Origin of the sequence: Streptomyces sp. NPDC042638 (assembly GCF_040647235.1) — a bacterium.
GTDB lineage: Bacteria > Actinomycetota > Actinomycetes > Streptomycetales > Streptomycetaceae > Streptomyces > Streptomyces rameus.
Window position 1 is genome coordinate 1 of record NZ_JBEZBT010000020.1, and the last position, 54,538, is coordinate 54,538.

The following is a 54,538-nucleotide window of genomic DNA, read 5'->3' on the forward strand; positions in this document are numbered from 1 at the left end:
GGCGCGCCGAGAGCACGCACCTGACGCCGCGAGGCCGCCCTCCGGGCGACGACGGCAATTGTCAGACAGGCCCCTAGGGGTACTCGGTCATGCCGGGCTCGCGGCCATGGCACGGCGCTGAGCGGCGGCGACGGTGCGCCTAGACGCCGGGCCGGTAGCGCAGCGGATGGTCCGGCGGGATCTCCACCAGGACGATCGGGGTGCCGTCGGGGTCGGCGATCCACATCTCGACCAGGCCCCACGGCTCGCGCACCGCAGGCCGTACGATCTCGACGCCCCGGGCCCGCAACTCCTCGCCGGCGGCCGTCACGTCCTCGACCTGCAACCACAGCCGCACCCCCGGCGGGGGCGAGCCGTCGGACCGGCCGGAGAGCTCCAGGAAACCGCCGCCGAGGAAGTAGACCGTGCCGCGCTCGGGGCCGGTACCGAACTCGCGGTAGACCGACAGGCCGAGCTGTTCGCCGTAGAACGCGCGGGAGCGCTCGGGGTCGGTGGGCCGGAGCAGGGTCCGGCTGCTGAGTACATGCACCATGCGGGCGGAGCCTAGTGGCAGCGTTACCCTCGTCGGTGCCGCAGCCACGCCGGAGATCGGAGACCACTGTCATGGACCACGCCGCCGCCGGACTCACCTTCCGCGACGCGACCGACACCGACGTCGACGCCCTCGTCGCGCTGATCGAGTCGGCGTACCGGGGGGACAGCAGCCGCGCCGGGTGGACCACCGAGGCGGACATCCTGGACGGGCAGCGGACCGACCCCGACGGGGTGCTCGCAGTGATCAAGTCGCCGGACAGCCGGCTGCTCACCGTCGAGCAGGACGGCCGGCTCGTCGCCTGCTGCCAGCTGGAACACCGCGGTGACCACGTCTACTTCGGCATGTTCGCGGTGAGCCCCACCCTGCAGGGGGCGGGCCTCGGCAAGGTCGTCATGGCGGAGGCGGAACGGCAGTCCCGCGAGACCTGGGGCGTCACGGAGATGCACATGACGGTGATCTCCGTGCGCGAGGACCTGATCGCCTGGTACGAGCGCCGCGGCTACCGCCGTACGGGAAAGATGTCCCCGTTCCCGTACGGCGACGAGCGCTTCGGCATCCCGCAGCGCGACGACCTCCAGTTCGAGCTGCTGGTGAAGAAGCTCGCGTGACCCCTTCACCCTGACCGCCTCACCGTGAACGTCCGCGCCGTGACGTCCATGAGGGGATGCCCGCCCGTGACCCCCGCCCCTGCCGCGGGGCGTCACGCCGTGCGGCGCCCCGTCACGCGGTGAAGCGCCCCGTGCGCTTGATCTCCGGGTAGTCGGTCGTCGCCCCGTCCAGCCCCAGAGCGCGCACGAGTCGCAGATGGTCCTGCGTGTTGACCACCCAGCCGATGACCCGCAGTCCCGACGCGCGCGCGTGCTCGACGACCTCCAGGGTCAGCCGGCGGATGTCGAGGCACACGGTCGCGGCGCCCACGGCGACGGCGCGGTCCACCACCTCGGTGCCGTAGCGCCCGGCGATGAGCGCGGTGCGCACACCCGGCACCAGGCGCGCGATCTCGGCGACCGCCTCGTCGTGGAACGAGGAGACCTCCACCCGCGTGGTCAGGTCCCGCGCGCGCATCACCTCGGCCAGCGCCCGCGCCGCCGCCACATCCTTGATCTCGGCCTGCAGCGGCGTGCGCACCGCCTCCAGAACCTCCTCGAACACCGGCACCCGCTCGCCGCGGCCCGCGTCCAGGGCGCGCAGCTCCGCGAGGGTCTTCTCCGCGATCGGTCCGGACCCGTCGGTCGTACGGTCCACCTCCGCGTCATGCATGACGACCAGGGCGCCGTCCTTGCTCAGGTGCAGATCGAGTTCGATCAGGTCGAGGCCGGCCCGCTGCGCGGCGGCGAAGGAACGGAGGGTGTTCTCGGGCTCGACGCCCATGACCCCGCGGTGACCGATGGTAAGGAAGTTCAAGGTTCAACTCGCTTCCGTCGACGGCGGCTCGGCGACGCGCGGACCGACGGAGGCGTCCCGGACGTCGTCGTCCACGCGGCAAGGTCGCAGCCTAGTGGCCGGGACTGACGTTGAACCCGCAGCTGCGCGCGGCATTCGGGCCCCGGTGCAGGCGCCCGTTGGCCGGTATGCGCCCCGGTGGTCACCCGCTGGTGGGCGCGTCCTCCGTGTCCTTGACCGGCTCGGCGACCGTGGAGGCCCACTCGCGCACCGTGGAGGCACCTCTCGCCCGCTACAGCGGAAGTGAGCGTCGTCACGGTATACGACAGGAAAAACATCGGCGACCAAGGGGGTGCGCAGAATAATTTCCCGCTCAAGGTCTTGCTGACTGAAACGGGGTATGCATACGGTGTGCAGACGCGAGGTTCTCCCGTGGAGGATGGGACATGACGGAAATTCTTGTGCAGTCGGGTACGGAGGAACAGGTTCCTTCGCTGACCAGGGTGGTTGAGCACCCGGCTTGGCCCGTGCTCAAGAATGCCGTGGAGCAGATCCGGCCATGGCAGTCGCAGGACGGATCGATCGACTTCGAGGCGGAGGGCGCCCCGCGGCGGCCCGACGCCGTGGCCGCCGTCGAGCGTGTCGCCGGTGCCGTCGAGCAGCTCGCCCCGCTGCTCCCGCACGATGCCGCCTACCACCAGGCCCTGGTGCGGGACCTGCGCCGCTGGGCAGAGGGCGGCTTCGAGGTCCCGGACTTCCTGGACTCCCTGCTGGCCTTCCAGCCCGCCGCGGACCGCGCGGACGGCCTGCAGCACCTGGTCGTCTTCCCGATGTACACGCAGAACGGCAACCCGGACCGCAACCTGGAGGCGGTCGTGCTGCGGATGGTCTGGCCGGACTGGCTGGCCGAGCTGGAGCGCACCCGCTACGACAACCCGCTGTTCTGCGGCATCACCTTCGAGGACTTCACCTCGGGCTACGACACCAACTCCGCCGTGCTCTTCCCGGAGACGATCGCCGTCCGCGAGGCGCCGGAACGTTTCTCCTGGGGTGGCATCTTCTGCGACCGCGAGGCCGCCCGCTTCCGCCGCGTCACCGACGCCGCCGTCGGCCTCCTCGGCCTGGAGCTGCCCGAGGACATCGCCGCGATGGTCCACGACCAGAAGCGCTGCGAAGAGGCGTTCGTGCTCTGGGACATGGTCCACGACCGCACCCACAGCCACGGCGACCTGCCGTTCGATCCGTTCATGATCAAGCAGCGCCAGCCGTTCTGGATGTACGGCCTGGAGGAGCTGCGCTGTGACCTCACCGCCTTCAAGGAGGCCGTGAAGCTCCAGGCGGACGGCGTCCCGCAGGCCCGTGACGTGCAGTACGCGGTGCTCTTCGACCGTATGTTCCGCTTCCCGGTCACCGGTGACCGCAACCGCAACTACGACGGCCTCGGCGGCCAGCTGCTCTTCGCCTACCTGCACAAGCACGATGTCGTCCGCTGGACCGACAACAAGCTCTCCATCGACTGGGAGCGCGCCCCGCAGGTCACCAACCAGCTGTGCGCCGACATCGAGAAGCTCTACCGGGACGGCATCGACCGCCCGAAGCTGGTGCACTGGTTCGCCGGCTACGAGCTGGTCTCCACCTACCTCCCCCCGCACCCCGGCTCGAAGTGGGCGAAGGGCCCCGACGCCCTGGACCTGACCCTGCCGCCGCGCAAACTCGTGGACGACGTGCTTCCGGACGAGTTTCCGCTGAGCATGTTCTATGAGGCGCTGTCCAAGAAGCTGAAGAATGTGATCGCCTCCACCAAGGGCATCACGGCGGACGGCGCCGAGCGGGTCGCCGCGTGAGCGACCGCCTCGGAAACACTGCTCAAGAGGGGAAGAACATGGTGGGGAACGGGTCTCTCAGTGGTGCGGTGATCGCGGTGGCCGGCGCGGGCGGACCCGCCGGGCACGCGACGCTGGTCCGGCTCGCCGAGGCGGGTGCGGTCGTCGTCGGCGCCGACAACAGTCCGGAGCGGCTGGCGGAGTCCGTCGACGCGGCCCGGTACGCCCGCGGCGGCGCCACGGTCACCGGTGAGATCGTCGACCTGCTCGACCTGCAGTCCACCCGCGACTGGGCCGCGCGCATCGAGAAGGACCACGGCCGCGTCGACGGTCTGGTCCACCTCGTCGGCGGCTGGCGCGGCAGCGCGAACTTCGCCGAGACCGACCTGGCCGACTGGGACCTGCTGGAGAAGCTGCTCGTCCGCACCGTCCAGCACACCTCCCTCGCCTTCTTCGACGCCCTGCAGCGCAGCGAGCGCGGCCGGTACGTCCTCACCAGCGCCGCCGGCACCGCGAAGCCGACGGCGGGGAACGCTGCGTACGCCGCGGCCAAGGCCGCCGCCGAGGCCTGGACGCTCGCGATGGCCGACGGCTTCCGCAAGGCGGGGGTGGCCGAGGGGGCCGAGGGCCCGAACTCCGCGGCTGTCATCCTGGTGGTGAAGGCGCTGGTGCACGACGCGATGCGCGCCGAACGCCCCAACGCGAAGTTCGCGGGCTTCACGGACGTCAAGGACCTGGCCGAGGCCATCGAGGGCGTCTGGAGCAGGTCCGCCGCCGAAGTGAACGGAAACCGTCTGTGGCTGACCGAGAAGCCGTGAACCCTCCCAAGACCGACGCGCGTCGCCATCACGACCCGCAGGTCCGCGGTTTCGCCAGTGACAACTACGCCGGAGCCCACCCCGAGGTGCTGGCCGCCCTGGCCCTGGCCAACGGCGGCCACCAGGTGGCGTACGGCGAGGACGACTACACCGAGAACCTCCAGCGGATCATCCGGGGCCACTTCGGGGCCACCGCGGAGGCCTTCCCGGTCTTCAACGGCACCGGCGCGAACGTGGTCGCGCTCCAGGCGGTCACCGACCGCTGGGGTGCGGTGATCTGCGCCGAGAGCGCGCACATCAACGTGGACGAGGGCGGTGCGCCCGAGCGGATGGGCGGGCTGAAGCTGCTCACCGTGCCCACGCCCGACGGCAAGCTCACGCCCGAGCTGATCGATCGCCAGGCCTGGGGGTGGGAGGACGAGCACCGGGCGATGCCGCAGGTCGTGTCGATCACCCAGAGCACCGAGCTGGGCACCCTCTACACGCCGGAGGAGATCCGCGCGATCTGCGAGCACGCCCACGCGCACGGCATGAGGGTGCACCTGGACGGCTCCCGGATAGCCAACGCCGCCGCCTCGCTGAACGTGCCCATGCGGACGTTCACCAACGCGGTCGGCGTCGACATCCTCTCGCTGGGCGGGACGAAGAACGGTGCCGTGTTCGGCGAGGCGGTCGTCGTCATCAACCAGGACGCCGTGCGGCAGATGAAGCACCTGCGGAAGATGTCGATGCAGCTGGCCTCCAAGATGCGTTTCGTCTCCGTGCAGCTGGAGGCCCTGCTCGCCAAGGACCTGTGGCTGCGCAACGCCCGCCACGCCAACGAGATGGCGCAGCGGCTCGCCGAGGGCGTCCGCGCGGTGCACGGCGTGGAGCTCCTTTACCCGGTGCAGGCCAACGGTGTCTTCGCCAAGCTCCCGAACGACGTGAGCGAGCGGCTGCAGAAGCGGTTCCGCTTCTACTTCTGGGACGAGGCCGCCGGGGTGGTGCGCTGGATGTGCTCCTTCGACACCACGGAGGACGACGTCGACACGTTCGTGGCGGCTCTCAAGGAGGAGATGGCTCGCTGACGACGTATGCATAGGTATGCGGTCACTCGAAAAGTCATTGACTGTCGAGTGATCGCTTTCCTATGCTCTTCGGGCATGGAGCCGATCCAGAACACCGCCGACCTGTCCGCGTATTTGGCGGCCGACGAGGTCATCGACCATCATCACCCGGTGGTCCGGGCGACCGCGGCCCGCCTGGTCGCGGAAGCCACTGATCCGTATGAGTATGCGCGGGCCGCCTATGAATTCGTCCGGGACGCCATCCCGCACTCCGCGGACTCGGGAGACCTCCGGGTCACCTGGCGCGCCTCCGACGTGCTGGCTCTGGGCACCGGCATCTGCCACGCCAAGTCCCATGCCCTGGCCGCCCTGCTCCGCGCCGAGGACATCCCGACCGCCCTGTGCTACCAGCGCCTGACCGACGAGAAAGGCGGCCACGCGGTCCACGGCCTGGTCGCCGTCCGCTTCAACGGTGCCTGGCACCGGCAGGACGCCCGTGGCAACAGGCCGGGCGTCGACGCCCGGTTCTCCCTGGACGGTGAACGGCTGGCCTGGGTCCCGGATCCCGCGTCCGGCGAGACGGACTATCCGGTGCTGTACGCCGAACCGCACCCGGCCGTCCTCGCCGCCCTGCGGGCCGCCCCCGACCGGCCGTACCTGGGCAGGACGCTGCCCGCCGCCCTCTGAGCCGACAGGCGCACGGGTGTCGTTCCCCGGCGTCGCGCCGCGGTCCTCAGTGCGCCTCGGCCGCGCGCAGCTGCTCGACCGTCGGTGCCGTTCCGCCCAGGTGCGCCGGGAGCCACCAGGGGTCCTCCGCGTCCCTGGGGCGGCCCGGATAGGCCCGCTGGGCGGCCTCCAGCAGCTCCTGGACGCGTTCGCGCAGCCGGCGCGTGATGGCGCCGGCGTACTGCTCGCGGGGTGCCTCCAGCGCCTCGCCGACACGGATGGTGACGGGCAGGTGGTCGCGCTTGAAGTTGCGCGGCTGCCCCTTCGTCCACAGCCGCTGCGTGCCCCACACCGCCATGGGGATCAGCGGCACCCCCGCCTCCTGGGCCAGGCGGGCCGCGCCCGACTTGAAGCTCTTCAGCGTGAACGACTGGGAGATCGTCGCCTCCGGGAAGACCCCGATGATCTCGCCGGAGCGCAGCGAGTCCAGCGCGTGGGCGTACGCCGCCTCGCCCTGGTTGCGGTCCACCGGAATGTGCTTCATCCCGCGCATCAGCGGCCCGGAGATCCGGTGGCGGAAGACGGACTCCTTCGCCATGAAGCGCACCAGGCGCTTCTGCGGCAGCGCGGCCAGGCCGTTGAAGACGAAGTCCAGGTAGCTGATGTGGTTGCTCACCAGCACGGCGCCGCCCGTGCGCGGGATGTTCTCCGACCCCTGGCAGTCGATCTTCAGGTCCCAGACCTTGAACAGCGTCCTGGCGAAACCGATGACGGGACGGTAGACCAGCTCTGGCATGGGCGGGGTGGACCCTTTCTGCTCTGCTCGGGAAAGGGGGATCCCGGCGGAAAAGTTACGCAGCCGTAGGTTTTACGGCGTCTCGCAGATCGTGCCCGAAGAACGGACGGGTAGCCAGCCCTGGTGCCCCGCGGCGGAGAGATCCTCGTCACGTCGGCCTACATCCCACCTTGGATCTTTAATCTCCCTTTACGGCTGCGCGGCAGGACCCGGGAATCTTTGCGGCCCCGGGCACGCTTGTGCTGAGAATGACGGACCGGTGGCGCGCCTCCACGGACGCCCGCCGTGACGAGCCGTTTCGATGCGGCGGAAGGGAGGGCGCGGGTGCGCGGGCGTGACGACGGCAGGCGGCTCGCAGTGGCCGGACTCGGCGGCGAACTGGGGGAGCGCGCCACACTCCTGCAGTTCTCCAGCGCCTTCTGCGCGCCCTGCCGGGCCACCCGGCGCGTCCTCGGCGAGGTCGCCGGAATGGTCCCGGGCGTCACCCACGTCGAGATCGACGCCGAGGCCCATCTGGACCTCGTACGCGAGCTGCGGATCCTCAGGACGCCCACCGTCCTCGTCCTGGACGCCGGGGGACGGGTGGTGCGGCGCGCCGTCGGACAGCCCCGCAAGGCGGACGTCATCGCGGCCCTCGGGGACGCCGTCCGGACGGGCTCCGGGGAACAGTGAGCCATCTTCCAGATCGGGGGACCTCCTTGACTGCGCGCCACACCTGTCGTCAACCTGACCGTGTGCCGATCGAACTCCTTCTCTACGGGCGGGCCCACATAGACCTGGCCCGCACCGCGAGCGCGCGTTGTCCCGGCTGTTGAGCAGCCACGGACCCGCTCGTCTTCCCTCGCAGAAGGACAACTCCATGACGGCAACGCCCAGCCTCGGCACCCCCCAGCTCGCCTCCCCCGACCTGCTGCGCTCCACCTTCCGCCGGCACGCCGCCGGTGTCGCGGTGATCACGGCGCGCGGCGCCTCCGGCCCGGTCGGCTTCACCGCCACCTCCCTGACCTCCGTCTCCGCGGAGCCCCCGATGGTCTCGTTCGGCATCGGCACGGGCGCCTCCAGCTGGCCCGCGATAGCCGAGGCGGACCACGTCGGCGTCCACGTGCTCGGTGAGCACCAGGGCGACCTGGCCGCCACCTTCGCGCGCAGCGGTGCCGACCGCTTCGGCGCGCCCACGGCCTGGCGGGAGGGTCCCGAGGGCGTACCGGTGCTGGACGACGTGCTCGCGTGGCTGGTCTGCCGGGTCGTGGGGCGGGTCCCCGCCGGTGATCACCGGATCGTGCTCGCCGAGGCGGTCGTCGGCGACCCCTCGGGCGCCGGCCGTCCGCTCCTGTACCACCAGGGCCGCTTCAACGGCCTGCGTGACTGATCACGTCCCCGGCCCGGGCGCGCCCGTCGAGTTCCGGTTACGCTGCGTTGCGAAGGTCACAGTTCAAAGCGCTTGCTTAGCGGGCAGGAACTGGGTGTACTGGCGAGTAACGTTTCGGTCGGAGCGCGCCGACGCCCCGACCGGGATCGGCCGCTTGAGGCGCCTATGCTGCCTTCAAGAGGCAGCCCGGAAATGACGATGCAGTAGGAGAGCCGGCGTGAGCTTGAGGATCGTTGTCACTGTGAAGTACGTGCCCGACGCCACTGGCGACCGGCACTTCGCCGATGACCTGACCGTCGACCGCGATGACGTGGACGGTCTGCTCTCCGAGCTGGACGAGTACGCGGTCGAGCAGGCGCTGCAGATCGCCGAGGACGCGGACGACGCCGAGGTCACCGTTCTGACGGTCGGCCCCGAGGACGCCAAGGACGCGCTGCGCAAGGCCCTCTCGATGGGTGCCGACAAGGCCATCCACGTCGAGGACGACGACCTGCACGGCACCGATGCCATCGGCACCTCCCTGGTGCTGGCCAAGGCCATCGAGAAGGCCGGTTACGACCTGGTCATCTCCGGCATGGCCTCCACCGACGGCACCATGGGCGTCGTCCCCGCACTGGTCGCCGAGCGGCTGGGCGTCCCGCAGGTCACCCTGCTGTCCGAGGTCTCCGTCGAGGACGGCACGGTCAAGGGCCGCCGCGACGGCGACGCCGCCTCCGAGCAGCTCGAGGCCCGGCTCCCGGCGATCGTCTCCGTGACCGACCAGTCCGGCGAGGCCCGTTACCCGTCCTTCAAGGGCATCATGGCGGCCAAGAAGAAGCCGGTGGAGTCCTGGGACCTGTCCGACCTGGACATCGAGGCCGAGGAAGTCGGCCTGGACGGCGCGTTCACCAAGGTCGAGACCGCGACCGAGCGTCCGGCCCGTACGGCCGGCACCATCGTCAAGGACGAGGGCGAGGGCGGCAAGCAGCTCGCTGAGTTCCTCGCGGGCCAGAAGTTCATCTAAGGGCCCGCCCCCGCTGACCGCCCCTCAACTTCGTTACGCAGGAGAGCAATCCCATGGCTGAAGTCCTCGTCTACGTCGACCACGTGGACGGCGCCGTCCGCAAGCCCACGCTGGAGCTGCTGACCCTGGCCCGCCGCATCGGCGAGCCGGTCGCCGTCGCGCTCGGCAACGGCGCCGCCGACACCGCCGCCACGCTCGCCGAGCACGGCGCGGTGAAGGTCCTCACCCACGACGCGTCCGAGTACGCCGAGTACCTGGTCGTGCCCAAGGTGGACGCCCTGCAGGCCGCCCACGAGGCCGTCTCCCCGGCCGCCGTGCTGGTCCCGTCCTCCGCCGAGGGCAAGGAGATCGCCGCGCGTCTGGCGCTGCGCATCGGCTCCGGCATCATCACCGACGCCGTCGACATCGAGGCCGGCGAGGAGGGCCCGGTGGCCACCCAGTCGGTGTTCGCCGCGTCCTTCACCACCAAGTCCCGCGTCATCAAGGGCACCCCGGTCATCACGGTCAAGCCGAACAGCGCGGCCGTCGAGGCGGCCCCGGCCGCCGGCGCGGTCGAGGCCCTTTCGGTGTCCTTCTCCGACCAGGCCACCGGCACGAAGGTCACCGGCCGTACGCCGCGCGAGTCGACGGGCCGCCCGGAGCTGACCGAGGCCGCGATCGTGGTCTCCGGTGGCCGCGGTGTGAACGGCGCGGAGAACTTCTCGATCATCGAGGCGCTCGCGGACCAGCTCGGCGCGGCCGTCGGTGCCTCGCGTGCGGCCGTCGACGCCGGCTGGTACCCGCACACCAACCAGGTCGGCCAGACCGGTAAGTCCGTCTCGCCGCAGCTGTACATCGCCAACGGCATCTCCGGTGCCATCCAGCACCGGGCCGGCATGCAGACCTCGAAGACGATCGTGGCCGTCAACAAGGACGCCGAGGCCCCGATCTTCGAGCTGGTCGACTTCGGTGTGGTCGGCGACCTCTTCGACGTCGTCCCGCAGCTGACCGACGAGATCAAGACCCGCAAGGGCTGAGCTCCCCCCAGTTGCACGAGGCCCCCGTGACCGGCAGGACGGTCACGGGGGCCTCGCCTCATCCCAGCGTCAGGGAAGCCTGCACCGGCAGGTGGTCGCTGGGGAACCGGCCGTGCAGCGAGAAGGTGTTGACCGAGGCCCGGTGGACCGTGACGCCGGGGGTGGCGAGGATCCAGTCGATGCGGTCACCGTCCGGCGTGAGCGGCTCGTAGCCGTGGAAGGTGCCGTACAGCGTGCCGCGCTCCGCCGCGGTGTCCCAGGTGTCGGCCAGGCCGGCGCCCAGCATCGTGTCGTAGACCGGGTTCTTGTGGGCGGCCACGTTGAAGTCGCCGGTGACGACGAGCGGCAGCGAGCGGTCGAGACCGGCGATGCGCTGGGCGATCAGGGCGGCGGCACGCGCGCGGGCGTTCTGGCTGTGGTTGTCGAGGTGGGTGTTCAGGACGTAGAACTCCCGGTCGCCGTCGAGCAGGTCCCGGAAGCGGACCCAGGTCACCATGCGGACGGAGCCGCCGCCCCAGGTGTTCGACCCGACCACGTCCGGTGTGTCGGACAGCCAGAAGTGGTCGTACTCCCGCGGGGCGAGCCGGCGGGTGTCGTAGAAGACGGCCGTGAACTCGCCGCGCCTGCCGCCCGCGCGTCCGGTGCCGATCCAGTCGTAGGGAGCCCCGAGGCCGGCCTCGATGTCGCGCAGCTGCCGGTAGAGGCCCTCCTGCGTGCCGATGACATGGAGCCGCTCGCGGCGCAGCAGGGCGCGCGTCACGGGTCTGCGGGTGACCCAGCTGTGGCGCACGGCGGTGCCGGCGTGGCGGAGGTTGAACGACATGACGCGCAAGGGGCCGCCGCGCGGCCCGCGCGCGGCGGCCGGGCCGACGGACAGTGCTGTACTGGACAGGGGTACGGCGGTCGTGGCCGCCGACGCGGTCCTCAGGCCCCTGTCGCGCGTGACTCGGCTGTGGCTCGGCACGGGTGCTCCTTCTGCGGCGGCTTCCGGGTGATGCGTCGCGGACGCGCTGTGCGGTGGGAGTGTGCTGCCGCCAGGCTGCCAGGCGGATATGAACATGCCGACAGCACGGTGTGGAGCGCGCGCCATGCGGTGTTGACCAGCTGGAAGGTTGGCGGATAACTTCACCATACGGATTGTTGATTCCGTAAAGTGGAAAGCTTGGAGGGTGTGGGATGGGTCAGCAGGAGAAGGTGGCGACGAGCCTCGCGGGCGCCGTCAGCGAGGAGATCAGCGCCTCCCTCGCACCGGTCGACGCGGAGCTGGAGCGCCGCTACCCGGGGGATCCCGGTACCCGGCAGCCGGTCCACACCGTCTACGTCCCCGGTGACGCCTTCGCCGCCGACACCCTGCGCACCTGGGGCGACCAGGCCCTCGCGCTCCTCGACGAACACGCCCCCGACGCCGCCTCCTTCGCGGCCGTCCTCGGCCTCGCCGACGACCTCGCCGAGCCGGTGTACTCCCGCGTCCGCGCCAAGCTGGAGCGCGAGCCCATCGAGGACCTGCGGGTCGACTTCGAGGACGGCTACGGCCCCCGCCCCGACGCCGAGGAGGACGCGACGGCCGCCCGGGCCGCCCGCCTGATCGCCGAGGCGTACCGGCAGGGCACGGCGGCGCCGTACATGGGCATCCGCATGAAGTGCATGGAGGCCGCGGTACGCGACCGGGGCATCCGCACCCTCGACGTCTTCCTCACCGGCCTGATGGAGGCCGGCGGCCTGCCCGACGGTCTCGTCCTCACGCTGCCGAAGGTGACCTACCCGGCACAGGTCAGCGCCTTCGTCCGGCTCCTCGAGGCCTTCGAGAAGGTACACGGCCTGGACGCGGGCCGGCTGAGCTTCGAGATCCAGATCGAGACCAGCCAGTCCATCCTCGCCACCGACGGCACCGCCGCGGTCGCCCGCATGATCCAGGCCGCCGAGGGACGCGCCACCGGACTGCACTACGGCACCTTCGACTACAGCGCCTGCCTCGGCGTCTCCGCCGCCCACCAGGCCAGCGACCACCCCGCCGCCGACCACGCCAAGGCGGTCATGCAGGTCGCGGCGGCCGGCACCGGCGTCCGCGTCTCCGACGGCTCCACCAACGTCCTGCCCGTCGGCCCCACCGCCAAGGTCCACGACGCCTGGCGGCTCCACTACGGCCTCACCCGCCGCGCCCTGGGCCGTGCCTACTACCAGGGCTGGGACATGCACCCCGGCCACATCCCCACCCGCTACGCGGCCGTCTTCGCCTTCTACCGCGAGGGCTTCGAACAGGCCGCGGGCCGCCTCGCCCTGTACGCCAACCGGACCGGCGGCGACGTCATGGACGAGCCCGCCACCGCCAAGGCCCTCAGCGGCTACCTGCTGCGCGGCCTGGACTGCGGCGCCCTGGACATCGCCGAGGTCGCCCGCCTCAGCGGCCTGACCCGCGCCGACCTGGAGGGCTTCGCGACACCCCGCCGCGGCGACCTGACGGCATCCGCGCAGTAGCGAAGCCGTCGTCGGGGCGGCGGCTTCGGGAAGGCGCGGTAGCGCTCACCTGGCCGGTTGCGGCCTGGCGTGCCGCATCGCGGGTCGCTACGGGCTTGCACGGGCGGGGGTGGGGTGCTTTCGGGGAGACGTGGCCGCGTGCGATGGCTGGTCTGCGCCAGGATGCGCCCTCGGACGCGGGTCGTCTCGGGCTCTGACCGGCGGGGAGAGCGGTGTCCTCGGGGAGACGTGGCCGCCGGCGTGCGGCTGAGCTGGCCGGACGCGCCCTCGGGACGCGGGTCGTCTCGGGCTCGCGCCGCCGCGCCGCGGGGGGCTTCGAGACAGTGCGGTCACGGGCGCGTGGCTGGTCTCCGCCGGGCGTGCCCCGCGACGCGGTTGTCGTGGGCTCGCACCGGCGGGGGGTGGGGATGCGCCTGGACGGGGGTCGTCCCAGGCTCGTGTCGCCACTCGGGAGTGGGGCCCGGCCCCCTAAGTGTCTCCTCGGCCTCCTCGGCCGGCCGGGGCGGTGGGCCGTCGTCAGTCCGTCGGCCGCAGCTCGCCCGAGCCGCGGGTGATCAGCCGGGTGGGCAGCTCGATCCGTTCCGGTGCGAGGAACGTGCCGTCCAGCCGGCGGAAGAGGCGCTCGGCCGCGGTGCGGCCCAGGGTGGCCGCATCCTGGGCGACCACCGTGACGCCCGGCTGGAGCAGATCGGCCAGCTCGATGTCGTCGAAGCCGACGAGCGCGACCGGGCGGGACAGCTCGGCGAGGACCCGGACGACGGTGACCGTCACCCGGTTGTTCCCGGTGAAGATCGCGGTGACCGCGTCGGGGCCGGACAGCATCTCCTCGGCCGCCCGGCGCACCCGCTCCGGGTTCGTCGCCCCGAGGGACATCCACCGCTCCTCGACGGTTATGCCGGCGTCCTCCATGGCCGCCCGGTAGCCGCGCAGCCGCTCGGCCGCGGTGTGGATGCGGGGCATGTCGCCGATGAACCCGATCCGGCGGTGCCCGTGCGCGATGAGGTGGGCGACGCCGCCGCGGGCACCGCCGTAGTTGTCGGACAGGACCACGTCGGCGTCGATCCGCCCGGCCGGGCGGTCCACGAACACGGTGGCCACACCCGCCCTGATCTCCGGCTCCAGATAACGGTGGTCGTCCCCCGCCGGGATCACCACCAGGCCGTCCACCCGGCGCGCGCACAGGGCCAGCGCCAGCTCCTGCTCGCGCTCGGGGTCCTCGGCGCTGGAGCCGTTGATCAGCAGGGCGCCATGGGCCCGGGCCACCTCCTCGACGGCTCGGCTGAGCGGTCCGTAGAACGGGTCCGCGAGGTCCTCCAGGACCAGACCGATGCTCGCCGTACGGCCCTTGCGCAGCACCCGGGCGCTGTCGTTGCGGCGGAAACCGAGGGCGTCGATCGCCTCCTGCACCCGGCGCTCGGTGTCCGGGGTGACCCCCGGTTCGCCGTTGACCACCCGGGAGACCGTCTTCAGCCCGACCCCGGCCCGCGCCGCCACGTCCTTCATCGTCGGGCGGTTGCCGTACCGGGTCCCGGCAAGGCGGTCTGCGCGGCGGGTGGTCTCGGGCACGATGCGCTGTCCTGTCTCTCGTCCGTCTCTCACACCTGGGTAGTGCGCGATCCGTGGGCTTGTATGAGGATGTGGCGTCGAGCATAGAGCCTGGACAACGTTGTCAGATGCGAGAGAGACTGTCCAGCGCTGTCTGTCGGCCCGCGCCCCCACCGCTTGACCGGCCTGCCTCTTTTTCTCACGCTTCAACGGGGAGATCTGACTCTGATGCACACCGACCTCGTGGCGGCCCTGGACATCGGCGGCACCAAGATCGCCGGCGCGCTGGTGGACGACGACGGACGGATCCTGGCCCGGGCCCAGCGCGCCACGCCCGCCCAGCAGGACGGCGAAACGGTCATGCGGGCCGTGACCGAGGTACTCGGCGACCTCGCCGGGTCGCCATTGTGGGGACGCGCCGGCTCGATCGGCATCGGCAGCGCCGGCCCGGTGGACGCCTCGGCGGGCACCGTGAGCCCGGTGAACGTGCCGGGCTGGCGTGACTTCCCGCTGGTCGACCGGGTGCGCAGGGCCACCGGTGGCCTGCCGGTGGAGCTGATCGGCGACGGTGTCGCGATCACCGCCGCCGAACACTGGCAGGGCGCCGCCCGCGGCCACGACAACGCGCTGTGCATGGTGGTCTCGACGGGCGTCGGCGGCGGCCTGGTGCTCGGCGGGCTGCTGCACCCCGGCCCGACCGGCAACGCGGGGCACATCGGCCACATCAGTGTCGATCTCGACGGCGATCCCTGCCCGTGCGGCTCGCGCGGTTGCGTGGAGCGCATCGCCAGCGGCCCCAACATCGCCCGCCGGGCGCTGGAGCGGGGCTGGCGCCCCGGCCCCGACGGCGACACCTCGGCCGCCGCGGTGGCAGCCGCCGCCAGGGCCGGCGACCCGGTCGCCGTGGCCTCCTTCGAGCGGGCGGGACAGGCGCTGGCCGCGGGTATCGCGGCCACCGCGACCCTGGTCGAGATCGACATCGCGGTGATCGGCGGGGGCGTCGGCAAGGCGGGCCAGGTCCTGTTCACGCCCCTGCGCAAGGCCCTCACCGACTACGCGACCCTGTCCTTCGTGCAGCGCCTGACCGTCGTACCGGCGCAGATGGGCACCGACGCGGGCCTGGTCGGCGCCGCCGCGGCAGCGCTGACCCGCAGGCCGGACGCCACCGCGGCGAGCGTGTAGGCGTCAGCAGCTCAGTCGCGCGTCCGCCCAGTCGGCGTGGTCCGAGTCGACGCCGTCCCCGCCGTCGGTGACGACGAGCCGGACCACCTGGGCGCCGGTGATGTCGGCCGTGACCGGCTGGGCGGGCATCGCGTTGCCGAGGACGCCGGTGGCGGCGGCCTTCGTGCCGTCCGCCCAGATCTCGAAGGCGACGGTGCCCTTCGTGCCCTTCTCGTCGTCCACGCCGACGGACGCGGTGACCTTCTCGCAGGACCTGCCCGTGTAGAAGGAGACGTCACTGAGCGCGTGCACGCCGAGCCCCTTGGCGTACACCGTCCCGCCGATGGTGAGCGGACGGCCGTCGCCGGCGTCGCTCTCGCCGTTGCTGGTGTTCCGCTCCACCGGCCCCCAGCCGCTGGTGGCGGACAGCCACGGCAGGTCGCCGAGGTACGACGACCCGGACGGCGGCGGCACCACGACCGACGCGGTCAGCGGGAGCGAGGTGGTGACCGGCGTCCCCGACGCCGAGCGGTAGGTCGTCCGCAGCGTCAGGCCGTAGGAACCGGGGGGAGTGCCGGCGGGCGCGGTCACCCGCCAGCCGGTACGCAGGGTCCGGCCGGTGGGAAGGGTGGCGGCCGAGGTCGCCGAGGTGGCCCGTACGGTCCAGTCGGCGGGGCCGGTCAGTGTGACGGACACCTGGCGGGCGGGGGTGCGCCCGAGGTCGGTGACGGTGCTGGTGAGCGTGGCCGGAGTGGCCGCCTCCAGCAAGGGGCTGCCGTCCAGGCCGAGTTCGACGGCGGGCGGGTTGTCGGCCCAGTGCGGGTCGGCCGCGACGCGCAGCAGGACCGTGCCGTGGGCCGGGACGGTGGCCGCGATGGTGCCGGCGGTGTTGTAGCCGCGGTGCTGCCACAGGTCGCGCAGGGTGTAGGCGTCGGCGTCGGGCAGGCCGACGGCGCTCGCGCTGGTGGCGATCCGCTGGGCGGTGCCGGATTCGTTGAAGAGAGCCACCGCGCGGCTGCCGTCCTTCATCTCCTTGGCCACGACCCAGCGCCCGCCGGCGGAGGAGACGACCACACCCTGCTTGCCGAGGGGGTCCTGGTCGACGGCGATGACCTCCTTGTCGTCCAGGATGTCGAAGGTCGCCTGGGACGCCTTGCGCAGGTCGGTGCCGATGAGCAGCGGCGCGGCCATGACCGACCAGAGCGAGAAGTGCGTGCGGTACTCGGTGTCCGTCATGCCCCCGTTGCCGACCTCCAGCATGTCGGGGTCGTTCCAGTGGCCGGGGCCGGCGTACGGCGCGAGCGGGAGGTTCTGCTTGAGGATCGACAGCATCGAACTCCAGCTGTCGCTGATGTCACCGGTGGTCCGCCACAGGTGGCCGACGCCGGAGGCCCATTCCCAGGGCTTGTTCTCGCCCCATTCGCAGATGCTGTACACGATGGGCCGTCCGGTCGCCTTCAGGGCGTCCCGCATGGTCCGGTAGCGCTGCCCGGCGTCCACGCCCTGGTTGTTGCAGTTGTCGTACTTGAGGTAGTCGACGCCCCAGTCGGCGAACTGCCGCGCGTCGCTGTACTCGTGGCCGAGTGCGCCCGGGAAGCCCGCGCTGTTGCAGGTCTTGGTGCCGGCGCTGGTGTAGATGCCGAGTTTGAGCCCCTTGGAGTGCACGTAGTCGGCGACCGCCTTGATCCCGCCGGGGAAGCGCGCGGGGTCGGGCACCAGTTTGCCGTTCGCGTCGCGCTCCGGCAGGGCCCAGCAGTCGTCCAGGTTGACGTACTGGTAGCCCGCGTCCTTCAGACCCTTCGCCACGAAGAGGTCCGCGATGCCCTTGACCATGTCCTCGTCGAACTCGGCCCGGCAGTGCGTGGAGTTCCAGTTGTTGAAGCCCATCGGCGGGGTGAGGGCGAGGCCGTCGGCCAGGGCGGGTGCCAGGGCGGGTGCGGACGCGGGGACCGCGGCGGGCGGCGCCGCCAGGGCCGGTGTGGCGAGGCCCGCCGCGCCCAGCAGTCCTGCGGTGAGCGCTCCGGCGACTCTCTTGCGGGTTGTGCGGCTGTGAGGCTGACGCATCGTCGACGTTCCTCCGACTCGCGAACGACGGGATGACGGCATGTACGCGTCATCAGTGCGCGTTTACGGTAGAACCTGTCGGAGTCTGTTGGAAGAGGGACGGCAGGGTGGGAAAGAGGCGCCCGGGCGCCGTGGATCGCCGTTCGGATGTGTTCGGTTCAGGAGGGGCGGTCCTGGGCCGGTCGGAACTCGTGCACCACCCCGATGAGTCCGACGACACCCGCCAGGACCGTACCGACCCGTTGGTCATCGGAGTCACGGGATTATCGTCGCGGTTCGAGCAGCCGCGGCCGTCCGGCGCCCCGTCGCCGGACGGGAACAAAACCGCGGTGATCCGCGTGACTCGGGGGCGCCCGGGCAGTTGATCAGCACATGAAGAAGCGCAGCATGCTCGCCATCGCCACCCTCGCCGCCGGATTCGTCGTGGCCGCCGTCACCCCCTCCCACGCCGCGGACGACGCACCCCTCGACGACCCCAACGTCTCGACCGCCCTCGACACCGTCGGCCAACTCGTCACCGACGGAAGCCTGTCCGTCGACCAGAACCCCCTCGGCCAGGAGTAGGCCCCTCGTCGTACGGCGTGTCGCGGCCGGTGTCCCCGTCGCAGGGGGCGCCGGCGCGCCTGTGTGCGTGGACAGGCGCCCTCAACGGGACGGGGTTTCCGTGGCAGGGTGGAGCGGGCAAGCCTCAGGGGGCCAACAGAAGAGGGGGAGTCCGTGACCGTCGTCTGGATCAACGGCGCGTTCGGTGCGGGGAAGACCACCACCGCACGCGAACTGATCGAACTGATCCCGAACAGCGCGCTCTTCGACCCCGAGGTCATCGGCGGGGCGCTCACGCACCTGCTGCCGCCCAAGCGTCTCGCCGAGACCGGCGACTTCCAGGACCTGCCGATCTGGCGGCGGCTGGTGGTCGACACCGCCGCCGCGATGCTCGCCGAGCTGGGCGGCACCCTGGTGGTGCCCATGACCCTGCTCCGCCAGGAGTACCGCGACGAGATCTTCGGCGGCCTCGCAGCCCGCCGGATTCCCGTGCACCATCTGCTCCTCGCCCCGGCTGAAACGATCCTGCGCGAGCGGATAGCCGGGCGGGAGGTCCCGCCCGAGGTCCCCGACGGCGAGATACGGACGCGGCAGTGGGCCTACGACCACATCGAGCCCTACCGCTGCGCCCTCGCCGCCTGGCTCACCGCCGACGCCCACCCGCTCGACACCAGCACCCTCACCCCGTACGAGACCGCCGTCCGCATCGCCGAAGCCGTCGGCAGCGGTGCCGTACCCGCCTGCGACATCGTGCAGACCCCCGAGCCGACCGCCGAGACGCTCGCCGCCGGGGTGCTGCTCTTCGACGAGCACGACCGGGTGCTGCTCGTCGACCCCACCTACAAACCGGGCTGGGAGTTCCCCGGTGGCGTGGTGGAGCGAGGCGAGGCACCGGCCCGCGCCGGGATGCGCGAGGTCGCCGAGGAGACCGGGATACGGCTGCGGGAGGTGCCCCGGCTGCTCGTCGTGGACTGGGAACGGCCCGTCCCGCCCGGCTTCGGCGGGCTGCGGCTGCTGTTCGACGGCGGCCGGCTGGAGTCCGGCGAGGCGTCCCGGGTGCTGCTGCCCGGCCCGGAGCTGCGCGCCTGGCGGTTCGCCACGGAGCAGGAAGCCGCCGCGATGCTGCCCCCGGTCCGCTACGAGCGGCTGCGCTGGGCGCTGCGAGCGCGCGAGCGGGGCAGGGCGCTGTACCTGGAGGCGGGCGTACCGGTGGGCTGACCGGCGTCCGGGGCCGTCTTTGGGATGCGCGCCGGGATGGGGCCGCCTTCTGGCTGCGTGCCGGGACCGGGCGGCTGCGTCACCGGCCTGGGGCGCGGGCGGGGCGCTGCGCTGAACCGGGGGGCGGGGTGTGCCAGTGGGCTGACGTGCAGATGGTGCGCCGGCATCGGCCCCTGGGGCGCGTGCCGGACGGCCTCCGCGTGCAGCGGTCGCTCCCGCTCCTAGGACCGCGGTGGCGAGCCATGCCGTTCACCTCGTACGGAGGCGAGGGGCGTTCAGCAGGCGGCGACTCGGTGACGTCCATGCGCCGACAGCGGAGGGCCCGCGCCCGGGGGCGAGGGCCCTCCGCTGTCGGCAGGAGAGGTCAGCCCGCCGCGTAGTTGCGCAGGAACAGCGCCTCGGCGACCGAGAGCCGCTCCAGCTCCTCGGGGGCCACGCTCTCGTTGACGGCGTGGATCCGGGCTTCCGGCTCGCTCAGGCCGATGAGCAGGATCTCCGCCCGCGGGTAGAGGCCGGCCAGGGTGTTGCACAGCGGGATGGAGCCGCCCTCACCGGCGTACTGCATCGTCTCGCCCGGGTAGGCGACCGCCATCGCGTCGGCCATTGCCTGATAGGCGGGGCTGGAGGCGTCGGCGCGGAAGGCCTGGCCCTGCCCGATCTGCTCGGTGGTGACCCGGGCGCCCCACGGGGTGTGCGCCTCCAGGTGCGCCTGGAGCAGCTTGGTCGCCTCCGCCGCGTCCACGCCCGGCGGCACCCGCAGGCTGATCAGCGCGCGGGCGTTCGCGTGCACGGACGGGGTGGCGCCGACGACCGGCGGGCAGTCGATGCCGAGGACGGTGACGGCCGGGCGGGCCCAGAGGCGGTCGGCGACCGAGCCGCCGCCGATCAGCCCGACCCCGTCCAGCACCTTGGCGTCCGCGCGGAACTGCTCCTCGGTGTACTCCAGTCCCTCCCACGCTCCCGTGGCGTCCAGCCCGTCGACCGTGGTCGAACCGTCCTCGGCGCGCAGCGAGTCCATGACGCGGATCAGCGCGGCGAGCGCGTCCGGGGCGGCACCGCCGAACTGGCCCGAGTGCAGGTTGCCGCCGAGCGTGTCGATCCGTACCCGGACCAGGGTCATGCCGCGCAGCGTGGTGGTGACCGTCGGCAGGCCCACGCGGAAGTTGCCCGCGTCGCCGATCACGATGGTGTCCGCCTCCAGCAGCTCCGGGTGCTGCTCGGCGTACCGCTCCAGGCCGCCCGTGCCCTGCTCCTCCGAGCCCTCGACGATCACCTTGACGTTCACGGGGACGCCGCCGTTCGCCTTGAGGGCGCGCAGCGCGAGCAGGTGCATGATGACGCCGCCCTTGCAGTCGGCGGCCCCGCGGCCGTACCAGCGGCCGTCGCGCTCGGTCAGCTCGAACGGCGGAGTGGTCCAGCCGGCCTCGTCGAGCGGGGGCTGCACGTCGTAGTGCGCATAGAGAAGAACCGTTTTTGCACCCTCCGGGCCCGGCAGGTAGCCGTACACCGACTGCGTGCCGTCCGGGGTGTCGAGCAGGGACACGTCCGTGAATCCCTCGGCACGCAGCGCGTCGGCGATCCAGTTCGCGGCGGCCTCGCTCTCGCTCCTCGGGAACTGCGTGAAGTCCGCCACCGACTTGAAGGCGACCAGTTCCGCCAGTTCCGCCTGGGCGCGGGGCAGCAGCGAGGCGACGGTCTCGGCGACCGGATTCGACGACATGGGCACGCTCCTCGTAGGTGCGACGTTGTACGGGGTGAGTACAGGGATCCTCCCACAGTGGCCTGCGCGGACGGCCGCCGTAGGATGCGACAGGACACTTGGCAGCGGCTTGATCGGAGCGGTAGACCATCGTGAGCGGCGAGAACTCTTCGGCGGACGACGTGCAGCGGGTGTGGGACGTCGTCGTGGTGGGCGCGGGCCCCGCGGGCGCCTCGGCCGCCTACGCGGCAGCGGTCGCGGGACGGCGCGTGCTGTTGCTGGAGAAAGCCGAGTTGCCCCGCTACAAGACATGCGGCGGCGGCATCATCGGCCCCTCGCGCGACGCGCTGCCGCCCGGTTTCGAGCTGCCCCTGCGGGACCGGGTGCACGCGGTCACCTTCTCCAGCAACGGACGGTTCACCCGCACCCGCCGGTCCAAGCAGACGCTGTTCGGGCTGATCAACCGGCCCGAGTTCGACCAGCAGCTGGTCGAACACGCCCAGAAGGCGGGCGCCGAGCTGCGTACGGGCGTCACGGTGCAGCGCGTCGAGCAGCACGGCTCGTCGGTGCCCGACCGGCGGACGGTCGCCGTCGTCCTGCAGGGCGGGGAGACCGTGCTGGCCCGCGCGGTGGTCGGCGCCGACGGCAGCGCCAGCCGGATAGGCGCCCACGTCGGCGTGAAGCTCGACCAGGTCGATCTCGGCCTGGAGGCGGAGATCCCGGTGCCGGAGACGGTCGCCGAGGACTGGAAGGGGCGGGTCCTCATCGACTGGGGACCGATTCCGGGCAGCTACGGCTGGGTGTTCCCGAAGGGGGACACGCTGACGGTGGGCGTGATCTCCGCGCGCGGTGAAGGCGCCGCCACCAAGCGTTACCTGGAGGACTTCATCGCCCGGCTGGGACTCGCCGGCTTCGAGCCGTCGGTCTCCTCCGGGCATCTGACCCGCTGCCGCGCGGACGACTCGCCGCTGTCCCGTGGCCGGGTGCTGGTCTGCGGGGACGCGGCCGGACTGCTGGAGCCGTGGACGCGCGAGGGCATCTCCTTCGCGCTGCGTTCGGGCCGGCTGGCGGGGGAGTGGGCGGTCCGGATCGCCGAGGCGCACGACGCCGTGGACGCCCGGCGCCAGGCGCTGAACTACGCGTTCGCGGTCAAGGCGGGGCTGGGCGTGGAGATGAGCGTCGGCAAGCGCCTGCTGGCCATGTTCGAGAAGCGTCCCGGCCTCTTCCACGCGGCACTCACCGGCTTCCGGCCGGCGTGGCGGGCGTTCAGGGACATCACCCAGGGCTCCACCACGCTGGGCGAGCTGGTCCGCTCCCACCCGCTCGCCCAGCGAGCGCTGGGCGCGCTGGACCGCGGGCCGGCCGCGGCGGCGGAGGAGCCCGTCAGTTCGTGACGGTGATCCGGAAGACGGGGTGGTCCCCGGCGCAGGCGATGACCTCCGCGTCGGAGGACCTGGCGGTCACTCCGTCGAAGTACTGGTTGACCTCCCAGCCCCACTTCTCCAGATAGGTCCGCAGGACGGGGAGCTTCTCGGCGTCGGGAAGCTCCACCGCGGTGAAGGTGCGCACCGTGCGCCCGACCCGCAGTTCGCCGCCGCCGGCGGCGCGCATGTTCCGCACCCACTGCGAGTGTCCGCGCGCGGACACCAGGTATCGCACGCCGTCGTAGGTGTGGGGGTTGACCGGAATGCGCTGCATCCGCCCGCTCTTGCGGCCGGGTACGGACATCTCGGCGGTGCCCGCGAGGCTGAGCCCGTGCCGGGCGAGCCACCCGATCACGCTGTTCAGGCGCACGTTGAGCCGGCTGCCCTTGAGGTAGTACGGCGAAGACGACGACATGGTGGCCCCCGGGGTCGGGAGAGCGGTGCTCTCGCTTGTCTCCAGTGTGGGGTGGACAGGCGCTCAGAAGCAAGAGCAGTGCTCTCTTTTCTGCTCGCCGCTCTCCTTTCGGTTCCCCGCTCTCTTCTGTGTGCGGCGCTCTCCTGGATGGCACACTGCTGGCATGAGCACCGCACAGGGCGCCCGCGCACGGGCCAGGGAGGAAGTCACCGCGGCCATCAAGGAGGCGGCGCGGGGCCAACTGGCGCAGGAGGGCGCGGCAAAGCTCTCCCTGCGGGCCGTCGCCCGCGAGCTGGGTATGGCCTCGTCGGCCCTGTACCGCTACTTTCCCAGCCGGGACGACCTGCTCACCGCCCTGATCATCGACGCCTACGACTCCCTCGGCGAGACGGCGGAGCAGGCCCGGGACGCCGCCTCCGAGGCCCCGCCACCGGTCCGCTGGCTCACCGTGTGCGAGGCGGCGCGCGGCTGGGCGCTCGCCCATCCGCACGAGTTCGCGCTGATCTACGGCTCGCCCGTGCCCGGTTACGCCGCCCCCGACACCACCGTCCCGGCCGCGGCCCGGATCGGGCTGGTCCTCATCGGCGTCGTCCGGGACGCCCACCTGGGCCCGGGCCTGGCCCGCCTGCCCCTGCCCGCCGAGCTGCGCCCGGAGGCCGAGCGGATGACCGCCGACTTCGCCCCCGGCCTGCCGCCCGAGACCGCGGCGCCGCTGGTGGCCGCCTGGGCCCAGCTGATGGGACTGATCGGGTTCGAAGTCTTCGGCCAGTTCCACCGGGTGGTGGAGGACCGCGAGGGATTCTTCCGGCACGCGGCCGGACGGCTCGGCGAGAGTGTGGGTCTGACCCCGTCCTGAGCGGCGTACTCCCCGGGGAGTACGTGTCATCACCTCGCCGGGCCGACGCCCCACGGCCCGGTGCCGTCTAGCGTGGCGTGCATGGAAGAGCAGCCCCGAGGCGGCCCCTCGCACTGGTGGCGGTACGGGCCCCCGTGGTGGAACCGCCCGGACGATCCCGAGGCGCACCGCGCCCGGCTGCCCTGGCGCTCCACCGTGCTGATCACCGCGGTCGTGCTGACCGGCAGCGCCTTCGCCGCGCCCGGCCAGCCGGACCGCGTGCCACTCGACGGCTCCGCGCGCGTGCTGCTGCTCCTCGCCTCCGTCCTGCTGCTGTGGCGCAACCGCCACCCGGTGCCCGTCGCGTTCGGCACGGCCGCCGCGGCCCTGGTCTACCTGGCGCTCGGCTTCCCCTACGGCCCGGTCTTCCTGACCGTCGCGGTGGGCTGCTTCAGCGCGGTCGTCGCCGGGCACCGGCGGGCCGCCTGGGCGGCCGTCGGGCTGCTGTGGGGCGGACATGTCCTGGTCTCGCTCTGGCTCCACCGATGGCTTCCGCCCGCCGGGGACCGCGGCGGGGGCCTCGGCCAGGAGATCGTCATCGCCACCTGGGTGCTGGTCGTCCTCGCCCTGTCCGAGCTGGCCCGGGTGCGGCACGAGCAGTGGACGCGGGAGCGCGCGGACCGGGCCGACGCGGCGCGGCGGCGCGCGGACGAGGAGCGGCTGCGCATGGCCCGCGAGCTGCACGACGTCCTCGCGCACAGCATCTCCGTCATCAACGTCCAGGCGAACATGGGGCTGGCGCTGTTCGACAGCGACCCGGAGCAGGCACGGGCCGCGCTCACCACCATCAGGTCCGCCGGCAAGGAGGCGCTCGGCGAGGTACGCCAGGTGCTCGGCGCCCTGCGCGCACCGGGCGCCGCGCCCCGCGCGCCCGCACCCGGCCTCGACCGGCTGCCGGAGCTGGTGGCACAGGCCGCGGCGGCGGGCCTGACCGTCGCGACCGAAGGCGCACCGCCACGGCTGCCGCCCGGCGCCGACCTGGCGGCCTTCCGCATCCTGCAGGAGGCCCTCACCAACGTCGTACGGCACTCCGGTTCGCGGCACGCGCGCGTCCGCTTCGACTACGGCGACGGGGCCCTGCGGCTGCGGGTCGACGACGACGGACCGGCGACCGGCGCGGACGCCGGGGGCAGTGGCAACGGGCTGGCCGGGATGCGGGAGCGGGCCGCCGCCCTGGGCGGCACCGTCGAGGCGGGCCCGCGCCCCGACGGCGGCTTCCGGGTGCTCGCCGTCCTGCCGTCGGACCTCCGGGAGGACCGGTGATCCGGGTACTGCTCGCCGACGACCAGGCGCTGGTCCGGGCCGGTTTCCGGGCGCTGCTCGACGCGCAGCCGGACATCGAGGTGGCCGGCGAGGCGGCCGACGGCGAGGAGGCGCTGCGCCGGGTGCGCGAACTGCGGCCGGACGTCGTCCTGATGGACATCCGCATGCCGGTGCTGGACGGTCTGGCCGCGACCCGGCGCATCACCTCCGACGCGGAGCCGGCGGACGTGAAGGTGGTCATGCTCACCACCTTCGAACTGGACGAGTACGTCTTCGAGGCGATCCGGGCGGGCGCCTCCGGCTTCCTGGTGAAGGACGCCGAGCCCGACGAACTCCTGCGGGCCGTACGGACGGTGGTCGACGGGGACGCGCTGCTGTCGCCGGGCGTCACCCGTCGGCTGATCGCCGAGTTCGCCGCCCGTTCCAAGGAGCCCGCGGCGGCCGGGGCCCTCGCCCGGCTCACCGAGCGGGAGCGTGAGGTGATGGCGCTGGTCGGCATCGGCCTCTCCAACGAGGAGATCGCCCGCCGGCTGGTGGTCAGCCCGCTCACCGCCAAGACGCACGTGAGCCGGACGATGGTGAAGCTGGGCGCCCGTGACCGGGCCCAACTCGTCGTGCTGGCCTACGAGTCGGGATTGGTACGGCCCGGCTGGCTGGGCTGAGAGGCGTGCCGGAAGCGCACCAGCACGGCGACCACCCGGGCCACGAACACGACCGCCGCGACCGTCACACCGAGCGGCGGCAGGACCTTGGACAGGGGACCCGGCAGGGAGAAGAGGAGCGCGGGGCCGGCCACGGCCCCGAACAGCACCGCCGCCGCGAACGCCGCGCTGACCAGCGCGTAGCCGATCTCGACCGTCGCCGCGTCCCGCTCCGCCTCGGAGCGGCGGCCCCCGTATGCGTACATTCCGTCAGTTTCACAGATGTGCGCCCGACGGGGCAAGGAACTCCCGCCGGGCGCACGCGCGGAAGCGTCCCCCGGGTCTTCCCCTCGGTTCGGACCCCGCGAGCCCGGCATAATCGTAGAGACTGCATGCGTGTGCATAATATGCAAGCGCATTTAATTACGGCGCAACGAATTCGTTTCTCTGCTACGGTGCGCTCATGGCGGCGACGGAAGCCGAGCAGGGGCTTGTTGAGCAGTGGCGGGGCATGCTGGCCCTGCACGCCCGCACCCAGTGCGAACTGGACCGGGCACTGCACGGGCACGGCCTGTGCGCGAGCGACTTCGAGGTGCTCGACCTGCTCGCCGAGGGCGTGGCGGCGGACGGCGACTGCGGCTACCGGGTGCAGGAGATCTCCGACCGGGTCCATCTCAGCCAGAGCGCGCTGTCCCGGCTGATCGGCCGCCTGGAGAAGGACGGCCTGGTCGACCGGGCGATGTGTCCGGAGGACCGGCGCGGGGTGCGGGTGGTGCTCACGGCGAAGGGGCGCGCGCTGCACGGCCAGGTACGGCCGGTGCAGCGCGCGGTGCTGGCCCGCATGCTGGCCGACGCCGGCTGACCGCCCCTCAGATCCCGGAACGCTCCCGCCACAGGTCCGCGAGCGCGGGGTCGCCGGTCACCTTCGGCACGGCCGTACGGTTCCACAGCGCCAGGTACAACTCATCGGCCGGTCCCGACAGTTCGGCCTCCGCAGTCCCGTCCGCCGTGCGCACGGCCACCGGCGGCTCGGCCGTCAGGCGTACGGTCCACACGGCGTCCGTCTCCGCCCCCGGACGCACGGCGCGCACCCGCAGGACGCGCGGTTCCTCGCTGCGCAGGCGGCTCCGCGAGCGGGCGTGGAAGCCGCGCAGCAGTTCGTCGATGCCGTCCACGGCGAAGTCCGGCGCGACCGGGGACGGCGTACCGCCGCGTGCCGCCTCGGCGTCGTAGCGGTGCACGGTCGTCTCGTGCGCCTGGCGCCGGGTCCAGAACGCCAGCGGCGACGGGCTGGGCGCGGGATGGAAGGTCCAGCACTCCAGATCGGCGGGCGCGGCGGCCAGGGTGTCCACCAGCAGGCGGTGGCTGTCCCGGTACCAGGCCACCAGCTCGGCGTCCTCCAGCTCCGGCGGGTCGCCGACACGGCGGGGCGCGGCGTGCCCGTCGGTGAGGTGGGCGGCGGCCCACCGGTGCACCGTGCCGGTGTGCCGCAAGAGGTCGCGTATCTGCCACCCGGGGCACGTCGGCACCTTGGCGTCGGGTCCCGCGGCGGCGGCAGCCCCCGCCAGCGCCCGGCCCTCGCGGTCCAGGGTCTCGAGGAAGTCGGCAGTCTCCATGGAGTTGAGTGTGCCGGACGGGAACGGTCCGGCGATCCCGGCCCGGTGCCTTCCCGCGGCTCCGCCGGACGCTCCGGTACGGCACCCCGATGAGCCGCTGTCCGAAGGGCACGAGCGAGCGCGCGCGGAACCGTGCCGGTACGGCGTCAGCGGTCCAGTACCCGGCGGGTGGACGCCCCGATGGCGGCGGCGACCGCGGCCAGGGCGGCCACGCTGGTGAGTGCGGTGGGCAGGGAGAACCAGTCGGCCATGAACCCGATCGCCGGCGGCCCGAGGAGCATGCCGCCGTAGCCCAGGGTGGAGGCGACGGCGACGCCGGACGGACCGGCCAGCGCACCCGCCCGCTCCACGGCGATCGGGAACAGGTTGGCCAGACCGAGGCCGGTGACCGCGAAACCGGTCAGCGCGGCCCACGGGGAGGGTGCGAGCGAACCGAGGAGCATGCCGGCCGCGGCCACGGTGCCGCCGGCGATCACGGTCCGGGCCCGGCCGAGCCGGGCCAGCAGCGCCGACCCCGTCAACCGGCCGACGGTCATGGCGAGCGCGAAGCACGCGTACCCGGCGGCCGCGGTGCCGGCGGAGGCCGCGAGGTCCTGCTGGAGGTGGAGCGCGCCCCAGTCGGCCATCGCTCCCTCGCCGTAGGCCGTGCACAGCGCGACGAGCCCGAAGACCACCACGAGCCCGCGTCCGGCCCGCCTGCCCGCGGCACCGCCGTCCGTCCCGGCTGCCCGGGACGGTGTCCGCTCCGGTGGCGCGGGCGAGTCGTACCGCACCAGGGTGCGTCCGGCGACGGCGGTGACGAGCAGCCCGGTGACGGTGAGGCCGAGGAGATGGCGGGTGGGGGAGAGGGCGCCGGCGACCAGCCCCCCGAGGCCCGCCCCCACCATCCCGCCCAGGCTGAAGGCGGCGTGGAAGCTGGGCATGATCGGCCTGCGCAAGGCGGCGACCAGGTCGACGGCCGCGCTGTTGAAGGCCACGTTGACACCGCCGTAGGCCGCCCCGAACAGCAGCAGGACGGCTCCCAGCGCCGGCGCCGAGTGGGTGAGCGGCGGCAGCGCGACGCTGAGCGCGAGCACCGCCATGCAGACCACGGTCACCGGATGACTGCCGTAGCGGCGGCACAGCCGGCCGGTCAGCGTCATGGTGAGCACGGCCCCCGCGGACACCCCGAGCAGGGCGAGCCCGAGGGCACCGGCGGAGGCGTGCGTCTGGTGCTTGATGTCGGGGATGCGGACGACCCACCCCGCGAAGATGAACCCGTCCAGTGCGAAGAAGGCGGTGATCGCCACGCGCAGTGCCGTGAGGCTCCGGCCCGGCACGACGCTGTGCGATCGGGTTTTGTTTAGTATCGGCACAAAAGGCAGCCTAGGGGGGCGGCGGAAGACGGGCAAGAGATCGGGCGGCCGGTCGCCCGGCCGCGCCGCGTGCCGCGGGGCGCACTCGTGGGCCGTCCTGGATGTGCCGCGGGGCTGCCTGGCTCGTCCCTGGATGTGCCACGGGGCGGCCTGGCCCGTCCGTGGATGTGCCGCGAGGTGCGCTGGCCCGTCCCTGGGTGGCGAATTCCATGGGTCGTTGCAACACCGTGGTGAGTTGATCAAGCCGCGAGCAGTTCAGAGACCGCGCAAAGAGGCTCGTGGCTCCGGCCCCTGCTACCGGGTTCGGGTCTGTCGTGGGGCGTTTCACTGGTGCCGTCGTGAAGTGCCGGGCGCAGCGTCATGGGCGTTCGATTCGGTCGGCTGGTAATCAACTCGGGCCGGATGGACCGAAGCGAAAGCTGTGGTGAGCTGGTCCAGCAGAGGTACTGCGCAGGGATGGGGGTCGCGGCGTGGCGTGATCGCGTAGATCCCACGCGTGGGGGGCCCGACGAGGGGCGTGGTGGTGACGTCGGCCCGCAGCGCGCACGTCATCACCCCGGGTATCAGCGCGATGGCATGACCGGTAGCGACCAGGGCCAGCTTGCCGGGCAGATCGGCCGCGGTGAGGTCGATGCGGGCGCTGACTCCCGCACGGGCGGCGTGCTGGCGCAGGAGCGCCGCAGAGCCGTCGTTGTCCTCGACCCAGGTCTCGTCGGCCAGCGCCTGGATGCGCACCGGTCCGCACCCGGCCAGCGAATGGCCGGCGGGCAGTACGACGACCATCTCGTCCAGCCCGAGGAACCGCCGGTCGACCCGCGGGTCGGCGGCCAGCCCCGGCGGAGCGTCTGTGACGACGGCGATGTCGAGATCGCCCGCGATCACGCGGCCGTGCAACTGTGCGCTCAGGCCGGGGAGCAGGCTCCACCGAACCGGTCCGGCCTGCCTCAGCAGGCCCCGGAGAGCCTCAGGAACGATCCCCGCGGCGAGAGACGGAGTTGCTCCGATGGCCAGGGGCCGATCACACACCCCGTTGCAAACATCTCGTACCGCGCGAACGGTGCGGTCGGCCTCGTTGAGCGTGGCGAGGGCATGGCGCCGGAATACCTCACCGGCCGGCGTCGGACGCACACCACGCGCATGGCGCTCCACCAGAGGCACGCCGAGCTGCCGCTCCAGCCCGGCGATCTGCCGGGAGACGGCCGATTGCGTGTGATTCAGCTCGGCTGCCGCCGCTGACAGCGAGCCGACCCGGCACACGGTCACGAAAGCCCGCCACACAGTCAAGTCCACGACGGCAGTGTGGCAGTCGGTATGCGGACTCCGCAGGGCGGGCTTGCGAAATCTGCGCTTGTCGCATCTGTCGAGGTGCACCAATGTGGCGCGCATGACCACACCACACACGACTGCCGTCCTCGGTCTGGGGCGCATGGGTGGCGCGATCGCGACACGACTGGCTGCCCAGGGCTGGGACGTCGTCGGCTGGACACGCTCAGGGCGCGCGTCAGGCACTGTGAAGATGACCGGCGACCCGAACGAGGCTGTGGCCCAGGCGGACCTTGTCCTCCTGGCACTGTTCGACGGCCCGGCCTGCCAGAAGGTCCTCGACGATGTCCGTGACTCGCTGCGAACGGACACGATCGTGCTCAACACCAGCACCATCGCCCCCGCCGAAGCAACGAGGCTGGCCCGGCAACTTGGCCCGTCCTACGTCCACGCGCCTCTTCTCGGCCCGCTCCCGACTGGCATCACCGTGCACCTGGATGCCGGATACGACTCGGACATCACCCGCGCTCTGCTCGACGCACGTGGCCTGCAAGGACAGATCGCCCACAAGGGCGAGAAAGCTCCCGTCCAGGCCACCGGACGCCGGCAGGTCGAGCGAACCCACGCCTGGCAAAACGCCTTCCGTCGCCTGGCCCGCTGCTACGAACGGTGAACCACAGTGATCGACGCGTTCTTCGACCTCACCGACACCATAATCACCATTCGTAGCCTCATCCGCCGAGCATGGACGACGCATCGCTGGGACGACCGCCCCACCCGATGCCCATGAACACTCACCAATGTGCGCGGCCTGTTAGACAGACGCTCGGCTGGGGTTTCCCAGCCGAGCGTCCTGCGTGGGCGGCCGTTGAGTTCGGTGGCGACCGCGTCCAGGTCCATGCGGATGTGCCGGGTCAGGTCGGTGCGCTGCTGCCGCGGCCGGGGGCCCGGCCGCCTGCCGCTTCCTCAGCGGCGCCCCAGTACCTCGGCGATGCGGATGAACCCGTCCGTGCCGTGGCCCAGACCGATGACGCGGCGGGCCATGCCCTCTGCCGCGCGCATGACGCCCGCGTCGATGCCATGCCCTTCAGAGGTCTGCACGATGTGGGCCATGGACGAGGCTGCCGAGGTGATCGGGTTGCCCTCGCCGGAGAAGTCGCCGCTGTCCACACCCTCCGCGGCCTGCTCGAAGAGTGGCGGGATGATCGCGCCTATGCCCTTGGCCAACGGGGCCAGCTCCTGCGCGGTGACACCCTCAGCCTTGGCCACCGCCAGGGCGTGTGCATAGCCCGCCATGGCAGTCCAGAAGATATCCAGCAGCGCGATGTCGTAGGCGGCCGCCCGGCCGATCTCCTCGCCAAGATGGGTGTGTGTGCCGCCCAGCGCCTCAAGGACAGGTAGATGCTTGCGGTAGAGCTCCTCGGGACCGCTGTGGATGAAGACCGCGGCAGGCGTTCCGATGGTCGTGGTCGGTGTCATGATGGCGCCGTCCAGGTATTGGATGCCGTGCCCGGCCGCCCAGGCCGCCGTGTCGCGGGCCCGGGCCGGGGTGTCGGCGCTCAGGTTCACCACCGTGCGGCCCTTGAGCGCGTCGGTAACCGCCTCGCGCCGCAGAATGGCGTCCACAGCGTCGTAGTTCACCACGCAGGCCACGGTCAGCCCGCTCGCGGCGACCGCCTCTTCTGCGGATCGGGCTCCGACTGCGCCTCGCTCGACCAGATCGCGGTTCCTGCCCGGTGTCCGGTTCCAGACCGTCGTCCGCAGGCCAGCATCCAGGAACGCTCCGGCCAAAGCTCGGCCCATCGGCCCGAGACCCAGCACGGTGACGGCAGACTGTTGGGGGTGTGAAGACATGTTTGTTCAGCCTCTGTAGAAGTATTGGAAGAAAGTGATGAAAGGGGCTCACGTGACGCGAAGCCGCGCCAGGGACACAAACGTCTGCGGAGTGACGGCCGCGATTGCCGTGATCGACGGCAAGTGGAAGACCGTTCTGCTGTGGCTGCTGGAATCCGGTCCGTGGCGCCCCGGGGAGCTGCGGCGTCGGCTGCCGGGCCTCAGCGAGAAGGTACTGACTCAGGCGCTCCGCGAGATGGAGGCTGACGGACTGGTGCACCGGGTGGTGCATGACGAGCTACCGCTGAAAACGGTGTACTCCCTCACCCCGTTCGGCCGCGAGCTCTCGGAGGCCCTGGGGCCTGTCTCGGATTGGGGCCACCGCCGCCTGGAGAAGCTCGCCCAGGCAGAGTCGGCCTCCTGACGCATGGTCACTCCCGCCTCACTCAGATTCGGCGCCCCTCACGACGCCGTGTGACCAGGTTCCGCTCTGCCTCCCTGCACCGACAAGTACCCACAAATAAGTGGGTACTGAGGGTGGTGGTCTCCGTCGCAGATGCGGCGGAAGCCGGCTGATGGTGGTGGTGAGTGCCTGGTGGAAGTGCTCGGCCCGGTGCCCGTTGGGCACGTGTACCAGCATGGTGAAGCGGGTCGTGCGCTCGACGAGTGTGCCGATGGCGGAACGGTGACCGGCGCCGCCGATGCAGTCGCCTTCCCAGTGGCCGGGGACGGCACGGTCAGCCGCTTCGGCGGGCCGGTCGCTGATCATCACCATGGAGGCGGTGAACCGGGGCTGCGGCCGGTAGGTCCACTCGGCGCCGCGCCAGAGCGCACCGTTTCGGCGTATCTCGCGGCTGATGGTCGAGGGACTGCGGCCCAGCTCGGCGGCGATCGTGCGGAGGGATGCCTTCTCCCGCAGCCGGTCGGCGATGTGGACGCGCTCGTGTTCACCGAGGTACCGGCCGGAGGAAACGGGGACGGCCGCTCGTTGCGAACGAACGGGCGGCTCGAGCCTGCCGCTGTTGAGCAGGCGGCCGTTGTGCCACCCGCGAGCGGTCCGCACGTGCACACCACACGCTTGGCCGCCGCTGCACTGCTGTAGCCCTGTAACCCTGTTGCACGAGCAGAACGGAAGGTTGTGCGGTGGGGCGTTACTTGCCGCCCGTCCGTGAGCGCTCGAGACTCCGCGCGGCGGCGCGGCGGCCGTCGCGCCATCGCAGCAGAACCGGTGGCAAAGGAGGCGTATCGGACGTGCGTGCCGGTGAAGAGCGGAACACCTGCCCGAGCTGGCCGCGCGGGCGGCGTCGGGACGGCCGGCGCAGGGGTCTGCCCGTACCTGCCCACCTGCGGTTCCACCCGCTGCGCGCCACGCGGTGGGGCAACCGGGGCCGGGAGTAGGCGCGTTCGACGGGTGGATGTGTGTGCGGGTTCCGGAACGCGGGGTGGATACGGGACGGTTAATGCTCGCTCACGAGCTGGTTGCGGGCGGGTGAGCGCGCCATGATGGGCCCATGACGTTGGCCTCGCGTGCGCTCGCGCAACTGGCGACCTGGCCGGATCTCCGACAGACCGCCCCGAGCTGCGGTCTGGGCCGGGCGCTGAGTTCGGTCCAGGGGGAGATCGTCCACTTCCACTCCGAGCGTGATGTCGATCTGCACCTCACCGACCGGGCCGTCAGGCGGTTCGCCAAGGACCTCAAAGGCTCGGGTGCGATCAGGATCGTGCCCGGCTCGCAGTGGGTGACCCTGCGCCTGGACGCCGCCAGCGACGTCGACCTGCTGCTGACGCTGGTGAGCGTGGCACTCCAGGCCCCGCAGACGTGGCCCGACCCGGCCGACCGGCCGGTGGTGGGCTGCAACGACCAGCGGGGCGCCGGGTTCGTGAAGGCCGACCTCAGCGGTTACTGAACCGGGGGCGACCGGCCGAGCCTTCACCCAGGTCGGCCAGGTCGGCCGCAGGAGCGGGCACAGACTTTCGCGCGGCACCGACTCAGGGCGTTGCGCGCCATGTCGGCCGAGCGCTACGCCGCGGTCGTGCGGGGAGACGGCGACTGATCCAGGCTTCACCGGAGGCACGGCCCGGCCGCCCGCTCCGGGTCACACCGCCAGCACCCGGACGCCCGCCTCCTCCAGCCGTCGTACCGTCTCCGGCTCCGCCGTCGAGTCCGTCACCAGGGTGTCCACCAGTTCCGTCCCGCAGATCCGGGCGAACGCCCGGCGGCCCAGTTTGCTGGAGTCGGCGGCGACCACCACGCGCTCGGCCCGCTCGCACAGCAGTCGGTTGATGGCGGCCTCCGCCTCGTCGTGCGCCGCCGCCCCGTGCGCGACGTCGAAGCCGACGACACCGAGTACGGCCATGTCGAGCGTGATCTGGCTCAGCACCCCGTCCGCGAGCGGGCCGATGAGTTCGTACGACTGCGCGCGCGCCACCCCGCCGGTCACCACGATCTTGAACTGGGGGCGTACGGCAAGCTCGTTGGCGATGTTGAGCGCGTTGGTCACGACGGTCAGCGCCGGGGAGCCGGTGGACAGGTCGCCCCGCACGGCCAGCGCGCGGGCCACCTCCGTGGTGGTCGTGCCACCGGTCAGACCCACCGCCTCGCCCGGAGCGACGAGCTCGGCCACCGCCTTGGCGATGCGCTGCTTCTCCGAGGCGCGCCGGGCCGTCTTGTAGCGCAGCGGGAGTTCGTACGACACCCCGTGCACCACGGCTCCGCCCCGGGTGCGGACCAGCATCTGCTGTTCGGCGAGCTGGTCGAAGTCGCGGCGGATGGTCGCCGCCGACACCGCCAGCTCGGCGGCCGCCTCCTCGACGTCCAGCCGACCGCGCTCGACGAGCAGTTCCAGCAGCGCCTTCCAGCGGGCGTCCCGGGACATCCGCAGCCTCCGTTCCGCTTCTTCCGGCCGTTCTCCGACCGCATCAGGTCTCCCGGCGACCCTAGCGCACCCGGCCTGACACCGAATGCTTGATTGTGTTCGAAAGCTCGCTATATCTTGCAGGAACAATCAGCAAGGGGAGGGTGTGGGCATGACCCATGTCGAGAACGAGCTGAACACCCAGCCGGAGTGCTGGATACGGGCGGCCGAGGAGGCCGGACGGCACCGGGGCGCACTGCCGGAGCCGGGGGAGCGGGTCGCCGTCGTCGGGTGCGGGACCTCGTACTTCATGGCCCAGGCGGTGGCCGCCCTGCGCGAAGGGGCCGGGCAGGGCGAGACCGACGCGTTCGCCGCCTCCGAGTTCCCGTACGGGCGGCCGTACGACAGGGTCGTCGCCCTCACCCGGTCCGGCACCACCACCGAGGTGCTGGAACTGCTCGCCAGGTCGGCCGGGCAGGCGCGTACCACCGCGATCACCGCCGACCCCGCCACCCCGGTCAGGACAGCCGCCGACGACCTCGTCGTCCTGGACTTCGCCGACGAACGCTCCGTCGTCCAGACCCGGTTCGCCACCACCGCACTCACCCTCCTGCGCGCTCATCTCGGCCTGCACACCGACGCGGTCGTCACCGACGCGCGCACCGCCCTTGCCCTTCCCCTGCCCGAAGGACTCGTGGACTGCACGCAGTTCACCTTCCTCGGGCGCGGCTGGACCGTCGGGCTCGCCAACGAAGCCGGACTGAAGATGCGCGAGGCGTCCCTCTCCTGGACCGAGGCGTACCCGGCGATGGAGTACCGGCACGGCCCCATCAGCGTCACCACCGAGGGCACGGCCACCTGGATGCTCGGCACGGCGCCCGACGGGCTCGCCGAACAGGTTCGCACCACCGGCGCGTCGTGGATCGAGGGGGAGTTGGACCCGCTCGCCGAACTCGTGCGCGTACAGCGGCTCGCGGTGGCCGTGGCGGCTGCCCGGGGGCTCGACCCCGACCGGCCGCGGCACCTCACCCGCTCGGTGATCCTCACTCCCTGAGCCCGCCGGTCCCGTCCAGGAAGGACACCTCACGTGCCCCTCGTGCCCACCGGCGAGCTGGTCACCCGGGCCGCAGCAGCCCGCTCCGCCGTCGCCGCCTTCAATGTCATCACCCTGGAACACATCGAGGCCGTCATCGCCGGCGCCGAGTCGGCCGGTGCGCCCGTCGTCCTCCAAGTCAGCGAAAACGCCGTCAAGTTCCGGTACGGGCGGCTCCTGCCGCTGGCCCGCGCGGCCGTCGCCGCCGCCGAAGGGGCCGGTGTGCCGGTCTCGTTGCACCTGGACCATGTGCAGAGCGACGACCTGCTGCGCCAGGCGCCCGACGCCGGGTTCGGCTCGGTCATGTACGACGCGGCCCGCCTGCCGTACACCGACAACCTCGCCGCCACCCGGGCCGCCACCGACTGGGCCCATGACCAAGGGCTGTGGATCGAGGCGGAGCTGGGGCAGATCGGGGGCAAGGACGGCAGCCCTCCGCTGGACGCGCACGCACCCGGCGCACGCACCGACCCGGCTCGGGCACGGGACTTCGTCGCGGGGACCGGCGTCGACGGTCTGGCCGTCGCCATCGGCAGCGTGCACGCCATGACCACCCGTACGGCCCGGCTCGACCACGGACTGCTCAAGCGGCTGTCCGCCGCGCTGCCCGTGCCGCTGGTCCTGCACGGCTCCTCCGGTGTGCCGGACGACGCGCTGGTCGCGGCGGTCGCCGGCGGCATCGCCAAGGTCAACGTCGGTACTGCGCTCAACGCCGCCATGACCGGGGCGATCCGCGCGTTTCTCGCCGCCAACCCGGAGGCGGTCGACTCCCGGAAGTACCTCAGCGTGGGCCGGGACGCGATGGCGCGCGAGGTGACCCGCATCATCGGCGTCATCGCCCGCACCCCCGCCTGACCAGACCCCCCGACGGTGATGCCCGTGCGGTCACCGCCGGGCTCCCCGTCCCGCCCCCTCGCGCCCGGCCCCGTCTCACCCCCTCTTGACCGCCTTCAGCACCACGAACTTCGGGTCGCTCGCGACGAGTCGGCTGTTTCCGAACAGGCGTTTCAGCTTCACGTGGTAGCCGAGGTGGCGGTTGCCGATCACCCACAGCTCGCCGCCCGGACGCAGCGCGCGCTTCGCCCCGGTGAACATGCGCCACGCCGTCGCGTCCGTGGTCGCCTGGTGGGAGTGGAACGGCGGGTTGTTCAGGACCAGGTCGACGCTGCCGGGCGCGACCCCGGCCAGCCCGTCCCCCACCCGGAACTCGGCGTGCCCCGGCACCCCGTTCGCCTTGTACGTCGCCTCCGCCGAGGCCACCGCCTGGAACGACTCGTCCACGAACAGCACCTCGGCCGACGGATCCGCCAGCGCCACCGCCGTACCGACCACACCGTTGCCGCAGCCGAGGTCCACCACGCGCCCGGCCCCCGGAGCGGGCAGGTGCTGGAGGAAGAAGCGGGTGCCGACGTCCAGCCGGTCGGCGCAGAAGACGCCCGCGTGGTTGACCACCGTGTGTCCCGACACCGCGCCGACGCCGTCCGGTACGGCGTAGCTGTACGGCCACGGGTTCGCGGGCCGATCCAGGGCCGGAGCCGGGGTACAGAGGATCAGCCGGGCCTTCTGCCGGGCCAGGGAGGTCCGGGTCGGCCCGATGATCCGCTCGAACAGCTGGAGCGTCGAGGAGTGGATCTCCTTCGCCATGCCCGTGCCGATCACGACGGTGTCCGCGTGCACGGCGGGCGCCAGCCGCAGCAGCTGGTCCTCCAGCAGCGCCAGGCTCTTGGGCACCCGTACCAGCAGCACGTCCACCCGCTCCGGTGGCGGGTCCTGCGTGGTGAGGAGCCGTACGGCACCCGGCTCCACGCCCGCCCGCGCCAGGTTCGCGCGGGTCGCCTCCTGGCTGAGGAAGGAGTCCGTGATCTGCGTCGGCCGGTGCTCCGCCAGCGCGGTGACCAGCGCGCCCCAGCGGTCCCCGACCACCACGACCGTACCGGTGAGCGGCACTCTCTCCTCGGCGAGGTGGCGCAGCAGGTACGCGTCGGAGGCGTCCCAAGCACGCAGCCGGTCGCGCGGATCCTCGGGGAAGCGGGTCAGCTCGACCTCGCCCCACGGTGTCGTCATACGGTCGCTCATCGTGCGTCCAGGCTAGCCGAGCCGCAGATCAGAGGCCGTGGGGCAGGATGGGGGCATGGAGGAGGAGCTGTTCCCCCGGGAGCGCGCGGAGGTCGCGCCGGGCGCCGTGCACGTCCCGGACTGGCTGGACACCGAGCGGCAGCGCGCCCTGCTCGCCGCCTGCCGGGAGTGGGCGCGGCCTCCCGCCGGACTGCGCACGGTCCGCACGCCGGGCGGCGGCACGATGACCGCCCGCCAGGTCTGCCTGGGCTGGCACTGGTACCCGTACACCTACGCCCGCTCCGCGGTCGACGGTGACGGCAGCCCCGTGAAGCCGTTCCCGGAGTGGCTCGGCGAGCTGGGCCGGCGCGCGGTGACCGACGCGCTGGGGCCGTCCGCCGTACCGGCCGAGCCGTACGACATCGCACTGATCAACTTCTACGACGGCGACGCCCGCATGGGCATGCACCGCGACGGCGACGAGCGGGCGGACGCGCCGGTGGTCTCGCTGAGCCTGGGCGACACCTGCGTGTTCCGCTTCGGGAACACCGAGACGCGCGCGAAGCCGTACACCGACGTGGAGCTGCGCAGTGGCGACCTGTTCGTCTTCGGCGGGCCGTCCCGGCTCGCCCACCACGGTGTGCCGCGCGTCCGCCCGGGCACCGCGCCGGCCTGGCTGGACCTCGCCGGCCGGCTGAACATCACCTTGCGGGTGAGCGGCCTGTAGCCGGCGGCACAGGACCCACCGGGTACGGATCATGGGAGACTCGCCCTCATGAGCGGCAAGGCGGAACCCCGGACACCGGGGGAGAGGACCACCTCGAGGGCACGGCTGGACCGGGGGCGCGGGGCGCTGGGGCCGGCGCTGGAGCTGGTGCACACCGGACGTGCGCCGACCCGGGCCGTGCTCACCGCCGAACTCGGCGTCACCCGGGCCACGGCCGGTGCGGTGGCCGCCGAGCTGGAGGCGCTGGGCCTGATCCGGGTGGACGCCCGGCCCGGCTCCGCGGCCGGTTCCCAGGGACGCCCCTCGCACCGGCTGGAGGTCGCCGAGGACGGGCCGGTGGCCCTCGCGGCCCAGATCCACGCCGACGGCTTCCGGGCCGCGCTGGTCGGCCTCGGCGGACGGATCGTGGCGACCGCGCCCGGCTGCGAGACCGTCGACGCCGACCCGGCGAAGGTGCTCGGCTCCGTGGTCGAGGCGGGCGCGGAGCTGCTGCACAGGACCGGGCGGCGCTGTGTCGGCGCCGGACTCGCCGTGCCGTCCGCCGTCGCCGAACCCGACGGCCTGGCTCTCAACCCGCTGCACCTGGCCTGGCCCGTCGGCGCCCCCGTCCGGCAGATCTTCGCCGAATGCGTGCGCGCCGCCGGCATCGGCGGGCCCGCGTTCACGGGCAACGACGTGAACCTCGTCGCCCTCGCCGAGCACCGGCACGGCGCCGGCCGGGGCGCGCGCGACCTGCTGTGCGTGGCCACCGGGCACCGGGGTGTCGGCGGCGCACTCGTCCTGGACGGCCGTCTGCACACCGGAAGTTCCGGTCTCGCGCTGGAGGTGGGCCACCTCACGGTCAACCCGGAGGGCCGCCCCTGCCACTGCGGCAGCCGTGGCTGCCTGGACGTGGAGGCGGACCCGCTGGCCCTGCTCGTGGAGGCGGGCCGCGAGCCCGGCCCCGAGGTGTCGCTGCTCCAGCAGGCCGACGATCTGCTGCGCACCCAGTACGCCGACCCGGCCGTCCGTACGGCCGCCCAAGCCCTCATCGACCGCCTCGGCCTCGGCCTGGCCGGCCTGGTCAACATCCTGAACCCGGACCGCATCATCCTCGGCGGCCTGCACCGCACCCTGCTGGACGCGGACCCCGGCCGGCTGCGCGCGGTGGTCGCCGACCGCAGCCTGTGGGGTCAGAGCGGCGGCGTCCCGATCCTGCCGTGCACCCTGGACCACAACAGCCTGGTCGGCGCCGCGGAACTGGCCTGGCAGCCGGTACTGGACGATCCGCTGGGCGCGCTGGCCCGTTGAGCGGGCGACCCGTGACGCCCGGAGCCGTCAGTACGTCACGGTGATCCGCCGAGCCGGACCGTCCACGGTGACCGACCCGCCGCGCTCCTTCGGGGTGGCGCCCATGACGCGCGTGCCGGGGTATTCCACCGGTTCGAGGCCGAAGTCCGCCGCTCTTCGGGCAGTGGCCCATGGGCGTGCTCATGGCCAGTCGGTCCCGAACGCCCGCCCCGGATGCTCCGCGAGCACGCGGTCCACCAGCTCCGTGCCCACCGTCTCGGCCAGCCGCTGCCGTACCCGGCGCAGGAGGTACGGCATCCCGGGCCCGCCGTCGACCGAGCGCGCCCCGGCGGTCACGGTGTCCCCGCCGAGCAGCAGTCGGTCCCCGAACCCCGCCTCCGCCAGGGTCCCCACCGCCTCCGGCATCCTCCAGTCGGTGGCGTGATGGGTGCGGGACGGCCCGTCGAACGCCAGCCAGCAGCCCGCCGCGGCGGCCTGCCGGTGCACGACCGGGTCGGGGGAGCGGTTCAGGTGGCCCAGGATCACCCGCTCCCCGGCCACGCCCAACTCGCCGCACAGCAGGTCCACCACGTCCAGCGCGCCGGTGCCCAGCTCCAGGTGTACGGCGATGGGCGCGCCGGTGGCATGGTGCGCCTCGGCCGCCGCGGTCATGGTCCAGCGGGCGTGCGCGTCGAGCCCGTGGAAGCCACCCGCCACCTTGATCAGTCCGGCCCGTACCCCGGTCGCGCCGATGCCCTCGGTGAGTTCGGAGACGAACAGCGCGGCCAGCCGTCCGCCGCGCAGCCGGCCGAGCACCTCCGGTTCGTAGTGCGCCGCTTGGTGGAGTCCGGTGGCGCAGACGATCCGTACCCCGGTCGCCCGGGACAGCGCCGGCAGGTCCGCCGCCTGACGTCCCATGCCGTACGGCGTCCACTGCACGACGGCCGCCCCGCCCGCCGCGCGGAACGCCGCCAGCTCGGCCCGCGCGGCGCAGACGTCGGCCAGCTCCTGACCCGGCAACCGCGGGCTGCGCAGGAAGAGATGGTCGTGCGCGTCGCACACGCCCAGTTCGCCGGGCCGGACGTCGCCGAGGACCGTACGGACGCGCGTCACCACTGCCGTCCGCGCGCGATCCGGTCCCGGCCGGGTGCGGACAGGTGCAGCACCTCGAACACATCGCCGTCGGCCTTGGGCGCGTCGTGCTCCCACAGCGAGAAGTGCACCAGTTCCCAGCGGTGCGCGTCCACGGCCGTCGCGGCCAGCACCGCGCCGTCCTCGGCCGCCAGACGTTCCGCCTCGGCCACGGCGTCCTCCATCAGGACCGTCAACTCGACGCCCTCCGGCACCGGCCGGCGCCGCCGCACGGCGACCGCGGGGCGGGAGCCGGTGCCCTCGGCACAGCCGAGCCCGGTCCACTGCCGCACCGCGGGCCTGCCGAAGTCGTCGACGAGTCCCTGGAAGGCGCCGCCCCACAGGAAGCGGTTCATGCCTTCGAGCGTGTTCCACAGGTAGAACGGCGCGTACTGGTTCACCGGCGAGCCGTGTACGCCGCGTTCGCGTATCAGGTACGCCTTGAGACCGAGGCCCGCCCACTCCTCCAGCGCGGGGCTGACACGGGTGACCCGGGCGCGGATGATGCCCATGTCGTAGTCGGCGGGGAGGGTCATCTCGTACTGCAGGGCGTGCATCGAACGTGCCTTTCGTCGTGACGGGCGTGACGGGCGTGACGGCGTGAGCGCCGTAGTCAGTCGGGGTGGCCGGCGGCGGACACCTGGTGGCCCCACTCGGTGGTGGTGCCGTCCGCGGCGGCCTCGACGACCGCGAGGTGGGTCATGAAGGTGCGAGGTCCGGCACCGTGCCAGTGCCATTCGTCCGGCTCGATCCACACCGTGTCGCCCGCGCGGATCTCCTCCACCGCACCGCCTCTGCGCTGCACCAGCCCCTCGCCCTCCAGGACGTGCAGCACCTGGCCGTGCGGGTGCCGGTGCCAGGCCGTGCGGGCGCCCGGCGCGAAGTGGACGTTGAACATGCGCAGCCGGGAGGGGGCGGCGGGGGCGGCTATCTGGTCCAGCCAGACCGTGCCGGTGAAGTTCTCCGCCGGCCCCCTCAGGGTGTCGGGACGCCGTCTGGTGATGTGCACGTGACTCAGTTCTCCTGTCCGGGAGTTCGGGGCGCGAGCAGGGCGAGCAGTCCGCGTACGCCGGCGTCGAAGGCGGCGGGGGACCCGGAGGCGCGGGCGAGGACATAGCCGCCCTGCACGGTCGCGAAGACGGCGGCGGCGATCTCCTCGCCGTCCAGACCGGGCGCGAACTGCCCCTGCCGCTTGCCCTCTTCGACGATCGCGGCGATCCGCTCACGAATGGCGGCGATCGTCTCTTCGACCGGCGCGCGCAGTTCCTCGCTCGCGATCACGTCCGGGTCCATGGTGAGCCGGCCGACCGGGCAGCCGCGCAGTACGTCACGCTCGCGCAGCAGATACGCCTCGATGCGCTCGTACGGCGTGCCCGGACCGCCGAGAGCGGCCTCGGCGGCCGCCCGCAGCTCCTGCGCGGTGCGCCGGATGGCGGCCAGGGCGAGATCGGGCTTGCCCTTGAAGTGGTGGTACATGCTGCCCTGGCCGGCCCCCGCGCGCTCCAGGATCGCCTTGGGGCTGGTGCCCACGTACCCGCGCTCCCACAGCAGTTCGCGGGTGGACTCGATCAGTCGTTCCGGGGTGCTCATGCCGTCACTGTACATACTAGTAGTTACATAGCGCCAGTCCGTCGACGGACAGACGGGGTGAGTTCACCGGAAGCAGGAAGCAGGAAGCAGGAAGCAGGGCGGGCTCCGACCCGTACTCCCACGGGGGTACGCGCGGTGCCGCCGGCCGCACGACGACCCGGACCCCAGTCGGCGGGAACCTCGTGACAGCACCAGAAGACCCCGGCTCACGAGGGAGACGACCCGAGATGCAGACCCTGGCTCACTGGGACGGCGGGCCCGGCCCGTGGATCCTGTTCTTCCCGCTCGTCTGGGCGGCCGTCGCCGTCGGGGCCGTCACGGTCCTGCGCCGCACCGCCTGGCGCGGGCGCGGCGGCCCCCGGCGGCCGGTGGACGCGGCACGCCCGGCGGGCGGCTCGCCGCTCGCGGTCCTCGGCCGCCGCTTCGCCTCCGGCGAGATCGACGAGGACGAGTACTGGCGCCGCCTGTCCGTCCTGGAGGAGCAGTTCGGTCGTGCGGGCACGGGCGGTACGTCATGACCACGACGACGGTGGTGCGGACGCGGCCCGCGTGGCGGACGTCGTGAAGGTGTGGGCGACGGAAGGCGCAGGCAGTGAGGCGACCGCGGTACACGCCCTGGACGGCGCCGACGTCACTCCTGGGACGCCGGACGACGACGCCTGTTCATGCTGTGCCGCGACCGGACCGGCTTCGTCTTCCAGGCGGTCGACCTGGTGTCCACGCCGACCGCCGCGGCGACCGCCCGTCGGCGATGGCCCGCGCATCACCGCGCGGGCCGTCTCACTCCGTCGGCGCCGGGGACACCGGAACGGCGGCACCGGACCGGCCGCAGTCCGGTCAGCCCGGCACGGCCGACCGTGCCGGAGCCGGCGCCCCGGCCCCGGGCGAGGCAGGACCCACTGCGGGCGCGGGCGCCATGGTGGGCGGGGAAACCGTCCCCGGGGACACCTCCGCCCCTGCCCGGACGGAGGCCCCGGCCCCCGCGGGGAGGGAAGCCCCAGCCGGGAGGGAAGCCCCCGCCGGGAGGGAAGCCCCCGCCGGGGCGGACGTGACCGCCGGAGTGGGCGCCCCGGAAGGCCCAGCGACGACCACGGGAACCGGAGTACGGGAAGTACCAGCGAGGCTCGCGGGAGCCGGAGTCCCGGAAGGGCCGGCGACACCGGCCGGAACCGGAGCCCCGGACGGAACGGCGGTACCCGCGGTAACGGCCGTCCCCGCCGTGACGGTCGCCCCCGCCGTGACGGCCGTCCCCGCCGTGACAGCCGTCCCCGCCGTGACGGGGGTGGGTGTGGCCGCCGGTCGTACGGTTCCCCGCGGCGACCGCGCCGGATGGGCGGCGGCCGGCGCCGGGGCCGGCAGTGTGAACCACACGACCTTGCCGTTCTCGCCGTCCGGCCGTGCGCCCCAGCTCTCGCTCACCGCGGCCACCATCGCCAGGCCCCGCCCGCACGTGGCCAGCGGTGTGGCGTCCGGCGCGGCCGTGGCGTCGGACGGCACCGGAAGACGGGGGTCGTGGTCGTGCACCGAGACCGTGAGCCGGTCCGGCAGCAGCTCCAGCTCGACGGTGCACGACTTGTCGGGCCTGGCGTGCCGGTGGACGTTGCTCAGCAGCTCCGTCACACCGAGCGCGGCCCGGTCTATCAACGGGTCCAGATGCCAGTAGCGCAACTGCGCAGATACGATTCTGCGGACCTGGCCGATCCGCGACGGCAGGGCTTGGAGCTCCACCGTGCAGTGCCTGCTTGGGTGACTGATCACGGCTGCGACTCCCCGATGTGAGGTCCGGAGGAACCGGAAGAAACACGGAGAACAACGGATCCAGCAGGGTGCTTGCGTCCAAACGTCTGCCTGCTGTCGTGGCCGGCGGGCTGGTTCGCAGCGTTATCGCCGGTAAACCCAGAGTGACGTGAGACCAGCGTGACGCAGCGGAAGCGCTCCCGCAACTCGCCGCTACGGCCGCTACGGGCGCCGCTCAGCCGCCCCCTCCGCCCGCCGCGCGGCGGACCGCCTCGACGAACCGCCGTGCCGCGGGCGGTCCGGGCCGGCCGGGGGCGGGGTCCCGCTCGCCCAGCGTCAGCAGGTACCGCGTGCCGTTGACATCGGCCAGTGCCCGGTCGTCCGGCACGAACCACGGTGTGGAGGCGCGCACCGCCTGCACCGGCGCGCTGTCGATCTCGCTGCCGTAGCTGGTGAGCAACTGCAGCCTGCCGTCGCTGATCCGGACCTGTCCGGCCCGGGTGAGCGAACGCAGGCGTTTGCCTATGCGCACTCCTGTGGCCGTGAACTCCGGCTCCGCCATGTCCCGACGCCCCCTTGCGGTGTCTCCGTGGTTCCGTCTCGCGGTGTTTCCATGGTTCCGTGTGCGCCCCCGTCCGGGACGGGTCGTCCCGACGCGTGCAGTCTGCCCCGGGGAGGCGTGGAGCACCAGTACGCGCGGGGCGCCCGCGACAGCCGCCCGGAGCACTTGCGTCCATGCGCCCCCAGTCGGCTCGCACGTCTGTGCCCCAGAGCGTCTTTGGGTGGCTCAAAGCTGCGTTTATGCAGGTGGGAAGGTGTGTGAAAGGTGCCTATGCTCGACATGCCGGCCCGCGTGAGGCGCCGTCGGCGACGAGCGTAAGGAGCCCCTCAGTGAGCACCACCCCCCAGGCCAGGGCCGGCGCCACCCTCGACGTCGACCGCAGCGACGCCGCCTACCGCGGTTGGCTGAAAGAAGCCGTTCGTAAGGTTCAGGCCGACGCCAACCGGTCGGCGGACACGCACCTGCTGCGCTTCCCCCTGCCCGAGCGGTGGGGTATCGACCTCTATCTGAAGGACGAGTCCACCCACCCGACCGGCAGCCTCAAGCACCGGCTCGCGCGTTCCCTGTTCCTCTACGGCCTGTGCAATGGCTGGATCCGTCCGGACCGCCCGGTCATCGAGGCGTCCAGCGGCTCGACGGCGGTCTCCGAGGCCTACTTCGCGAAGCTGATCGGCGTACCCTTCATCGCGGTCATGCCGCGCACGACAAGCGCCGAGAAGATCCGCCTGATCGAGTTCCACGGCGGCCGGTGCCACTTCGTGGACGACTCCCGGAAGATGTACGAGGAGTCCGCCCGCCTCGCGGTGGAGACCGGCGGCCACTACATGGACCAGTTCACCTACGCCGAGCGGGCCACGGACTGGCGCGGCAACAACAACATCGCCGAATCGACCTTCCGTCAGTTGCAGTTGGAGCGGTTCCCGGAGCCGGCGTGGATCGTCGCCACGGCGGGCACCGGCGGCACCTCGGCGACCCTCGCCCGTTACGTCCACTACATGCAGTACGACACCCGTATCTGCGTGGCCGATCCGGACAACTCCTGTTTCTTCGAGGGCTGGACCGCCGGCGACCCGGACGTCACCTGCGACTGCGGCTCCCGGATCGAGGGCATCGGCCGGCCGCGCATGGAGCCGAGCTTCGTGCCCGGGGCGATCGACCGGATGATGAAGGTCCCCGACGCGGCCAGTGTCGCCGCCGTGCGGGCGCTGGAGGGCGCCATCGGCCGCAAGGCGGGCGGTTCCACGGGCACCGGCCTGTGGAGCGCGCTGAAGATCGTCGCCGAGATGGTGGCCGAGGGCCGTACGGGCAGTGTCGTCACCCTGCTGTGCGACCCGGGGGACCGGTATCTGGACAAGTACTACTCGGACGCGTGGCTCGCGGAGCAGGGCCTGGACATCACACCGTACGCGGCGGCGATCGACTCGTTCCTGGCCACGGGGGTGTGGCCGCGCTGAGACCGCCCGCCCCCGCCGCCCGTCGTTGTCCGACGGGCAGATGACGGGGGTGTGTGGGTTTGGTGACGTCTCAATTGGCGCTCGGGGCCCGCCGGTTGTGTCTGTATGGCTGATAAGATCATCCCACTTTTCAGTGGGCTGACGGCGTGTCATGAACGCGTCTGGGGGACAGTCAAAGGCACCATCGCGCTCTGCACGCTCCCGGCGCGATGCGACTTGAAGAGAGTCTCATGACGTCATTGACCACGGATCCACTGCTGTGGATCTTGCTGGTGGTGCTCGTCGCTGCGGTCGCCGCAGTGATGCGTGCCCGGAGAACCAACATGGCTCTCCGAAGAACACGGAAGGACCTGGAGACAGGACTGGCAAAGGCCCACGGTGACGTCGGTCAGCTGCACGCGCACGTCGCCGCGCTGACCTCGCGGCACCAGCAGGACCTCACCGACGTACGGGCGGACGCGGAGGCGGCCACCAAGGCGGTGCTGAAGTCCGCCATGGGAACGCTCCAGTCGCTCGCCGAGGAGCAGCAGGTACTCCTCGACGACCTGCTGAAGAAGTACGGCGACACCACGGACGTCCTGGCCGACCTGATGACGGTCGACCACACGGGCAGCCAGTTCGGCCGCCGCGCCAAGGGCATCTCCGTGCTCTGCGGCGGCTGGCTGGGCAGGCGTGAGGGCGCCGCCACCGTCTACGACGTCGCCCGCAGCGCCCAGGGCAGGATCAGGGACTTCGACCGGGTCGGCGTCCACTCGCAAGTCAACGTCTCGCTCGTCGGCAAGGCGGTCGAGCCGGTGGCCGTCGTACTGGCCGAACTGCTGGACAACGCGACGAACTACAGCGCGCCCGGGACGCCGGTCGAGGTCAACATCCAGACCGTACCGACCGGTGTGTGCTTCATCGTGGACGACGCCGGCCTGGGCATGGACCAGGAGACCAAGGACCGGGCGGCGGCCCTGCTGTCCGTCGACGGTCCCGTCGACATCACCGGTCTCGGCGATCCGCCGCGGTTCGGCTTCGCCGTGTGCGGCATGCTCGCCGCCCGCTACGGCTTCGCCGTCTCCGTCGGCTCCGTATCCCCCTACGGCGGAGTGCGTGCAGTGATTCGTGTGCCCGAAAGCCTCCTCGCGGCCGACGCTCCGTCCCCCGTGGCCGGCGTCCAGGACACCGCGGGCCCGGAGGCCGCACCCCAGCGCCTCGCGCCGGTCCCGGTCGTGGGCCCCTCGCACGTGGTGGGGACGACCTCGGGAGGTCTGCCCAAACGCCGGCGCCGCAACGGCTCCGTCACGGTGGTCCCGGCGCTCGACACCGCCGGTCAGGAGGAGACGCCGGAGCCGGCCAGCGAGGTGACGGCGTCGCGGCTCGGGGCGTTCGCGCGCGGAACACAGCTCGGGCGCACCACGAACACCACGGAAGGACCTGACAACAAGTGAAGACCGACCTGTCCTGGGTGCTGAACGACGTGCTCGAGGTGCGCGGAGCCCGGCACGCCGTCCTCGTCTCGGGGGACGGCCTGCTGCTGCACCGCTCGGACGACATCGGGCGGGACGACGCGGAGACGAACGCCGCCGCGATGAGCTCGATGCAGTCGCTGAGCCGTGCCGTCGCGGGGTTCGTGGGAGCGGGACACGGGATCTGGAAGCAGACGCTGCTGGAGTACGACGGCGGCTGGATCTTCCTGATCGCCGCCGGCCAGGGCTCCTACCTCGCCGTCTCGGCCGCCCCTGACGTCGACATGGAAGCGATGTCCTTCCGTATGCAGAAGACGGTCGCCGGGCTGAGCAAGGCGATGAGCGTGCCGCCCCGGTCGGACAGCGGTGCCGGCGCATGACGAGGCCCGGTGAGGAAGCCTCCGTCACCAGCGACTTCGTCCGCTCCTACGTCATCACCGGCGGCCGGACGCTGCCGGACTCGGACGACCTGGCGCTGCACACCCTGGTCACCCTGGCTCCCGAGCGGACCCCGCCGCTGGGAGCCGGCCCCGAGGTGATGGCGATCTGGAACCTGTGCGCGGGCGGCTACCTGTCGGTCGCCGAGGTGGCCGGGCACGTGGGGCTTCCGGTGGGGGTGGCCCGGCTGCTGCTGACCGACTTATCCGAGCAGGGCCACCTCCTGCGCCGCGCCGAGCCGCCCCGGGCTCAGAACGTTGACAGAGCGACCCTCGAGAAGGTTCTGAATGGACTCCAATCCCTCATCGGCTGAGACGGCCCCTGGATCCATCTACGTCTCCAGCGCGGTGACCAACGCTGCCAAGATCTTGGTCGTCGGGCATTTCGCCGTGGGCAAGACGACGTTCATCGGCTCGCTGTCGGAGATCACCCCGCTGCGGACCGAGGAGAAGATGACACAGGCGTCCCTCCATGTGGACGACCTCAGGGGCGTGACGGACAAGACCACCACCACCGTGGCCCTGGACTTCGGACGTCTGACCCTCAGCGACGACCTCGTGCTGTACCTCTTCGGCACCCCCGGACAGCAGCGTTTCATGCAGCTGTGGGAGGACATGGCCCGCGGCGCGCTCGGTGCGCTGCTGCTGGTCGATCCCGCCCGCCTGGAGGAGACCTTCCCCGTCATCGACCTCGTCGAGCGGTACGGCCTGGAGTACGCCATCGCGGTCAACAGCTTCGCGACGGGCAGTGCCTACGAGGAGGCGGAGGTCCGCGAGGCCCTCGACCTGCTCCCCGACACCCCCGTCGTCTACTGCGACGCCCGCGACCGGCAGTCCTCCGCCCACGCGCTCATCGCCCTCGTGCGCCACCTGCTCACCCGAGCCGCCTGACACGCCATCCGCCCGCGCCCGAGCCGCCCGACAAGCCATCCCGCCCGGACCCCCGCCCGGAGCCAGCAGAAGGAACCCCATGGACCGCCAGTCAGCCCCCGCCTCCGCCGGGGCCGGATGCCCGATGCACGACGCGGCGTTCGCCGCCGATCCCCAGCAGGTCTACGACCGGTTGCGCGCCCAGGGTCCGGCCGGCCCGGTCGAACTCGCGCCAGGAGTCGACGCCACCCTGGTCGTGAGCCACGAGACGGCGCTGCGCGTGCTGCAGAACTCCACACTCTTCGCCCGGGATTCCCGCCGCTGGAAGGCGCTGAACGAAGGACGGATCGCGCTGGACAGCCCGGTGCTGCCGATGATGGCGTACCGGCCCAACTGCCTGTTCACCGACGGAGCCGTGCACCTGCGGCTGCGCAAGGCCGTCACGGACAGCCTCGCCCGGCTCAACATCACCCGCGTCCGGCGCGACGTCGAGCCCATCGCCGACTACCTCATCGACCGGTTCAGCGAGCGAGGCCGCGCCGACCTCCTGAGCGACTACGCCAAACTGCTGCCGCTGCTGCTGTTCAACAAGCTCTTCGGCTGCCCGCCGGACATCGGCGACACCCTCACCGGCGCCATGTCGGCGATGTTCGACGGCAACGACGCCCAGCGCGCCAGCGAGGACATCAACGCCTGCCTCATGGAACTGGTCGCCCTCAAGCGGCGCCGGCCCGGCGACGACGTCACCTCCTGGCTGGTCCAGCACCCCGCGGGGCTGACGGACGAGGAGCTGAGGGACCAGCTGGTCATCCTGATGGGCGCCGGTGTGGAACCCGAGCGCAACCTGATCTGCAACGCCCTGCTCCTGCTGCTGTCGCCCGGCACCAGCGGACGCGACTCCGGGCTGCTGATCGAGGAGGCGATCGACCACGTCCTGTGGAACCAGACCCCCATCGCCAACTACGCCACCCACTACCCGGTCCAGGACGTCGACCTCGGGGGAGTGGTGGCCGAGGCGGGCACCCCGGTCGTGATCAGCTTCGCCGCGGCGAACAGCGATCCCGCACTGGCCGAGGCCCGCCGGACGCACAGCAAGGGCGCCCACCTGGCCTGGGGAGCCGGCCCGCACGCCTGCCCGGCCAAGGGTCCGGCGCACGTCATCGCCGTCACCGCGATCGAGAAGATCCTCAACGCCCTGCCGGACCTGACGCTGGCCGTCCACGAGAAGGAACTGGAGTGGCGGCCGGGCCCGTTCCACCGCGCACTGGTCGCGCTGCCCGTGGCCTTCAGCCCGACACCGGCCACCCGCATGGCCGCCGCGGTACAGGGCAGGAGCGTGTCCGCCGCCGCCGAGCAGCCGCTGCCCGCGGCGCCGACGGCCTCCGCCCGCCAGGAACCGGTCAGGAAGAAGGGCTTCTGGAGCACCTTCCTGGACGTCTTCCGGGTCTGACGCGGCAGGGGGAGGGGCGGGGGAAGGAGCACGGGCAGGGGCGGGGACAGAGGCCGACGGCCCGCGGCCCGCTGTACCGTCCGCTCAGCGCACCGCCACGCGCCGGTCCAGGGACGTCATCGCGTCACGGAAGGCGCGCCCCAGACCGGCCCGGGCCAGTCCCAGCACGAACCGGAACGGTGCCGTGCCATCGGCGGCGAAGGTCCACTGCACCAGGGTGCCGGTCCCGGTGTCGCGAGGAGCGAGGCGCCACTCCTCCACCAGGGCACGGGCGCCCGGCGCGTTGGTGGCGTCGACGCGGTAGGCGTACACCTCGGGCGCCTTCGCCGCGAGCACCGTCTCCTCGAACCGCGTCCCGCCCCTGAGCCGTATCTCCCGCCCGGCGCCGCCGTCGGTGGCCCGGGCGGACGTCACCGCCGAGAACCACCGCGGCCAGCCGGGCACGTCCTCGGCGAGTGCGTGGAAGACCTGCTCGGGGGACGCGGAGACCTCCCGAGTGAAGACCAGGCGTACGGGTGCGGCCCCGACGAAGCCGAGGTCGACCGGGCGCAGACGATGAGCCATGGACGCAACCCCCTTGTGCCACTTCCGCAACGCCGTGGAACGGGCAGCAGCACCATAGCTGACGGCGTCTCAGATGTCTGTGCCGTCTTCCCCGGGCTCGCCCGCCACGACCACCCGCAGGTGTTCGGAGATCTCCGCGCGCGCCTCGGCGGCCAGCCCGGCGTCGGTCACCAGCGTGTCCACCTGAGCCAGCGCGGCGAAGGAACTCAGCCCCACCGTGCCCCACTTGGTGTGATCGGCGACCACCACCACCCGGCGCGCGGAGTGCACCAGCCGCCGGTTGGTCTCGGCCTCCGCGAGGTTCGGCGTGGACAGGCCGGCCTCCACCGATATGCCGTGCACGCCGAGGAAGAGCAGATCGAAGTGGAGCGAGGCGATCGCCTGATCGGCCACCGGCCCCACCAGCGAATCGGACGGGGTGCGCACCCCACCGGTCAGCACCACCGTGGCCGACCCCTGCCGCTGCCCCGAGGTGCGCTGCGCGGCGTGGAAGACGTCCGCGACCCGCACCGAGTTCGTCACGACCGTCAGCTCGGGCACCTCCAACAGGTGCTGGGCGAGCGCGTACGTCGTCGTACCGCCGGACAGGGCGATCGCCGCCCCCGGGGCGACCAGGCGGGCCGCGGCACGCGCGATGTCCTCCTTGGCGGACAGCTCCAGCCCCGACTTCGCCTCGAAGCCCGGCTCGTGCGTGCTCGCCTCGACCACCGGCACCGCACCGCCGTGCACCTTCTCCAGGACGCCCTGACGGGCCAGCGCGTCCAGGTCGCGGCGCACGGTCATGTCCGAGACACCGAGCTTGCGGGTCAGCTCGTTCACCCGCACCCCGCCCCGGCGCCGGACCTCGTCCAGGATCAGGGCGCGACGCTGCTCCGCGAGGAGGTTCTGATTCTCGCTCACGTACGCTCCGGTCCTTTCGCCGCCAACCGTCCACCCGTCCGGCACACCGGCTCCGACCAGGAAGTTCCAACCGTCCGGCAGTGCGCGGGCGTCCCATCCTTTCACGGGTCGGTGCCGGTCGCGCCACCACCTGCCGGCCCGGGTCACCGCCCCCTCGGGCCGTGGCCGCACCGCCCGCCGTCACACGGATCGGGGAGATTCCGTGACGAGAGGGGTACGCGACCGCCGGACCGGCGATCCTGAAGCGCGCACGGCACAGACGTCAGGGCGTCACCGGGGGAAGTGCGAGAACGGTGGAACGTGCACAGGAGCGCCGCACCGGGCGGCACGAGGAGCGCCCGGCAGGGCAGTACGAGAACGGGACCGCCGGGTGGCGGACGGCCGGCCGGCCGGTGGAGCAGGGACGCGATCTGGAACTGCTGGTGCACGGGGTCGGCGGCGCCACGCCCGAGAGGATGCTCGGTGACCCGCGCACGGTCCGGGTCACCGGTGACGACACGGCCGCCGTCTTCCGGCGTGCCGAGGACGTCGGACCCGCCCCGGCCGGCCGCGCCTCCGAAGCGGAGCCAGGGGGGCCAAGCGGGCCAGGGGGACGGCCCGGTGGTGAACCCGGGAAGGCCGCGGGGCGCGGGCCGGTCCGGGAGGCCTATGTCTGGTGCAACCTCACCTCCGGCGACGGCAGCCGCGCCCTGTGGCTGTTGCTGCTGCCGTTCATGGTCGTGAACCTCGCCCACTGGATGCGCCCCGCCGCACCCGCCCGGCCGCGCACCGTCCGGCTCTACGGCCTCCTCGTGCGGCTCACCGCCCTCACCCTGACGGTGCTGCTGGTGGCCGCCGCCTGCGAGGTGGCCCTCGACCTGGTGGCCTGGCAGTGCGCGGGCACCCAGGCCTGCGCCGGCCGCCACTCCTGGCTGGTTTTCCTGACGCCGGGGACCCCCGGAGCACCGGCTGGAAGCGGTGGCTGGTGGGGCGCGCCCGGCCGTCGGCTGGCCGTGGCCGCGGCGGTGCCGACCGCGCTGACCGCCCTGCTCTGGTACCTCTCCCACCGCACGTGGAACGCCTACGAGTCCCAACGGCCCCTGCCGGCCGACTCCGGGGCGGCCAACGCCGTCTGCGGGCGGGGCGATGCCGTGTGCGGGCGGGCCGCCGCCGAGTGCGGGCCGGACGACGCCGTCTGCGGGCCAGGCGACGCCGACTCGGTGCCGAACGGCGGCGGTCCCAGGCCGGGACCGGACGGTCGCGGCCCGGTTGCGGGCGGTCCCGGGCCGGGGCCGGATGGTCGCCACCCGGCGGCGGGCGGCCCCGGGCCGCAGGCACCCCGCTTCCGGCCGGGCGTCGGCGAATCCAGGCCGGGCACCTGCGACTGCGAGCCGTCGGGCGCCGCCCGGTCCGGGCCGGGCACCCACGACCCCGAGCCGGACATCCCCGAGCCGGACATCGACGAGTGCCGGCCGGCCGCCGACGCCCACGGCAGTGCGTTGGCCCGGCCCGGCTTCTGGTACGGGCGCCGTCTGGTCGCCCGGCTGCGTGCGGCGCACACCGCGGCGGGCCTGCTCACGGTGGCCGGTGCCGTCGCCACTCCGGCGGTCCGCTTCGACCGGCGGTCCGGTGGCCCCGCCGTCCTGGACGTCCTCGGCTTACTCCTGACCGCGGCCCTGCTGGCCTGGGCGGTCGCGGTGGTGGTGGTCGTCTGCCGCCGGGGCCGCAGCGAGAACCGGCTCGACCAGCGGCTCGACCGGTACCTCGTACGCTCGCTGCCGCTCGGCGCGCTCGCCCTGCTGCTGCTCGGCCTGGTGTACGCCGGCTGGTCCCGGCCCGGCTGGCACACCACCGGACGGCTCCCGGGCGACCCGGCCTTCGGCGGCCTCATGCTGGCGCAGGGCGTGCTCGTCGTCGCCCTCGGCGCCGTGGCCGGTGATCTGTACCGGCGGCGCCCCGACCCACGTGCCGGGATGCGGGGCCTCGGTGGTCCCGCCGTCGCGCTGCTCGCCTGCGCGCTGGGCGGGGTGATGTCCGGCGGGGTCGCCCAGCGCGTCGCCGACTGGCTGGACGGCACCCGGGCCCTGCTCGCCGGGCCGCCCGTGCTGCTGACCTGGCAGGCGTCCGCCATCCCGGCGGTCGCCGTGATCCTGCTGGTCGTCGCCGCGCTGCTCGCGGTACGCACCGCCCGGCTCGCCCGCGTCGAACGTGCCCGCGTACGCGATGAGCACCCCGGTGAACCCGAGGATCCGTCCCGCACCCGGGCCATCGCCCACGCCCGGGCCATGGCGGCCCTCACCGACCGGATGCCCCTCGTCGTCACCGTCCTCGCCGCCGCGACCCTGCTGCTGGGCAGCCTGGCGCTGGCCGGTGCCCTGGCCACCGGGGAGACGCCCGAAGGAGCGGCCCACCGCACGCACCATGCCGTCCGGGCCGTGGCCGAGACGTCCCAGGCACTGGGCTCCTGGCTCGTCGGACTCGGCTTCGTCCTCTTCGTGACCTGGGGCAGGCGCGCCTACAAGGACGCCTCAGCCCGGCGGACCATCGGC

The 54,538-nt window shown here is 72.5% G+C and carries 54 protein-coding genes and 5 pseudogenes (1 of these 59 cut by a window edge); 34 read left to right on the forward strand and 25 right to left on the reverse strand.

Going from position 1 to position 54,538, the window contains the following annotated elements; all coding sequences use genetic code 11:
• Positions 1-139: 139 nt before the first annotated feature.
• Positions 140-532 (reverse strand): VOC family protein, encoded by a 393-nt coding sequence (locus AB0B40_RS18080; RefSeq protein WP_362264454.1) that lies wholly within the window; start codon positions 530-532, stop codon positions 140-142.
• Between the two features lie 71 nt (positions 533-603).
• On the opposite strand from AB0B40_RS18080, the gene AB0B40_RS18085 reads away from it, so the two are divergent.
• Positions 604-1,143, forward strand: coding sequence for a GNAT family N-acetyltransferase (locus AB0B40_RS18085; protein WP_362264456.1), 540 nt, complete (start codon positions 604-606; stop codon positions 1,141-1,143).
• A gap of 112 nt (positions 1,144-1,255) precedes the next feature.
• Here AB0B40_RS18085 and AB0B40_RS18090 read toward each other — a convergent pair whose 3' ends face one another.
• Entirely contained in the window at positions 1,256-1,939 is a 684-nt protein-coding gene (locus AB0B40_RS18090) for a glycerophosphodiester phosphodiesterase family protein (protein WP_345055779.1), read from the reverse strand.
• Positions 1,940-2,364: 425 nt separating this feature from the next.
• Here AB0B40_RS18090 and AB0B40_RS18095 point away from each other — a divergent pair, with 425 nt between their 5' ends.
• The 4 genes from AB0B40_RS18095 (at position 2,365) to AB0B40_RS18110 (ending at position 6,292) form a co-directional block, all read left to right on the forward strand.
• Positions 2,365-3,762 carry a DUF6421 family protein gene (locus AB0B40_RS18095; protein WP_362264457.1) on the forward strand — a complete coding sequence of 466 codons (1,398 nt, stop codon included), beginning with the start codon at positions 2,365-2,367 and terminating at the stop codon, positions 3,760-3,762.
• Between the two features lie 38 nt (positions 3,763-3,800).
• Entirely contained in the window at positions 3,801-4,559 is a 759-nt protein-coding gene (locus AB0B40_RS18100) for an SDR family oxidoreductase (protein ID WP_345055783.1), read from the forward strand.
• Positions 4,556-5,626: a low specificity L-threonine aldolase gene (locus AB0B40_RS18105; RefSeq protein WP_345055785.1), complete on the forward strand. Its 1,071-nt coding sequence runs from the start codon at positions 4,556-4,558 to the stop codon at positions 5,624-5,626. Before AB0B40_RS18100 ends, AB0B40_RS18105 begins: the two co-directional genes overlap by 4 nt.
• A gap of 75 nt (positions 5,627-5,701) precedes the next feature.
• On the forward strand, positions 5,702-6,292 hold the full coding sequence (locus AB0B40_RS18110; RefSeq protein WP_362264458.1) for a transglutaminase family protein: 591 nt from the start codon (positions 5,702-5,704) through the stop codon (positions 6,290-6,292).
• Positions 6,293-6,338: 46 nt separating this feature from the next.
• On the opposite strand, the gene AB0B40_RS18115 is transcribed toward AB0B40_RS18110, so the two are convergent.
• The gene (locus AB0B40_RS18115) at positions 6,339-7,067 is read right to left on the reverse strand and encodes a lysophospholipid acyltransferase family protein (RefSeq protein WP_345055789.1); all 729 of its coding nucleotides are present in this window, start codon (positions 7,065-7,067) and stop codon (positions 6,339-6,341) included.
• Positions 7,068-7,352: 285 nt separating this feature from the next.
• On the opposite strand from AB0B40_RS18115, the gene AB0B40_RS18120 reads away from it, so the two are divergent.
• The 4 genes from AB0B40_RS18120 to AB0B40_RS18135 all read left to right on the forward strand — a co-directional run bounded on the left by AB0B40_RS18120 (position 7,353) and on the right by AB0B40_RS18135 (position 10,455).
• Entirely contained in the window at positions 7,353-7,739 is a 387-nt protein-coding gene (locus tag AB0B40_RS18120; protein WP_362264460.1) for a thioredoxin family protein, read from the forward strand.
• Between the two features lie 187 nt (positions 7,740-7,926).
• Positions 7,927-8,436, forward strand: a complete 510-nt coding sequence (locus tag AB0B40_RS18125) for a flavin reductase family protein (protein ID WP_345055793.1) — start codon at positions 7,927-7,929, stop codon at positions 8,434-8,436.
• A 217-nt stretch (positions 8,437-8,653) separates the two neighbouring features.
• Positions 8,654-9,439, forward strand: a complete 786-nt coding sequence (locus AB0B40_RS18130) for an electron transfer flavoprotein subunit beta/FixA family protein (protein ID WP_345055795.1) — start codon at positions 8,654-8,656, stop codon at positions 9,437-9,439.
• A 53-nt stretch (positions 9,440-9,492) separates the two neighbouring features.
• Positions 9,493-10,455, forward strand: coding sequence for an electron transfer flavoprotein subunit alpha/FixB family protein (locus AB0B40_RS18135; protein ID WP_345055797.1), 963 nt, complete (start codon positions 9,493-9,495; stop codon positions 10,453-10,455).
• A 58-nt stretch (positions 10,456-10,513) separates the two neighbouring features.
• Here AB0B40_RS18135 and AB0B40_RS18140 read toward each other — a convergent pair whose 3' ends face one another.
• Complete coding sequence (locus AB0B40_RS18140; protein ID WP_345055799.1) at positions 10,514-11,419, reverse strand: endonuclease/exonuclease/phosphatase family protein; 906 nt, start codon at positions 11,417-11,419, stop codon at positions 10,514-10,516.
• Between the two features lie 212 nt (positions 11,420-11,631).
• Here AB0B40_RS18140 and AB0B40_RS18145 point away from each other — a divergent pair, with 212 nt between their 5' ends.
• Positions 11,632-12,930 carry an aldolase gene (locus tag AB0B40_RS18145; protein ID WP_345055801.1) on the forward strand — a complete coding sequence of 433 codons (1,299 nt, stop codon included), beginning with the start codon at positions 11,632-11,634 and terminating at the stop codon, positions 12,928-12,930.
• 516 nt (positions 12,931-13,446) lie between these two features.
• Here the strand turns inward: AB0B40_RS18145 and AB0B40_RS18150 are convergent.
• Positions 13,447-14,496 (reverse strand): LacI family DNA-binding transcriptional regulator, encoded by a 1,050-nt coding sequence (locus tag AB0B40_RS18150; RefSeq protein ID WP_362264463.1) that lies wholly within the window; start codon positions 14,494-14,496, stop codon positions 13,447-13,449.
• A gap of 207 nt (positions 14,497-14,703) precedes the next feature.
• On the opposite strand from AB0B40_RS18150, the gene AB0B40_RS18155 reads away from it, so the two are divergent.
• On the forward strand, positions 14,704-15,657 hold the full coding sequence (locus tag AB0B40_RS18155; RefSeq protein ID WP_345055805.1) for an ROK family protein: 954 nt from the start codon (positions 14,704-14,706) through the stop codon (positions 15,655-15,657).
• 3 nt (positions 15,658-15,660) lie between these two features.
• Here AB0B40_RS18155 and AB0B40_RS18160 read toward each other — a convergent pair whose 3' ends face one another.
• Positions 15,661-17,700, reverse strand: coding sequence for an NPCBM/NEW2 domain-containing protein (locus AB0B40_RS18160; protein WP_362264465.1), 2,040 nt, complete (start codon positions 17,698-17,700; stop codon positions 15,661-15,663).
• A 372-nt stretch (positions 17,701-18,072) separates the two neighbouring features.
• Here AB0B40_RS18160 and AB0B40_RS18165 point away from each other — a divergent pair, with 372 nt between their 5' ends.
• Positions 18,073-18,264, forward strand: coding sequence for a hypothetical protein (locus tag AB0B40_RS18165; protein WP_345055809.1), 192 nt, complete (start codon positions 18,073-18,075; stop codon positions 18,262-18,264).
• A 153-nt stretch (positions 18,265-18,417) separates the two neighbouring features.
• A complete protein-coding gene (locus tag AB0B40_RS18170; RefSeq protein ID WP_345055811.1) occupies positions 18,418-19,461 on the forward strand; it encodes an NUDIX domain-containing protein in 1,044 nt (347 codons plus the stop codon).
• Between the two features lie 364 nt (positions 19,462-19,825).
• Here the strand turns inward: AB0B40_RS18170 and AB0B40_RS18175 are convergent, their stop codons facing one another.
• Positions 19,826-21,181: a dipeptidase gene (locus tag AB0B40_RS18175; protein ID WP_345055813.1), complete on the reverse strand. Its 1,356-nt coding sequence runs from the start codon at positions 21,179-21,181 to the stop codon at positions 19,826-19,828.
• 131 nt (positions 21,182-21,312) lie between these two features.
• Between AB0B40_RS18175 and AB0B40_RS18180 the strand changes: the two genes are divergently transcribed.
• Complete coding sequence (locus AB0B40_RS18180) at positions 21,313-22,554, forward strand: geranylgeranyl reductase family protein (protein WP_345055815.1); 1,242 nt, start codon at positions 21,313-21,315, stop codon at positions 22,552-22,554.
• On the opposite strand, the gene AB0B40_RS18185 is transcribed toward AB0B40_RS18180, so the two are convergent.
• A complete protein-coding gene (locus AB0B40_RS18185; RefSeq protein WP_345055817.1) occupies positions 22,544-22,999 on the reverse strand; it encodes a nitroreductase/quinone reductase family protein in 456 nt (151 codons plus the stop codon). The genes AB0B40_RS18180 and AB0B40_RS18185 overlap by 11 nt on opposite strands.
• A 163-nt stretch (positions 23,000-23,162) precedes the next feature.
• On the opposite strand from AB0B40_RS18185, the gene AB0B40_RS18190 reads away from it, so the two are divergent.
• The 3 genes from AB0B40_RS18190 (at position 23,163) to AB0B40_RS18200 (ending at position 25,819) form a co-directional block, all read left to right on the forward strand.
• Complete coding sequence (locus tag AB0B40_RS18190) at positions 23,163-23,855, forward strand: TetR/AcrR family transcriptional regulator (protein WP_345055819.1); 693 nt, start codon at positions 23,163-23,165, stop codon at positions 23,853-23,855.
• Between the two features lie 81 nt (positions 23,856-23,936).
• Complete coding sequence (locus tag AB0B40_RS18195) at positions 23,937-25,157, forward strand: sensor histidine kinase (RefSeq protein WP_362264469.1); 1,221 nt, start codon at positions 23,937-23,939, stop codon at positions 25,155-25,157.
• A complete protein-coding gene (locus tag AB0B40_RS18200) occupies positions 25,154-25,819 on the forward strand; it encodes a response regulator transcription factor (RefSeq protein ID WP_345055823.1) in 666 nt (221 codons plus the stop codon). Before AB0B40_RS18195 ends, AB0B40_RS18200 begins: the two co-directional genes overlap by 4 nt.
• On the opposite strand, the gene AB0B40_RS18205 is transcribed toward AB0B40_RS18200, so the two are convergent.
• Complete coding sequence (locus AB0B40_RS18205) at positions 25,780-26,064, reverse strand: DUF6332 family protein (protein WP_345055825.1); 285 nt, start codon at positions 26,062-26,064, stop codon at positions 25,780-25,782. The two genes, AB0B40_RS18200 and AB0B40_RS18205, sit on opposite strands and share 40 nt — an antisense overlap.
• Positions 26,065-26,261: 197 nt before the next feature.
• Between AB0B40_RS18205 and AB0B40_RS18210 the strand changes: the two genes are divergently transcribed.
• Positions 26,262-26,660 (forward strand): MarR family transcriptional regulator, encoded by a 399-nt coding sequence (locus tag AB0B40_RS18210; RefSeq protein WP_362264471.1) that lies wholly within the window; start codon positions 26,262-26,264, stop codon positions 26,658-26,660.
• 7 nt (positions 26,661-26,667) lie between these two features.
• Here AB0B40_RS18210 and AB0B40_RS18215 read toward each other — a convergent pair whose 3' ends face one another.
• From AB0B40_RS18215 to AB0B40_RS18225, 3 genes are all read right to left on the reverse strand, one after another.
• The gene (locus AB0B40_RS18215) at positions 26,668-27,414 is read right to left on the reverse strand and encodes a maleylpyruvate isomerase family mycothiol-dependent enzyme (protein WP_362264473.1); all 747 of its coding nucleotides are present in this window, start codon (positions 27,412-27,414) and stop codon (positions 26,668-26,670) included.
• Between the two features lie 146 nt (positions 27,415-27,560).
• Positions 27,561-28,733, reverse strand: a complete 1,173-nt coding sequence (locus AB0B40_RS18220) for an MFS transporter (protein ID WP_345056035.1) — start codon at positions 28,731-28,733, stop codon at positions 27,561-27,563.
• 360 nt (positions 28,734-29,093) lie between these two features.
• On the reverse strand, positions 29,094-30,059 hold the full coding sequence (locus tag AB0B40_RS18225) for a LysR family transcriptional regulator (RefSeq protein ID WP_362264475.1): 966 nt from the start codon (positions 30,057-30,059) through the stop codon (positions 29,094-29,096).
• A gap of 94 nt (positions 30,060-30,153) precedes the next feature.
• Here AB0B40_RS18225 and AB0B40_RS18230 point away from each other — a divergent pair.
• Both AB0B40_RS18230 and AB0B40_RS18235 read left to right on the forward strand, forming a co-directional pair.
• Positions 30,154-30,507 (forward strand): annotated as a pseudogene (locus tag AB0B40_RS18230) (NAD(P)-binding domain-containing protein); the annotation flags it as partial.
• Positions 30,493-30,822, forward strand: a pseudogene (locus AB0B40_RS18235) (transposase); the annotation flags it as partial. The pseudogenes AB0B40_RS18230 and AB0B40_RS18235, both read left to right, overlap by 15 nt.
• Positions 30,823-30,998: 176 nt before the next feature.
• Here the strand turns inward: AB0B40_RS18235 and AB0B40_RS18240 are convergent.
• Positions 30,999-31,886, reverse strand: coding sequence for an NAD(P)-binding domain-containing protein (locus AB0B40_RS18240; protein ID WP_345055831.1), 888 nt, complete (start codon positions 31,884-31,886; stop codon positions 30,999-31,001).
• A gap of 52 nt (positions 31,887-31,938) precedes the next feature.
• On the opposite strand from AB0B40_RS18240, the gene AB0B40_RS18245 reads away from it, so the two are divergent.
• The gene (locus tag AB0B40_RS18245) at positions 31,939-32,289 is read left to right on the forward strand and encodes a helix-turn-helix domain-containing protein (RefSeq protein ID WP_345055833.1); all 351 of its coding nucleotides are present in this window, start codon (positions 31,939-31,941) and stop codon (positions 32,287-32,289) included.
• Positions 32,290-32,484: 195 nt separating this feature from the next.
• On the opposite strand, the pseudogene AB0B40_RS18250 reads toward AB0B40_RS18245, so the two are convergent.
• Positions 32,485-32,637 (reverse strand): annotated as a pseudogene (locus AB0B40_RS18250) (IS30 family transposase); the annotation flags it as partial.
• A 117-nt stretch (positions 32,638-32,754) separates the two neighbouring features.
• A pseudogene (locus AB0B40_RS18255) lies at positions 32,755-32,934 on the reverse strand (IS30 family transposase); the annotation flags it as partial.
• A 442-nt stretch (positions 32,935-33,376) separates the two neighbouring features.
• Here AB0B40_RS18255 and AB0B40_RS18260 point away from each other — a divergent pair.
• Complete coding sequence (locus AB0B40_RS18260; protein WP_345055835.1) at positions 33,377-33,772, forward strand: luciferase family protein; 396 nt, start codon at positions 33,377-33,379, stop codon at positions 33,770-33,772.
• Between the two features lie 189 nt (positions 33,773-33,961).
• On the opposite strand, the gene AB0B40_RS18265 is transcribed toward AB0B40_RS18260, so the two are convergent.
• Positions 33,962-34,741, reverse strand: coding sequence for a DeoR/GlpR family DNA-binding transcription regulator (locus AB0B40_RS18265; protein WP_345055837.1), 780 nt, complete (start codon positions 34,739-34,741; stop codon positions 33,962-33,964).
• A 151-nt stretch (positions 34,742-34,892) separates the two neighbouring features.
• Between AB0B40_RS18265 and AB0B40_RS18270 the strand changes: the two genes are divergently transcribed.
• Positions 34,893-35,774: an SIS domain-containing protein gene (locus AB0B40_RS18270; RefSeq protein ID WP_345055839.1), complete on the forward strand. Its 882-nt coding sequence runs from the start codon at positions 34,893-34,895 to the stop codon at positions 35,772-35,774.
• A 33-nt stretch (positions 35,775-35,807) separates the two neighbouring features.
• The gene (locus tag AB0B40_RS18275; protein WP_345055841.1) at positions 35,808-36,668 is read left to right on the forward strand and encodes a class II fructose-bisphosphate aldolase; all 861 of its coding nucleotides are present in this window, start codon (positions 35,808-35,810) and stop codon (positions 36,666-36,668) included.
• A gap of 75 nt (positions 36,669-36,743) precedes the next feature.
• Here the strand turns inward: AB0B40_RS18275 and AB0B40_RS18280 are convergent, their stop codons facing one another.
• Entirely contained in the window at positions 36,744-37,877 is a 1,134-nt protein-coding gene (locus tag AB0B40_RS18280) for a methyltransferase (RefSeq protein ID WP_362264556.1), read from the reverse strand.
• 67 nt (positions 37,878-37,944) lie between these two features.
• On the opposite strand from AB0B40_RS18280, the gene AB0B40_RS18285 reads away from it, so the two are divergent.
• Both AB0B40_RS18285 and AB0B40_RS18290 read left to right on the forward strand, forming a co-directional pair.
• On the forward strand, positions 37,945-38,595 hold the full coding sequence (locus AB0B40_RS18285; RefSeq protein ID WP_362264478.1) for an alpha-ketoglutarate-dependent dioxygenase AlkB: 651 nt from the start codon (positions 37,945-37,947) through the stop codon (positions 38,593-38,595).
• A gap of 48 nt (positions 38,596-38,643) precedes the next feature.
• Positions 38,644-39,885 (forward strand): ROK family protein, encoded by a 1,242-nt coding sequence (locus tag AB0B40_RS18290; RefSeq protein WP_362264480.1) that lies wholly within the window; start codon positions 38,644-38,646, stop codon positions 39,883-39,885.
• A gap of 180 nt (positions 39,886-40,065) precedes the next feature.
• On the opposite strand, the gene AB0B40_RS18295 is transcribed toward AB0B40_RS18290, so the two are convergent.
• The 4 genes from AB0B40_RS18295 to AB0B40_RS18310 are packed head-to-tail and all read right to left on the reverse strand — an operon-like array spanning position 40,066 to position 42,600.
• Entirely contained in the window at positions 40,066-40,977 is a 912-nt protein-coding gene (locus tag AB0B40_RS18295) for a phosphotriesterase (RefSeq protein WP_362264483.1), read from the reverse strand.
• A complete protein-coding gene (locus AB0B40_RS18300) occupies positions 40,974-41,552 on the reverse strand; it encodes a DUF4865 family protein (RefSeq protein WP_345055851.1) in 579 nt (192 codons plus the stop codon). Before AB0B40_RS18300 ends, AB0B40_RS18295 begins: the two co-directional genes overlap by 4 nt.
• Positions 41,553-41,608: 56 nt before the next feature.
• Positions 41,609-42,004: a cupin domain-containing protein gene (locus AB0B40_RS18305; RefSeq protein ID WP_362264485.1), complete on the reverse strand. Its 396-nt coding sequence runs from the start codon at positions 42,002-42,004 to the stop codon at positions 41,609-41,611.
• Between the two features lie 5 nt (positions 42,005-42,009).
• Positions 42,010-42,600 (reverse strand): TetR/AcrR family transcriptional regulator, encoded by a 591-nt coding sequence (locus AB0B40_RS18310; protein ID WP_362264486.1) that lies wholly within the window; start codon positions 42,598-42,600, stop codon positions 42,010-42,012.
• Positions 42,601-42,812: 212 nt separating this feature from the next.
• Here AB0B40_RS18310 and AB0B40_RS18315 point away from each other — a divergent pair, with 212 nt between their 5' ends.
• On the forward strand, positions 42,813-43,103 hold the full coding sequence (locus tag AB0B40_RS18315) for an SHOCT domain-containing protein (protein ID WP_345055856.1): 291 nt from the start codon (positions 42,813-42,815) through the stop codon (positions 43,101-43,103).
• An 823-nt stretch (positions 43,104-43,926) separates the two neighbouring features.
• Here AB0B40_RS18315 and AB0B40_RS18320 read toward each other — a convergent pair.
• Positions 43,927-44,343: pseudogene (locus AB0B40_RS18320) on the reverse strand (ATP-binding protein); the annotation flags it as partial.
• 214 nt (positions 44,344-44,557) lie between these two features.
• The gene (locus AB0B40_RS18325) at positions 44,558-44,884 is read right to left on the reverse strand and encodes a hypothetical protein (RefSeq protein WP_345055858.1); all 327 of its coding nucleotides are present in this window, start codon (positions 44,882-44,884) and stop codon (positions 44,558-44,560) included.
• Positions 44,885-45,213: 329 nt separating this feature from the next.
• On the opposite strand from AB0B40_RS18325, the gene AB0B40_RS18330 reads away from it, so the two are divergent.
• The 6 genes from AB0B40_RS18330 to AB0B40_RS18355 all read left to right on the forward strand — a co-directional run bounded on the left by AB0B40_RS18330 (position 45,214) and on the right by AB0B40_RS18355 (position 50,546).
• The gene (locus AB0B40_RS18330; protein WP_362264487.1) at positions 45,214-46,338 is read left to right on the forward strand and encodes a PLP-dependent cysteine synthase family protein; all 1,125 of its coding nucleotides are present in this window, start codon (positions 45,214-45,216) and stop codon (positions 46,336-46,338) included.
• Positions 46,339-46,568: 230 nt separating this feature from the next.
• Positions 46,569-47,771 carry an ATP-binding protein gene (locus AB0B40_RS18335; protein WP_345055862.1) on the forward strand — a complete coding sequence of 401 codons (1,203 nt, stop codon included), beginning with the start codon at positions 46,569-46,571 and terminating at the stop codon, positions 47,769-47,771.
• Positions 47,768-48,169: a roadblock/LC7 domain-containing protein gene (locus AB0B40_RS18340; protein ID WP_345055864.1), complete on the forward strand. Its 402-nt coding sequence runs from the start codon at positions 47,768-47,770 to the stop codon at positions 48,167-48,169. The genes AB0B40_RS18335 and AB0B40_RS18340 overlap by 4 nt, the downstream gene beginning before the upstream one ends.
• The gene (locus AB0B40_RS18345) at positions 48,166-48,540 is read left to right on the forward strand and encodes a DUF742 domain-containing protein (protein WP_345055866.1); all 375 of its coding nucleotides are present in this window, start codon (positions 48,166-48,168) and stop codon (positions 48,538-48,540) included. Before AB0B40_RS18340 ends, AB0B40_RS18345 begins: the two co-directional genes overlap by 4 nt.
• Positions 48,515-49,117 carry an ATP/GTP-binding protein gene (locus tag AB0B40_RS18350; RefSeq protein ID WP_345055868.1) on the forward strand — a complete coding sequence of 201 codons (603 nt, stop codon included), beginning with the start codon at positions 48,515-48,517 and terminating at the stop codon, positions 49,115-49,117. Before AB0B40_RS18345 ends, AB0B40_RS18350 begins: the two co-directional genes overlap by 26 nt.
• A gap of 79 nt (positions 49,118-49,196) precedes the next feature.
• Positions 49,197-50,546, forward strand: a complete 1,350-nt coding sequence (locus AB0B40_RS18355) for a cytochrome P450 (RefSeq protein WP_362264490.1) — start codon at positions 49,197-49,199, stop codon at positions 50,544-50,546.
• An 84-nt stretch (positions 50,547-50,630) separates the two neighbouring features.
• On the opposite strand, the gene AB0B40_RS18360 is transcribed toward AB0B40_RS18355, so the two are convergent.
• Together AB0B40_RS18360 and AB0B40_RS18365 are read right to left on the reverse strand one after the other, a co-directional pair.
• Positions 50,631-51,110 (reverse strand): SRPBCC family protein, encoded by a 480-nt coding sequence (locus AB0B40_RS18360; protein ID WP_362264491.1) that lies wholly within the window; start codon positions 51,108-51,110, stop codon positions 50,631-50,633.
• Between the two features lie 69 nt (positions 51,111-51,179).
• Positions 51,180-52,010: a DeoR/GlpR family DNA-binding transcription regulator gene (locus tag AB0B40_RS18365; RefSeq protein WP_345055874.1), complete on the reverse strand. Its 831-nt coding sequence runs from the start codon at positions 52,008-52,010 to the stop codon at positions 51,180-51,182.
• A gap of 455 nt (positions 52,011-52,465) precedes the next feature.
• Between AB0B40_RS18365 and AB0B40_RS18370 the strand changes: the two genes are divergently transcribed.
• Positions 52,466-54,538 carry the 5' portion of a hypothetical protein gene (locus AB0B40_RS18370; protein WP_362264558.1) on the forward strand. Its footprint extends 570 nt past the window's final position, so 2,073 of the gene's 2,643 nt are visible here — the first part of the coding sequence; it begins with the start codon at positions 52,466-52,468; the stop codon falls past the right edge of the window.

Excerpts from the sequence above, each read along its gene's own strand:
- AB0B40_RS18260 (WP_345055835.1), top strand. The coding sequence starts at position 33,377 with ATGACGTTGGCCTCGCGTGCGCTCGCGCAACTGGCGACCTGGCCGGAT.
- AB0B40_RS18280 (WP_362264556.1), bottom strand. The coding sequence starts at position 37,877 with ATGACGACACCGTGGGGCGAGGTCGAGCTGACCCGCTTCCCCGAGGAT.
- AB0B40_RS18185 (WP_345055817.1), bottom strand. The coding sequence starts at position 22,999 with ATGTCGTCGTCTTCGCCGTACTACCTCAAGGGCAGCCGGCTCAACGTG.
- AB0B40_RS18100 (WP_345055783.1), top strand. The coding sequence starts at position 3,801 with ATGGTGGGGAACGGGTCTCTCAGTGGTGCGGTGATCGCGGTGGCCGGC.
- AB0B40_RS18190 (WP_345055819.1), top strand. The coding sequence starts at position 23,163 with ATGAGCACCGCACAGGGCGCCCGCGCACGGGCCAGGGAGGAAGTCACC.
- AB0B40_RS18095 (WP_362264457.1), top strand. The coding sequence starts at position 2,365 with ATGACGGAAATTCTTGTGCAGTCGGGTACGGAGGAACAGGTTCCTTCG.
- AB0B40_RS18355 (WP_362264490.1), top strand. The coding sequence starts at position 49,197 with ATGGACCGCCAGTCAGCCCCCGCCTCCGCCGGGGCCGGATGCCCGATG.
- AB0B40_RS18270 (WP_345055839.1), top strand. The coding sequence starts at position 34,893 with ATGACCCATGTCGAGAACGAGCTGAACACCCAGCCGGAGTGCTGGATA.
- AB0B40_RS18360 (WP_362264491.1), bottom strand. The coding sequence starts at position 51,110 with ATGGCTCATCGTCTGCGCCCGGTCGACCTCGGCTTCGTCGGGGCCGCA.
- AB0B40_RS18165 (WP_345055809.1), top strand. The coding sequence starts at position 18,073 with ATGAAGAAGCGCAGCATGCTCGCCATCGCCACCCTCGCCGCCGGATTC.
- AB0B40_RS18315 (WP_345055856.1), top strand. The coding sequence starts at position 42,813 with ATGCAGACCCTGGCTCACTGGGACGGCGGGCCCGGCCCGTGGATCCTG.
- AB0B40_RS18135 (WP_345055797.1), top strand. The coding sequence starts at position 9,493 with ATGGCTGAAGTCCTCGTCTACGTCGACCACGTGGACGGCGCCGTCCGC.
- AB0B40_RS18115 (WP_345055789.1), bottom strand. The coding sequence starts at position 7,067 with ATGCCAGAGCTGGTCTACCGTCCCGTCATCGGTTTCGCCAGGACGCTG.
- AB0B40_RS18215 (WP_362264473.1), bottom strand. The coding sequence starts at position 27,414 with ATGGAGACTGCCGACTTCCTCGAGACCCTGGACCGCGAGGGCCGGGCG.
- AB0B40_RS18085 (WP_362264456.1), top strand. The coding sequence starts at position 604 with ATGGACCACGCCGCCGCCGGACTCACCTTCCGCGACGCGACCGACACC.
- AB0B40_RS18195 (WP_362264469.1), top strand. The coding sequence starts at position 23,937 with ATGGAAGAGCAGCCCCGAGGCGGCCCCTCGCACTGGTGGCGGTACGGG.
- AB0B40_RS18285 (WP_362264478.1), top strand. The coding sequence starts at position 37,945 with ATGGAGGAGGAGCTGTTCCCCCGGGAGCGCGCGGAGGTCGCGCCGGGC.
- AB0B40_RS18205 (WP_345055825.1), bottom strand. The coding sequence starts at position 26,064 with ATGTACGCATACGGGGGCCGCCGCTCCGAGGCGGAGCGGGACGCGGCG.
- AB0B40_RS18335 (WP_345055862.1), top strand. The coding sequence starts at position 46,569 with ATGACGTCATTGACCACGGATCCACTGCTGTGGATCTTGCTGGTGGTG.
- AB0B40_RS18175 (WP_345055813.1), bottom strand. The coding sequence starts at position 21,181 with ATGTCGTCGAATCCGGTCGCCGAGACCGTCGCCTCGCTGCTGCCCCGC.
- AB0B40_RS18155 (WP_345055805.1), top strand. The coding sequence starts at position 14,704 with ATGCACACCGACCTCGTGGCGGCCCTGGACATCGGCGGCACCAAGATC.
- AB0B40_RS18265 (WP_345055837.1), bottom strand. The coding sequence starts at position 34,741 with ATGTCCCGGGACGCCCGCTGGAAGGCGCTGCTGGAACTGCTCGTCGAG.
- AB0B40_RS18145 (WP_345055801.1), top strand. The coding sequence starts at position 11,632 with ATGGGTCAGCAGGAGAAGGTGGCGACGAGCCTCGCGGGCGCCGTCAGC.
- AB0B40_RS18160 (WP_362264465.1), bottom strand. The coding sequence starts at position 17,700 with ATGCGTCAGCCTCACAGCCGCACAACCCGCAAGAGAGTCGCCGGAGCG.
- AB0B40_RS18125 (WP_345055793.1), top strand. The coding sequence starts at position 7,927 with ATGACGGCAACGCCCAGCCTCGGCACCCCCCAGCTCGCCTCCCCCGAC.
- AB0B40_RS18080 (WP_362264454.1), bottom strand. The coding sequence starts at position 532 with ATGGTGCATGTACTCAGCAGCCGGACCCTGCTCCGGCCCACCGACCCC.
- AB0B40_RS18210 (WP_362264471.1), top strand. The coding sequence starts at position 26,262 with ATGGCGGCGACGGAAGCCGAGCAGGGGCTTGTTGAGCAGTGGCGGGGC.
- AB0B40_RS18310 (WP_362264486.1), bottom strand. The coding sequence starts at position 42,600 with ATGTACAGTGACGGCATGAGCACCCCGGAACGACTGATCGAGTCCACC.
- AB0B40_RS18110 (WP_362264458.1), top strand. The coding sequence starts at position 5,702 with ATGGAGCCGATCCAGAACACCGCCGACCTGTCCGCGTATTTGGCGGCC.
- AB0B40_RS18290 (WP_362264480.1), top strand. The coding sequence starts at position 38,644 with ATGAGCGGCAAGGCGGAACCCCGGACACCGGGGGAGAGGACCACCTCG.
- AB0B40_RS18240 (WP_345055831.1), bottom strand. The coding sequence starts at position 31,886 with ATGTCTTCACACCCCCAACAGTCTGCCGTCACCGTGCTGGGTCTCGGG.
- AB0B40_RS18345 (WP_345055866.1), top strand. The coding sequence starts at position 48,166 with ATGACGAGGCCCGGTGAGGAAGCCTCCGTCACCAGCGACTTCGTCCGC.
- AB0B40_RS18300 (WP_345055851.1), bottom strand. The coding sequence starts at position 41,552 with ATGCACGCCCTGCAGTACGAGATGACCCTCCCCGCCGACTACGACATG.
- AB0B40_RS18325 (WP_345055858.1), bottom strand. The coding sequence starts at position 44,884 with ATGGCGGAGCCGGAGTTCACGGCCACAGGAGTGCGCATAGGCAAACGC.
- AB0B40_RS18350 (WP_345055868.1), top strand. The coding sequence starts at position 48,515 with ATGGACTCCAATCCCTCATCGGCTGAGACGGCCCCTGGATCCATCTAC.